The organism is Streptomyces adelaidensis (assembly GCF_016598475.1).
GTDB lineage: Bacteria > Actinomycetota > Actinomycetes > Streptomycetales > Streptomycetaceae > Streptomyces > Streptomyces adelaidensis.
The window spans coordinates 1-54174 of record NZ_JAEMUX010000027.1; the positions used below are offsets into that span (position 1 = coordinate 1).

General features: G+C 71.5%; 59 protein-coding genes and 1 pseudogene. 27 read left to right on the top strand and 33 right to left on the bottom strand.

Going from position 1 to position 54174, the window contains the following annotated elements:
* Positions 1–131: 131 nt before the first annotated feature.
* Together I8N67_RS17715 and I8N67_RS17720 are read left to right on the top strand one after the other, a co-directional pair.
* Positions 132–1319 carry a PLP-dependent cysteine synthase family protein gene (locus I8N67_RS17715; protein ID WP_200304088.1) on the top strand — a complete coding sequence of 396 codons (1188 nt, stop codon included), beginning with the start codon at positions 132–134 and terminating at the stop codon, positions 1317–1319.
* Positions 1316–2632 carry an MFS transporter gene (locus I8N67_RS17720; RefSeq protein ID WP_200304089.1) on the top strand — a complete coding sequence of 439 codons (1317 nt, stop codon included), beginning with the start codon at positions 1316–1318 and terminating at the stop codon, positions 2630–2632. The genes I8N67_RS17715 and I8N67_RS17720 overlap by 4 nt, the downstream gene beginning before the upstream one ends.
* Positions 2633–2697: 65 nt before the next feature.
* Here I8N67_RS17720 and I8N67_RS17725 read toward each other — a convergent pair whose 3' ends face one another.
* The gene (locus tag I8N67_RS17725) at positions 2698–3993 is read right to left on the bottom strand and encodes a streptophobe family protein (protein WP_200304090.1); all 1296 of its coding nucleotides are present in this window, start codon (positions 3991–3993) and stop codon (positions 2698–2700) included.
* Positions 3994–4183: 190 nt separating this feature from the next.
* On the opposite strand from I8N67_RS17725, the gene I8N67_RS17730 reads away from it, so the two are divergent.
* A complete protein-coding gene (locus tag I8N67_RS17730) occupies positions 4184–5548 on the top strand; it encodes a DUF6777 domain-containing protein (RefSeq protein WP_307835265.1) in 1365 nt (454 codons plus the stop codon).
* 21 nt (positions 5549–5569) lie between these two features.
* Here I8N67_RS17730 and I8N67_RS17735 read toward each other — a convergent pair whose 3' ends face one another.
* The gene (locus tag I8N67_RS17735) at positions 5570–7039 is read right to left on the bottom strand and encodes an FG-GAP-like repeat-containing protein (protein ID WP_200304092.1); all 1470 of its coding nucleotides are present in this window, start codon (positions 7037–7039) and stop codon (positions 5570–5572) included.
* A gap of 334 nt (positions 7040–7373) precedes the next feature.
* Between I8N67_RS17735 and I8N67_RS17740 the strand changes: the two genes are divergently transcribed.
* A complete protein-coding gene (locus tag I8N67_RS17740) occupies positions 7374–8579 on the top strand; it encodes a hypothetical protein (protein WP_200304093.1) in 1206 nt (401 codons plus the stop codon).
* A gap of 85 nt (positions 8580–8664) precedes the next feature.
* The gene (locus I8N67_RS17745; RefSeq protein ID WP_307835266.1) at positions 8665–9582 is read left to right on the top strand and encodes an aminoglycoside phosphotransferase family protein; all 918 of its coding nucleotides are present in this window, start codon (positions 8665–8667) and stop codon (positions 9580–9582) included.
* 441 nt (positions 9583–10023) lie between these two features.
* On the opposite strand, the gene I8N67_RS17750 is transcribed toward I8N67_RS17745, so the two are convergent.
* Positions 10024–10206 (bottom strand): hypothetical protein, encoded by a 183-nt coding sequence (locus I8N67_RS17750; protein WP_200304094.1) that lies wholly within the window; start codon positions 10204–10206, stop codon positions 10024–10026.
* Between the two features lie 35 nt (positions 10207–10241).
* Here I8N67_RS17750 and I8N67_RS17755 point away from each other — a divergent pair, with 35 nt between their 5' ends.
* On the top strand, positions 10242–10850 hold the full coding sequence (locus tag I8N67_RS17755; protein ID WP_200304168.1) for a DinB family protein: 609 nt from the start codon (positions 10242–10244) through the stop codon (positions 10848–10850).
* 58 nt (positions 10851–10908) lie between these two features.
* Here I8N67_RS17755 and I8N67_RS17760 read toward each other — a convergent pair whose 3' ends face one another.
* Positions 10909–11691: a class I SAM-dependent methyltransferase gene (locus I8N67_RS17760; protein WP_200304095.1), complete on the bottom strand. Its 783-nt coding sequence runs from the start codon at positions 11689–11691 to the stop codon at positions 10909–10911.
* An 87-nt stretch (positions 11692–11778) separates the two neighbouring features.
* Between I8N67_RS17760 and I8N67_RS17765 the strand changes: the two genes are divergently transcribed.
* Positions 11779–12189, top strand: a complete 411-nt coding sequence (locus tag I8N67_RS17765; protein ID WP_200304096.1) for a helix-turn-helix domain-containing protein — start codon at positions 11779–11781, stop codon at positions 12187–12189.
* Positions 12190–12204: 15 nt separating this feature from the next.
* Here I8N67_RS17765 and I8N67_RS17770 read toward each other — a convergent pair whose 3' ends face one another.
* Both I8N67_RS17770 and I8N67_RS17775 read right to left on the bottom strand, forming a co-directional pair.
* Positions 12205–12807, bottom strand: coding sequence for a ClpP family protease (locus tag I8N67_RS17770; protein WP_200304097.1), 603 nt, complete (start codon positions 12805–12807; stop codon positions 12205–12207).
* Positions 12807–13463: an ATP-dependent Clp protease proteolytic subunit gene (locus I8N67_RS17775; RefSeq protein ID WP_200304098.1), complete on the bottom strand. Its 657-nt coding sequence runs from the start codon at positions 13461–13463 to the stop codon at positions 12807–12809. The genes I8N67_RS17770 and I8N67_RS17775 overlap by 1 nt, the downstream gene beginning before the upstream one ends.
* A gap of 233 nt (positions 13464–13696) precedes the next feature.
* On the opposite strand from I8N67_RS17775, the gene I8N67_RS17780 reads away from it, so the two are divergent.
* Together I8N67_RS17780 and I8N67_RS17785 are read left to right on the top strand one after the other, a co-directional pair.
* Positions 13697–14179 (top strand): VOC family protein, encoded by a 483-nt coding sequence (locus I8N67_RS17780; protein WP_200304099.1) that lies wholly within the window; start codon positions 13697–13699, stop codon positions 14177–14179.
* A gap of 142 nt (positions 14180–14321) precedes the next feature.
* On the top strand, positions 14322–15356 hold the full coding sequence (locus I8N67_RS17785) for a TerC family protein (RefSeq protein WP_200304100.1): 1035 nt from the start codon (positions 14322–14324) through the stop codon (positions 15354–15356).
* Here the strand turns inward: I8N67_RS17785 and I8N67_RS17790 are convergent.
* From I8N67_RS17790 to I8N67_RS17805, 4 genes are all read right to left on the bottom strand, one after another.
* On the bottom strand, positions 15353–15712 hold the full coding sequence (locus I8N67_RS17790) for a DUF6193 family natural product biosynthesis protein (RefSeq protein WP_200304101.1): 360 nt from the start codon (positions 15710–15712) through the stop codon (positions 15353–15355). The genes I8N67_RS17785 and I8N67_RS17790 overlap by 4 nt on opposite strands.
* A gap of 78 nt (positions 15713–15790) precedes the next feature.
* Positions 15791–16717, bottom strand: coding sequence for an SGNH/GDSL hydrolase family protein (locus tag I8N67_RS17795; RefSeq protein WP_200304102.1), 927 nt, complete (start codon positions 16715–16717; stop codon positions 15791–15793).
* Between the two features lie 120 nt (positions 16718–16837).
* Positions 16838–17515 (bottom strand): thioredoxin-like domain-containing protein, encoded by a 678-nt coding sequence (locus I8N67_RS17800; RefSeq protein ID WP_200304103.1) that lies wholly within the window; start codon positions 17513–17515, stop codon positions 16838–16840.
* An 88-nt stretch (positions 17516–17603) separates the two neighbouring features.
* Entirely contained in the window at positions 17604–18026 is a 423-nt protein-coding gene (locus I8N67_RS17805; protein ID WP_200304104.1) for a DUF6153 family protein, read from the bottom strand.
* 260 nt (positions 18027–18286) lie between these two features.
* On the opposite strand from I8N67_RS17805, the gene I8N67_RS17810 reads away from it, so the two are divergent.
* Positions 18287–19093 (top strand): VOC family protein, encoded by an 807-nt coding sequence (locus tag I8N67_RS17810; RefSeq protein WP_200304105.1) that lies wholly within the window; start codon positions 18287–18289, stop codon positions 19091–19093.
* Positions 19094–19160: 67 nt separating this feature from the next.
* Positions 19161–19904 (top strand): ribonuclease H family protein, encoded by a 744-nt coding sequence (locus I8N67_RS17815; RefSeq protein ID WP_200304106.1) that lies wholly within the window; start codon positions 19161–19163, stop codon positions 19902–19904.
* Between the two features lie 76 nt (positions 19905–19980).
* Here I8N67_RS17815 and I8N67_RS17820 read toward each other — a convergent pair.
* A pseudogene (locus I8N67_RS17820) lies at positions 19981–20121 on the bottom strand (tyrosinase family protein); the annotation flags it as partial.
* Between the two features lie 162 nt (positions 20122–20283).
* Between I8N67_RS17820 and I8N67_RS17825 the strand changes: the two are divergent.
* Positions 20284–21495, top strand: a complete 1212-nt coding sequence (locus I8N67_RS17825) for an FAD-dependent monooxygenase (protein ID WP_200304107.1) — start codon at positions 20284–20286, stop codon at positions 21493–21495.
* A gap of 27 nt (positions 21496–21522) precedes the next feature.
* Here the strand turns inward: I8N67_RS17825 and I8N67_RS17830 are convergent, their stop codons facing one another.
* Together I8N67_RS17830 and I8N67_RS17835 are read right to left on the bottom strand one after the other, a co-directional pair.
* Positions 21523–22149, bottom strand: coding sequence for an alpha-ketoglutarate-dependent dioxygenase AlkB (locus I8N67_RS17830; RefSeq protein ID WP_200304108.1), 627 nt, complete (start codon positions 22147–22149; stop codon positions 21523–21525).
* Positions 22150–22205: 56 nt separating this feature from the next.
* Complete coding sequence (locus I8N67_RS17835; RefSeq protein WP_200304109.1) at positions 22206–22883, bottom strand: AIM24 family protein; 678 nt, start codon at positions 22881–22883, stop codon at positions 22206–22208.
* A 100-nt stretch (positions 22884–22983) separates the two neighbouring features.
* Between I8N67_RS17835 and I8N67_RS17840 the strand changes: the two genes are divergently transcribed.
* A complete protein-coding gene (locus I8N67_RS17840; protein ID WP_200304110.1) occupies positions 22984–23655 on the top strand; it encodes an NUDIX domain-containing protein in 672 nt (223 codons plus the stop codon).
* Positions 23656–23675: 20 nt separating this feature from the next.
* Here I8N67_RS17840 and I8N67_RS17845 read toward each other — a convergent pair whose 3' ends face one another.
* Entirely contained in the window at positions 23676–24659 is a 984-nt protein-coding gene (locus I8N67_RS17845; protein WP_200304111.1) for a LysR family transcriptional regulator ArgP, read from the bottom strand.
* Positions 24660–24719: 60 nt separating this feature from the next.
* Here I8N67_RS17845 and I8N67_RS17850 point away from each other — a divergent pair, with 60 nt between their 5' ends.
* The 3 genes from I8N67_RS17850 (at position 24720) to I8N67_RS17860 (ending at position 27851) form a co-directional block, all read left to right on the top strand.
* Positions 24720–25343: a LysE/ArgO family amino acid transporter gene (locus I8N67_RS17850; RefSeq protein ID WP_234045861.1), complete on the top strand. Its 624-nt coding sequence runs from the start codon at positions 24720–24722 to the stop codon at positions 25341–25343.
* Positions 25344–25485: 142 nt separating this feature from the next.
* Entirely contained in the window at positions 25486–26793 is a 1308-nt protein-coding gene (locus tag I8N67_RS17855; protein WP_200304113.1) for an MFS transporter, read from the top strand.
* Positions 26794–26882: 89 nt separating this feature from the next.
* Positions 26883–27851: an aldo/keto reductase gene (locus tag I8N67_RS17860; RefSeq protein ID WP_200304114.1), complete on the top strand. Its 969-nt coding sequence runs from the start codon at positions 26883–26885 to the stop codon at positions 27849–27851.
* 70 nt (positions 27852–27921) lie between these two features.
* On the opposite strand, the gene I8N67_RS17865 is transcribed toward I8N67_RS17860, so the two are convergent.
* Both I8N67_RS17865 and I8N67_RS42670 read right to left on the bottom strand, forming a co-directional pair.
* Positions 27922–28422: a hypothetical protein gene (locus I8N67_RS17865; RefSeq protein WP_200304115.1), complete on the bottom strand. Its 501-nt coding sequence runs from the start codon at positions 28420–28422 to the stop codon at positions 27922–27924.
* Between the two features lie 106 nt (positions 28423–28528).
* The gene (locus I8N67_RS42670; RefSeq protein WP_307835267.1) at positions 28529–29002 is read right to left on the bottom strand and encodes a hypothetical protein; all 474 of its coding nucleotides are present in this window, start codon (positions 29000–29002) and stop codon (positions 28529–28531) included.
* 337 nt (positions 29003–29339) lie between these two features.
* Here I8N67_RS42670 and mraY point away from each other — a divergent pair, with 337 nt between their 5' ends.
* Together mraY and I8N67_RS17880 are read left to right on the top strand one after the other, a co-directional pair.
* Positions 29340–30407 (top strand): phospho-N-acetylmuramoyl-pentapeptide-transferase, encoded by a 1068-nt coding sequence (mraY, locus tag I8N67_RS17875; protein ID WP_200304116.1) that lies wholly within the window; start codon positions 29340–29342, stop codon positions 30405–30407.
* A 182-nt stretch (positions 30408–30589) separates the two neighbouring features.
* Complete coding sequence (locus I8N67_RS17880; RefSeq protein WP_200304117.1) at positions 30590–31012, top strand: hypothetical protein; 423 nt, start codon at positions 30590–30592, stop codon at positions 31010–31012.
* A gap of 41 nt (positions 31013–31053) precedes the next feature.
* Here the strand turns inward: I8N67_RS17880 and I8N67_RS17885 are convergent, their stop codons facing one another.
* From I8N67_RS17885 to I8N67_RS42675, 3 genes are all read right to left on the bottom strand, one after another.
* Positions 31054–31590 carry a GNAT family N-acetyltransferase gene (locus I8N67_RS17885; RefSeq protein ID WP_200304118.1) on the bottom strand — a complete coding sequence of 179 codons (537 nt, stop codon included), beginning with the start codon at positions 31588–31590 and terminating at the stop codon, positions 31054–31056.
* A gap of 62 nt (positions 31591–31652) precedes the next feature.
* Positions 31653–32192, bottom strand: a complete 540-nt coding sequence (locus tag I8N67_RS17890) for a DUF6624 domain-containing protein (protein ID WP_200304119.1) — start codon at positions 32190–32192, stop codon at positions 31653–31655.
* 14 nt (positions 32193–32206) lie between these two features.
* Positions 32207–32626: an ATP-binding protein gene (locus tag I8N67_RS42675; RefSeq protein ID WP_234045862.1), complete on the bottom strand. Its 420-nt coding sequence runs from the start codon at positions 32624–32626 to the stop codon at positions 32207–32209.
* 283 nt (positions 32627–32909) lie between these two features.
* Here I8N67_RS42675 and I8N67_RS17900 point away from each other — a divergent pair, with 283 nt between their 5' ends.
* Positions 32910–33887 carry an SDR family NAD(P)-dependent oxidoreductase gene (locus I8N67_RS17900; RefSeq protein ID WP_234045863.1) on the top strand — a complete coding sequence of 326 codons (978 nt, stop codon included), beginning with the start codon at positions 32910–32912 and terminating at the stop codon, positions 33885–33887.
* Between the two features lie 39 nt (positions 33888–33926).
* Here the strand turns inward: I8N67_RS17900 and I8N67_RS17905 are convergent, their stop codons facing one another.
* Positions 33927–35339: an NsdA family TPR-like regulatory protein gene (locus tag I8N67_RS17905; protein WP_200304121.1), complete on the bottom strand. Its 1413-nt coding sequence runs from the start codon at positions 35337–35339 to the stop codon at positions 33927–33929.
* Positions 35340–35589: 250 nt separating this feature from the next.
* Here I8N67_RS17905 and I8N67_RS17910 point away from each other — a divergent pair, with 250 nt between their 5' ends.
* The 4 genes from I8N67_RS17910 to I8N67_RS17925 all read left to right on the top strand — a co-directional run bounded on the left by I8N67_RS17910 (position 35590) and on the right by I8N67_RS17925 (position 38455).
* Complete coding sequence (locus tag I8N67_RS17910) at positions 35590–36465, top strand: Sco1979 family transcriptional regulator (RefSeq protein WP_504740366.1); 876 nt, start codon at positions 35590–35592, stop codon at positions 36463–36465.
* 3 nt (positions 36466–36468) lie between these two features.
* Positions 36469–36720 carry a DUF397 domain-containing protein gene (locus I8N67_RS17915; RefSeq protein ID WP_200304122.1) on the top strand — a complete coding sequence of 84 codons (252 nt, stop codon included), beginning with the start codon at positions 36469–36471 and terminating at the stop codon, positions 36718–36720.
* A 333-nt stretch (positions 36721–37053) separates the two neighbouring features.
* Positions 37054–37611, top strand: coding sequence for a hypothetical protein (locus I8N67_RS17920; RefSeq protein WP_200304123.1), 558 nt, complete (start codon positions 37054–37056; stop codon positions 37609–37611).
* A 34-nt stretch (positions 37612–37645) separates the two neighbouring features.
* Positions 37646–38455, top strand: a complete 810-nt coding sequence (locus I8N67_RS17925) for an SAM-dependent methyltransferase (RefSeq protein ID WP_200304124.1) — start codon at positions 37646–37648, stop codon at positions 38453–38455.
* A 66-nt stretch (positions 38456–38521) separates the two neighbouring features.
* Here I8N67_RS17925 and I8N67_RS17930 read toward each other — a convergent pair whose 3' ends face one another.
* The 7 genes from I8N67_RS17930 to I8N67_RS17960 form a co-directional block, all read right to left on the bottom strand.
* Positions 38522–40249, bottom strand: coding sequence for a PP2C family protein-serine/threonine phosphatase (locus I8N67_RS17930; RefSeq protein WP_200304125.1), 1728 nt, complete (start codon positions 40247–40249; stop codon positions 38522–38524).
* Positions 40246–41316, bottom strand: a complete 1071-nt coding sequence (locus I8N67_RS17935) for an ATP-binding SpoIIE family protein phosphatase (protein ID WP_200304126.1) — start codon at positions 41314–41316, stop codon at positions 40246–40248. The genes I8N67_RS17930 and I8N67_RS17935 overlap by 4 nt, the downstream gene beginning before the upstream one ends.
* On the bottom strand, positions 41316–41759 hold the full coding sequence (locus tag I8N67_RS17940; protein WP_200304127.1) for an anti-sigma regulatory factor: 444 nt from the start codon (positions 41757–41759) through the stop codon (positions 41316–41318). Before I8N67_RS17940 ends, I8N67_RS17935 begins: the two co-directional genes overlap by 1 nt.
* Positions 41756–42196, bottom strand: coding sequence for an STAS domain-containing protein (locus I8N67_RS17945; RefSeq protein ID WP_200304128.1), 441 nt, complete (start codon positions 42194–42196; stop codon positions 41756–41758). Before I8N67_RS17945 ends, I8N67_RS17940 begins: the two co-directional genes overlap by 4 nt.
* Positions 42193–43092 (bottom strand): STAS domain-containing protein, encoded by a 900-nt coding sequence (locus tag I8N67_RS17950; protein WP_200304129.1) that lies wholly within the window; start codon positions 43090–43092, stop codon positions 42193–42195. The genes I8N67_RS17945 and I8N67_RS17950 overlap by 4 nt, the downstream gene beginning before the upstream one ends.
* Before the next feature lie 338 nt (positions 43093–43430).
* Positions 43431–43835 (bottom strand): STAS domain-containing protein, encoded by a 405-nt coding sequence (locus I8N67_RS17955; protein WP_200304130.1) that lies wholly within the window; start codon positions 43833–43835, stop codon positions 43431–43433.
* 120 nt (positions 43836–43955) lie between these two features.
* Positions 43956–44831: an RNA polymerase sigma factor SigF gene (locus tag I8N67_RS17960; RefSeq protein ID WP_234045864.1), complete on the bottom strand. Its 876-nt coding sequence runs from the start codon at positions 44829–44831 to the stop codon at positions 43956–43958.
* Positions 44832–45177: 346 nt separating this feature from the next.
* On the opposite strand from I8N67_RS17960, the gene I8N67_RS17965 reads away from it, so the two are divergent.
* Genes I8N67_RS17965 through I8N67_RS17975 form a run of 3 tightly spaced genes read left to right on the top strand, consistent with a single transcriptional unit; the run spans position 45178 to position 46922 of the window.
* Positions 45178–46053 (top strand): SigB/SigF/SigG family RNA polymerase sigma factor, encoded by an 876-nt coding sequence (locus tag I8N67_RS17965; protein ID WP_200304131.1) that lies wholly within the window; start codon positions 45178–45180, stop codon positions 46051–46053.
* A gap of 59 nt (positions 46054–46112) precedes the next feature.
* Positions 46113–46415 carry a DUF5133 domain-containing protein gene (locus I8N67_RS17970; protein WP_200304132.1) on the top strand — a complete coding sequence of 101 codons (303 nt, stop codon included), beginning with the start codon at positions 46113–46115 and terminating at the stop codon, positions 46413–46415.
* A 39-nt stretch (positions 46416–46454) separates the two neighbouring features.
* Complete coding sequence (locus I8N67_RS17975; protein WP_200304133.1) at positions 46455–46922, top strand: ATP-binding protein; 468 nt, start codon at positions 46455–46457, stop codon at positions 46920–46922.
* 54 nt (positions 46923–46976) lie between these two features.
* Here the strand turns inward: I8N67_RS17975 and I8N67_RS17980 are convergent, their stop codons facing one another.
* From I8N67_RS17980 to I8N67_RS17990, 3 genes are all read right to left on the bottom strand, one after another.
* Entirely contained in the window at positions 46977–47417 is a 441-nt protein-coding gene (locus tag I8N67_RS17980) for an ATP-binding protein (protein WP_200304134.1), read from the bottom strand.
* Positions 47418–47614: 197 nt separating this feature from the next.
* A complete protein-coding gene (locus I8N67_RS17985) occupies positions 47615–49369 on the bottom strand; it encodes a SpoIIE family protein phosphatase (RefSeq protein ID WP_200304135.1) in 1755 nt (584 codons plus the stop codon).
* 219 nt (positions 49370–49588) lie between these two features.
* Positions 49589–50677, bottom strand: a complete 1089-nt coding sequence (locus I8N67_RS17990) for a glutamate--cysteine ligase 2 (protein WP_200304136.1) — start codon at positions 50675–50677, stop codon at positions 49589–49591.
* Between the two features lie 159 nt (positions 50678–50836).
* Here I8N67_RS17990 and I8N67_RS17995 point away from each other — a divergent pair, with 159 nt between their 5' ends.
* Positions 50837–51070, top strand: a complete 234-nt coding sequence (locus I8N67_RS17995) for a hypothetical protein (protein ID WP_200304137.1) — start codon at positions 50837–50839, stop codon at positions 51068–51070.
* Positions 51071–51506: 436 nt separating this feature from the next.
* Here the strand turns inward: I8N67_RS17995 and I8N67_RS18000 are convergent, their stop codons facing one another.
* From I8N67_RS18000 to I8N67_RS18010, 3 genes are all read right to left on the bottom strand, one after another.
* A complete protein-coding gene (locus I8N67_RS18000; RefSeq protein WP_200304138.1) occupies positions 51507–52028 on the bottom strand; it encodes an HAD domain-containing protein in 522 nt (173 codons plus the stop codon).
* 456 nt (positions 52029–52484) lie between these two features.
* Positions 52485–53393: a squalene/phytoene synthase family protein gene (locus I8N67_RS18005; protein WP_200304139.1), complete on the bottom strand. Its 909-nt coding sequence runs from the start codon at positions 53391–53393 to the stop codon at positions 52485–52487.
* An 85-nt stretch (positions 53394–53478) separates the two neighbouring features.
* Positions 53479–54129 (bottom strand): hypothetical protein, encoded by a 651-nt coding sequence (locus I8N67_RS18010; protein ID WP_200304140.1) that lies wholly within the window; start codon positions 54127–54129, stop codon positions 53479–53481.
* Positions 54130–54174 lie beyond the last annotated feature (45 nt).

Consider the following 54174-nt stretch of genomic DNA (forward strand, 5'->3'; position numbering starts at 1 on the left):
CTCTCGCCCGCGGCCGGCCTCGTACCGGCCGCCGCGCCCGCGGCTCACGACCGGCGGACCGACCGTCCGCCCCGTCGCCGCGCCGCGGGATGAGCACGCACCCGCGTCACTGTCCAGCGAGAGCGAAAGACATGCAGTCGATCACCGACACCACCCCCCACGCGTCCGACACCACCCCCCACGCGTCCGACACCACCCCCCACGCGTCCGACACCACCCCCGTCCCTGTCAACCCGGCTGCCACCCCCGGCCCTTCGGCCCTCCCGGCACTCGTCGGCAACACGCCGCTCCTGCGGGTGTCCCAGCCGCTGACCCCGGCCGGTCACGGTTTCTGGGCGAAGCTGGAGGGCTTCAACCCCGGCGGCATCAAGGACCGGCCCGGCCTGTACATGGTCGAACGGGCCCGCGCACGCGGCGCGTTGCGGCCCGGCGGCCGGATCATCGAGTCCACCAGCGGCACCCTCGGCCTCGGCCTCGCGCTGGCCGGAATGGTGCACGGCCACCTCGTCACCCTGGTCACCGACCCCGGTCTCGAACCGTCCATGACCCGACTGCTCGGCGTCTACGGCGCGGACGTCGACATCGTCACCGAACCGCACCCGACCGGCGGCTGGCAGCAGGCCAGGCGCGACCGGGTCACCGAACTCCTCGACCGGCACCCCGGCTCCTGGTGCCCGGACCAGTACAGCAACCCGGACAACACGGCCGCGTACACCCCGCTCGCCCTCGAACTCGCCTCCGCGCTGGGCCACATCGACGTCCTCGTGTGCAGCGTCGGCACCGGCGGGCACTCCGCGGGCGTGGGCCGGGTCCTGCGGCAGCTCTACCCGGAGATCCGGATCGTCGGCGTCGACACCATCGGCTCGACCATCTTCGGCCAGCCCGCCCGCACCCGGCTGATGCGCGGCCTCGGCTCCAGCATCTACCCGCGCAACGTCGCCTACGACACCTTCGACGAGGTCCACTGGGTCGCCCCGCACGAAGCCGTGTGGACCTGCCGCCGCCTCGCCGCCTCCCACTACGCCACCGGCGGCTGGAGCGTCGGCGCGGTGGCCCTCGTCGCGAGCTGGCTGGCCCGCACGGAGGCCGCCGACACCCGTATCGCGGCCGTTTTCCCCGACGGACCCCAGCGCTACCTCGACACCGTGTACGACGACGAGTACTGCGCCCGGCACGGAGTCCTCGACGGACCACCGGCCCCGGAACCCGACGTGATCGGCCGCCCGGACGAGAAGGAGGTCGCCCGCTGGACCCGCTGCACCGACGTCGTCGACCCCCTCACCCCGCGCTCCACGGCCCGCGAGGAGGCCGGCGAGTGAAAGGGACCCTCGCACAGGCGCGGTCCTACGACCGTGCCGTCCAGCTGTTGATGGTCAACCAGTTCACCATCAACCTCGGCTTCTACATGCTGATGCCCTACCTGGCCGCGCACCTCTCCGGCACGCTCGGCCTCGCCGGCTGGATCGTCGGACTCGTGCTGGGTGTACGGAACTTCAGCCAGCAGGGCATGTTCGTGGTCGGCGGCACCCTCGCCGACCGGTTCGGCTACAAGCCGCTGATCGTCGCCGGCTGCGTCCTGCGCACCGCCGGCTTCGCGGCTCTCGGATTCGTCGACTCCCTGCCCGCACTGCTGGCGGCGTCGGCGGCCACCGGCCTCGCGGGCGCCCTGTTCAACCCGGCCGTACGGGCCTATCTGGCCGCGGAGGCAGGGGAGCGCAGGGTCGAGGCGTTCGCCCTGTTCAACGTCTTCTACCAGGCCGGAATACTGCTGGGCCCGCTGGTCGGCATGGTCCTCACGGGCGTCGACTTCCGCGTCACCTGCCTGACGGCGGCCGGCATCTTCGCCGTACTGTCGATCGTGCAGATCCGCGCGCTGCCCGCCCGGGGCCGGGCGGACGGCGAGGGACAGCGGGACGAAGGCCGGCAGAGCGTCCTCACCCAGTGGCGCGGCATCCTCGCCAACCGGCCCTTCCTGCTCTTCTCCGCCGCCATGACCGGCTCCTACGTCCTCACCTTCCAGGTCTATCTGGCCCTGCCCCTGGAGGTACGACGCCTCGGCGGGGAAGGGGAGTTCGGCACGGCCGCGGTGGCGGTGCTCTTCGCGGTCTCCGGGCTGAGCACGATCCTCGGCCAGACCAGGGTGACCGCGTGGTGCAAGGCGCGCTACGAGCCCGGCCAGGCGCTGATCCGGGGGCTGGTCGTCATGGGCGCCGCGTTCGTCCCCCTGCTGGTCGCCGCGACGCTGCCGGTGCCCGAAGCCGGAGTGGCCCGGTGGCTATTGGCCGCCGTCCCGCCGACGCTGGCCGCACTGCTGCTGGCCATCGGCACGATGATCGCGTACCCCTTCGAGATGGACACCATCGTCCGCCTCTCCGGGGACCGCCTCGTGGCCACGCACTACGGCCTGCACAACACCGTCTGCGGCATCGGCATAACGGTCGGCAACCTGCTCACCGGCGCCGCACTGGACGCCGCCCGCGAGGCCGGCCTGCCCGCGCTCCCGTGGATCTCCCTGTCCGCGCTCGGCCTCGGCTGCGCCGCATCGGTGTACGGCCTCCACCGCACAGGCCGCCTGGCCGCACCAGCACCCGCACCTGGACCCGGACCCGGACCCAGGCCGGTCGCGGTCTGACCGGCCCGGTCATCGACTGAGCCACTGAGCCAGGAGGGGCGGGCGCCCCACAGCGCCCGCCCCTCCTAACCGCGATCGGGTCTGCTCTCCGCCTGCGCGCCGACCGCACCCCGGCGCCGCACGCCCTTCGCCAGAACCCCGCCCAGGAAGCCGGTCACCAGCCCCCACAGCAGGGCGAGGCCGAGCGCGGACCACAGTTGCGGCCGCAGGAACACCTCGCCGCCCAGGTCGCCGCCGAGGTCGCCGATGCCGAGTACCGACAGCCCGTAGTGGGCGGAGATCCGGGCGACGAGACAGACCGTCAGGACGGTGAGGGCGAGGGCGGCCGCCATGTGGACGGCGTGCTGCCACAGCCGTACCCCGGCCGGGGAGCGGGCCGCCATCACGAACGCGGCGAAGAGCAGCAGCACGGCGTTCACGGCCACCAGCCACCACACGCGGCCGTCGTACTCGGCGAGGGAGCCCAGGTTCAGGGTCGAGATGTCGGGCCCACGCACCACCTCGTCCAGAACCTTCGGCATCGGCAGCCCGAAGGGCCCCTCCACCTGGCCGTCCCAGGTGGCGCCCAGGCCGATCGTGAAGGCCAGCCACACGAGGTTCGGCAGGCCCAGCAGGATCACCGCGGCCGTCTCGGCGGCCTGCCCCCGGGTCAGCGCCACCACCAGCCCGATGACCAGCCCGAGGCCGACGTATGCCAGCAGCAGCCCGACCATCGCGTACGCCGCCGGGCGCACCGACTCCTGGAACCGCAGCAGCCGCGCGGGCAGCGGAGCGCCGCGCGACACCAGCAGGGCCAGTACGAGGACCCCGGCCAGCCACAGCAGACCGAAGAAGACGGTCGGCATCACGGCCGCCTCGAACCCCACATCGGCGGTGGTGCCGAAGAAGTCGCCCACGTCGCCGAGCGGGATCGCGAAGGTCTGGCGCGCCGCGAGCGCCAGCCCGATGAGTGCCGCCAGCCACAGGGCGGCGATCCGGGCGGCCCAGCCCGCGAGTTCGGGCGCCCCCGCGACCGCCCGGTGCCGCAGGGGCCGCAGGAACCCGGCGGCGATCACCAGCGCGCCGACGAGAGTCACCGACAGCGGGACCACGGTCAGGCCCGCCTGGGTCTCGGCGATCCCCCCGGCACCGCCGGAGAGTTCGATCGTGCCGCCGACCGCCGTCACGACGGTGGCCGCGACGACCCGTGGGAACGCGTTGTCCGGGAGGTCCCCCGCACCCGCCGCCCACAGCCCGAGCGCGGCCACCACGATCATCGAGATCACTCCGGCCAGCACCGTCGCGAGGGCCTGGGGCCAGCCGTGGCGGGCGACCGCCCGCTCAGGGGCCGTCTGCCGGGGACGCAGGGTCTGGGGATTCACTCTTGCCACGCTAAGCACGGCCCGGGCACTCCGCGCGCCGGGAGACCCGAACCCCTCCGCTTGCGAGCGGCACGGGACCGGAGCACACAATGGGCCTGTTGTGGAATAAAGCGGCTGTAAATTCGCGAATCTGTCAGGAATCGCCTGAATGTGTGCGTCGCCGCAGAATCCCTACGGCGGGAGAAGACCCGTGAGCGTCGAACAACCGTCCTCCGGCCGCCCGACCGGACCGCCCTCCGGCCCCCTCTCCGGGCCGTCGCAGCCCCACCCCACCCCGCCCAGCCCGACCCGGCCGAGCGGCCAGGTACCGCCGGAGCCGCCGAGCGACGCCCCGGGCCCGGGCGGACCCGGCGGCCCGGGAGGCGGTTCCGGGGGTGGCGGTGGGGGCGGCGGCTCCGGGCAAGGGCCCGGCAGCCCCGGTCATCCCTGGTGGCGATCGGCTCCCCGCATTATCCTCATGGTCACCGCGGCCGTCGTCGCCGTGGCCCTGATCGTCGTCTTCACCCGCTCCGACGACTCGGGCGGCTCCGCCGGCGGCGAGGTGTTCCTCCAGGCCGCCGGCAAGTCCGGCCCCGACCCGTTCACCGAGTCGACGGCGAACGACAGCTCCACCACGCCCGAGACACCCACGGCGACACCGAGCAAGTCGGAACCCGCCAACGTGACGCGGGCCGTGGACGGTTCGGCCCCCGGCCTCTACGGCGGCACCCGCAACGTCGCCAGCTGCGACGTGGAGAAGCAGATCAAGGTGCTCGGGGCGAACCCGGCCAAGAACAACGCGTTCGCCTCCGTCCTCGGCATCAAGTCCTCCGAGGTCCCCGCCCACCTCCGCTCGCTCACCCCGGTGCAGCTGCGCATGGACACCCGGGTCACCAACCACGGCTACCGCGACGGCGCCGCCACCAGCTACCAGGCCGTCCTCCAGGCCGGCACCGCCGTCCTCGTCGACGACCGGGGAGAGCCCCGGGTGCGCTGTGCCTGCGGCAACCCGCTGAAGCCGCCGGTCGCGCTGAAGACCACGCCCGAGCCGAAGGGCGACTCCTGGCCGTCGTACCGGCCGCAGAACGTCGTGGTCGTGGAGCGCTCGACAGTGATCGTCAACGTGTTCGTCCTCTTCGACCACGAGCACGACGACTGGTTCAGCCGCCCCCACGGCGACACGGGCGAGAAGGACAAGAAGACCACCCCGCCCGTCAACCAGCCCTCCCCGTCGGCGTCGACGTCGTTCTCCGAGGAACCGCCCTCCGAGTCGCCCGAGCCGTGCCCCTCGTCGCCCGGCGGCGCGCCGCCGAACCGTGACGCCGACGAGGACGAGGCGAGCCCGTGCCCCTCGTCGTCCTCGGTGACACCGTCACCGTCCTCCTCCACCCCGTCGGAGCCGGAGACGCGGACCTCCGACCCCACGTCGGAGCCGGAGACGCGGACTTCCGACCCCACGTCGGAGCCGGAGAGCCCCGAGACGGACGACTCGTCGCCGGAGAACCTCACCACGACGACCGAGTCGGCGTCCCGCAGCAGCGTCCCGGAGTCGACCACGACCTCCCCGGAGTCCTGAGGAGGCGCGGGCTCCGGGGACTCACTCGTCGATCGCCGACCCGAACGACGTGTCCACGTAAGGCGCTCCGAGCGACGCGGCGTTGTACGTCCACGAACCCGAGGCCGTGATGCCGCCCGCGCCCGCCGAGAGCACCCAGACATGACCGTCGCCGGTGTTCTCGCCCGGCGCGGCGGCCAGCAGCCCGAAGCGGCCGGCGCGGTTCGGGTCGGTCAGCCGGACCTGGGCGCCCCACTTGTCGCCCTTCTCGGCGGCGCCCGGCACATCGGCCGAGTTCTGGTCCCAGGACCTGGCGCCGGACGAGGTCAGCCCGGCGGCCGAGCCGCGCAGCACCCATACGGCGCCCGCGTCCTCGACGGTGCCGATGTCCTCGCCCGCCGCCCCGATCGCCACGTCCGCGTACCCGTCCCCGTCGGTGTCCGCGACCGACAGGTCCGAGCCCCAGCCGTCACCGGCCTCGGCGACCCCGGGCACACCGGGGGAGTCCTGCACCCACCAGTCGGGCTCGGCCGCCGGACCGTCCGGACCGCCGAGGCGCACCCCGACCAGGCCGCCGGTCATGGTCTCGCCGGGGTTGTCGTCGGGGGAGTTCGGCTCGCCGGTCACCAGATCGTCGTAACCGTCGTCGTTGATGTCCCCGGACGCCGCGACCGGACCGCCGCGCAGATCACGCTCGTACGTCAGCCCGTCCGCCTGCCCGGACAGATAGGTGGACCAGCCGTGACCGGGCTCGTCACCGACGCTCACCCCCGACACGATCAGGTCGGCGAAGCCGTTCTTGTCGTAGTCGCCGGTGGTGAGGGACTTGGGCAGGATGTCGCGCGGCTCCGCCTCAGCGCCGAACTCCTGTGTGGACTGGCGGCGCAGCGAGCTCGGCGCCGAGTCGTCGTACCCGAACAGCTCCAGGTCGTCCCCGTCGAGGACGGCGAGGATGTCCCCGTCGGTCTCGGCGGTGAAACGGGCCGCGGCCAGGCCGACGCCGAACCGCTCACCGGCGGTGGGCTCCTCGGTCTCCAGCCAGTCGCTCTCGGCGCCCTTGAGCCCCGCCTTCGAGCCCCACAGGATCGCCACCCCGCCCGCGTCCTTGACGGTGCCGAGGTCCTCGCCGGGAATGCCGACCACCGCGTCGTCGAAGCCGTCGCCGTCGAGGTCACCGGTGGCCACCGCCCGGCCGAACCCGTCGCCGATCTCGGCCGCGCCGGCGATCCCCGAGGTCGACTGGCTGAACCGGGCCACATCGCTCGTGCCGATGCCTCTGGCCGAGCCGTACTGCACGGTCACCAGACCCGCGCCGCTCTTGCCGCTGACGGTGGCACCGGGCGCGCCGACGAGCACGTCCTCGTACCCGTCACCGTTGAAGTCGGTGTTGCGGTCACTGGCCCGAGTACTGCCGGGCACCCCGGCGTACGCGGAAGGGGCGGTGGCGATCGCCGCCCCGGAGACGAGAAGAAAGGTGGCCGCCGCGAGGGCTGCCGAACGGTTCTTGCGCATGTGCGGCTCCAGACAGTAAGAACGGCCGGGCTGCGCGGGGGTGTCCGGAAAGGGCCCGTTCCTTGTCCAGCGCCCTGTTTGACACCGCATGGGGTGCGAGGGTTGTACGGGAGTTCACGGGAACTACGGCCGGTGTCCAGCGGCACGGTGGGCCCGGTGTTCGTTCTATCCTCGGCTGATCTGCCGGCGTGGACCACGAAGTGCCTGGCCGGCCCGGCAGCCATGGACCAGTGGCATGGCCGAGGGGTGACGGACCAATGACGATCAGGGCGAAGGTTCCGAGAGCAGGCTGTGCGGGCGCGGACCAGGGCCTCGCGCGCACGAGGTGGGGAACATGAACGGGACCACACGCATGGTCAAGGTCAATGTGGCGCTGGCAGCGTTATTGCTCCTGTTCGTCTCCGTATTGGCCCTACGCGCCCAGACCGGCCCTGATCCGGGCCGCAAGCCCGATATGACCTGGGAGTACGACAAGGTCGTCCAGGGCGAGGGCGAGGGCGATACAGAGTTGTCCGGCGTGATGGCGGTCGCCGTCGACGACGTCTGGGTGGTGGGTCAGTCCACTCCCAACGTCGGGAACGCCGGGGACGAGTCGGCCGGCGACGGCTTCCTTCTGCACTACGACGGCACCGGTTGGCAGCGCCGTCCCATGCCGGAGTCGTTCGGCAAGAGCGTCTACAACGCGCGCTTCGACGCTGTGGACTCCGGCGGATTCCTGCTGACAGCGAGCCTGGACCTGAACTCGCTGCGGATGGCCAACTGGGACGGCACACGCTGGACCGCGCTGCCCAAGCTCCCCGGAGACCCCCGGGCCGACGACGTAAGGGCCTTTGCCGCAGACGACATCTGGGTCGTCGACGGTCAGACCCGGACGTACCACTGGGACGGCACCCGCTGGACCGCCATGGACCTGCCCGTCACCGTCACCGCACTCGATGGCGTCGCACCCGACGACCTGTGGGCGGTCGGCCACCACGAACCGTATGACGACGACGATCCGGCCCTGCCCTTCACGCAGCCCGCCGCCATGCACTGGGACGGCGGCGGCTGGAAGCCCGTATCGATGCCGGAGTACCGCTTCGAAGTCTGGCCCACCGAGCCCCACGCCGGCGTCAACGCGATCGCCGTGACGGCACAGGACGACGTACGGGCCTACGGCTATCTCGCCTCCTACAACGAGGACGACGATCCCGACCCGCCCGACGAGGACATCCGGCTGCACTGGAACGGCACCCGCTGGACCAAGCTGCCGAACGCGAGGGGAGCATGTGCCGACCGCGGCCACGCGGTCCGCGACGGTGAGCGCGGGGCGGTCCTCGGTGCAGGCCGGTACCTCACAGCGGACGGCGACTGCGAAAAGATCGCGCACTCGAAGCTGCCGAGCACCGACGGCATCAAGGCCGGCGCAAAGCAGTCACTCCAGCTGAACGCCATCACCGCGGTCCCGGGCACCGACAAAGTCATCGGCGTCGGCTCCGTCGGAGTCTCCCAGGGCCGCGATTCGACGTACAGAGCGGTGATCGCCGGCCTGCGGCGCTGAAGGCCGGAAAGTGACCTGCGGAAGGCAGGCCGGCGCGACCGAAAACGGGTTGCGGTCGAAGATCGTGACGCGGCAGGCTCCCCCCGTGAAGATGCATGCCAACCAGCTGACGGTGTCACTCGAGACGGTGCGTACGTTGGTGGATCAGCAGTTTCCCGAGTGGCGGAGCCTGCCCGTCAGGAGCATCGCCGGCCAGGGTACGGTCAATGCCATCTTCCGCATCGGCGATCAGTTCACAGCGCGGTTCCCTCTGCGGTCCGCAGACGTCGAGCCGACGCGGGGCTGGCTGGAGTCCGAAGCGGAAGCGGCCCGTGAGCTGGTGGGTGGCACGCGGTTTCCGACGCCCGAGCCGGTCGTGCTGGGTGAACCCGGGGCAGGCTACCCGCTTCCGTGGTCGGTGCAGACGTGGCTGCCTGGCGTCGTGGCTGCCGACGAGGATCCAGGTGAATCGGTGGCGTTCGCCCATGACTTGGCCGATTTCATCGGCGAGCTACGGGCAATCGACACGCGGGGCCGCACGTTCGCCGGCACCGGCCGGGGAGGCGAGCTGCAATCCCACGACGCGTGGATGGAGACCTGTTTCGAGCACAGCGAGCAACTCCTGGACGTTCGCCGGCTTCGCCGAACCTGGACAACGATGCGTGATCTGCCACGCGGCGCAGCCGAGGACGTGATGACCCATGCTGATCTGATTCCCGGCAACGTGCTCGTGTCCGCCGGCCGGCTGGCGGGGGTTCTTGACGTGGGCGGCTTCGGGCCGGCCGACCCTGCTCTGGATCTCGTGAGTGCGTGGCATCTGCTCGAGACGGGGCCGCGGCAGATACTCCGCGAACACCTCGGCTGCGACGACCTCGAATGGGAGCGAGGCAAGGCATGGGCCTTCGAGCAGGCGATGGGTCTTGTCTGGTACTACGTCGAAACCAACCCGGCCATGAGCCGGTTGGGCCGGCGCACCTTGGAACGCATCCTCGCGGACACGTCGCTCGCCCGAACTCCCTCCTGAGACACTGAGCGCGTGCGCGCCGCCCGCCGGGGCGTCGTTGCACTGCGCGTGACGACCTGCTCGGGGTGTTCCGCGATCCGTGCCGCCCGGCAAGCGGTTGTTGGACGATGTACGGCAGGCCGGACTTCCGCCTCGCCAGGCCGGAGACCTGGCCCGGCCCGGACGCGGACCTGGTACGGGTTGCCGGCCCGTGACGGCACCGCGAAGTCAGGATGTGGAGGCCGCGGCGATTGTTTGCCCGGCCCGGCCGCTAGCGTCAGCGGATCGAACGCGAACACGCCCAACCACGTGGTGTCCCTCGACCGCCGGTCCCGCTTCGTCGGCGCCACCGGGTTCCCGCTCGCCGACCATCTGCTCGCGCTCCGCCAGGGCGACGCCGTGGCGATCTTCCAGCCGGGACGCGCCCCGCACGAGCGTTCGGCGACCGCGTCGACGCCGTCCTCACCGCACCGCGCCCCCCGCCGGCATCACCTCGGAGGCGCTCACCGGCTCGTCGAGGCCGGACGTGCCGCCCCTCTCCCTGACGACCCTGGACGAGACCCGGGCCGTGAACACCGCCCACCAACTGACCGTGCCGCGCGAACAGTTGCTGCCCACCAGCAACAACCGGAAGAACTGAGGCATGGAAAAGCGGTGGCGGACCGGTGCGGCGACCACCGATGCTCCTCCGCATGAGCATGAGCGACAGCCTCGGGGCGCGGCCCCACGAAGAGCCCCTGCCGGAGCGACGGATCGGATGGGGTGACCGGTTCGTCGGCCCCGAAGGGGACCCGCGCGGCGAGGGAGGGTACGAGGGGGAGCGGGCCACCCTGGTCGGGTATCTGCGCGACCAGCGGCTCACCCTGGAGCTGAAGTGCTCGGGGCTCGACGCCGAGGCCCTGGCCCGCCGCTCGGTCCCGCCCTCCGACATGTCGCTGCTGGGCCTCGTCCGCCACCTGGCCGGCGTGGAACAGTACTGGTTCCGCGAGGCCCTGGCCGGCCGGTCGGCGCCGCGCCACTACCGCGCCGGCGACGACCCCGACGGGGACTTCCACGGCGCCGCCGCCGACCCCGAGGCCGTCGCCGACGCCTGGCGGACCTGGCGCTCGGAGGTCGACTTCGCCGAGCGGTTCGTGGCCGCGGCCCCCGGCCTCGGCATCACCGGCCGTCACGACGACCAGCCCATCGCCCTCCGCGAGGTCCTGGTCCACATGATCGAGGAGTACGCCCGCCACAACGGCCACGCGGACTTCCTCCGCGAACGCATCGACGGCCGCATCGGTCAGTGATCCGTACGAGGCCACGCCGCATCGGTCAGTGATCCGTACGAGGCCACGGCCGCATCGGTCAGTGACCCGTACGCCTCTCCGGCCGCCTCGCCGTGATCAGCTCATGCAGATAGCACTTGGCGATCCGGCCGCCGTGACGCGTGTCGATCAGCTCGCGGATGTCGCCCAACAGGCCTTCGCGGGACGGCGCGTCGAGCGCGCGGTGGCCGGAGTAGGTCAGCAGCACATCGATGTACTCCTGCGCCGTGTACGTGATCTCCCGCGTGCACCGGTACGAGCGGAGGTCGTCCCAACCGGCCAGCTCACTCGTGTCCGTGACGATCTCGGACTCGTCCTGGAGGCGCAGACCGGGCGGCGTGGCCGGGTCCCAGCGCTCGTAGCACTCCTGGACACGGGCGAAGAAGTCGAGGGTGCCGCCCTTGACGTGTTCCGTCGTGACGAGCGCGAACGTGCCGCCGGGACGCAACGCCCGCCCCACCTTGGGAATCCGGACCGCCGGATCGAGCCAGTGGAACGCCGTCGCGATCATCACCACGTCGAACGGTTCGGCGGGCGGCGGCCACTTCTCGAAGTCGGCCACCTCCACATGCGCCCGCGGAAAGGGCCGCAGATTGCGCCGGGCCACTTCCGCCATGGCCGGACCGAGCTCGACGGCCGTGACCTGCCCGCCGAACTCGGCGACAGGGACGGTGAGTTGACCGGTGCCGGGGGCGATCTCCAGGACGCGGGTGCCGGGCCCCAGGTCCGTCCGCGCGGCCAGCTCCGCCACCAGGGACCTGGGATAGCGGGGCCGGGCGCGGTCGTACAGCTCCGCCGCCTCGTCGAAGATGCCGCGCAACATCGCCGTGCCTTTCCGCCGGACCGGGATTTCCCTGAGGGCTGAACGTGGGTCCCTGTACCCGCGGCCCCGGGCTCATAGTCTGAAGGGGTGACGAATCCCGCGCCGAACGAAGCCCGCGTCATCCCCCTGCGCCGGGCGGCCCCCGTGCACGCCCCCGAGGCCCCGCCCGCCAAGGAACCCCTCTGGCGCGACCTCGTCGGCGATGTGCTCCGGCGCGAGCGGCTCGCCCAGGAACGCACCCTGAAGGACGTGGCCGACGCGGCGCGGATCTCGATGCCGTACCTCTCCGAGGTGGAGCGAGGCCGCAAGGAAGCCTCCTCCGAGGTCCTCGCGGCCGCCGCCCAGGCACTCGGCCTGCGCCTGGGCGACCTGCTGTCGCTCGCCCAGGACGAACTGACGACCCGCCGGGCCGCTCACGCCCTCACCCGTTCGCGGACGGCCACGACACGCCGTACGACCACCACGGCGCCGTACGACGGGCTGTGCCTCGTCGCCTGACCGGCGGCGCGGGCGTCAGACCCCGACGAGCCGACGGCTCACCACCTCGTCGGCGAGGCCGTACGCGACGGCCTCCTCGGCGGTGAACACCTTGTCCCGGTCCATGTCGGCGCGCAGATCCGCCACATCACGGTGGGTGTGGCGGGCCAGGACCTCCTCCACCTGGGCGCGGATGCGGATCATCTCCTTGGCGTGCAGGGCGAGGTCGGAGACCGTGCCCCGGCTGCCGCCGCTGGCCGGCTGCCCGAGCAGCACCCGCGCGTGCTCCAGCGCGAACCGCCGCCCCGGATCCCCGCCCGCGAGCAGCACCGCCGCCGTGGAGGCCGCCTGCCCCACGCAGAACGTCGAGATCGGCGCCTGCACGTACGTCATCGTGTCGTAGATCGCCATGAGCGAAGTGAACGATCCACCGGGGGAGTTGATGTAGATAGCGATCTCGCTCTCCGGGGACGACGACTCCAGATGCAGGAGCTGCGCGATGACGACGTTCGCCACCCCGTCGTCGATCTCCGTGCCCAGGAAGATGATCCGCTCGGACAGCAGCCGGCTGAACACGTCGTACGACCGCTCGCCCTGCGGGGTCCGCTCGACCACGTTCGGAATCGTGTACGTCCCCATCACTGCAGCCCCATCCGTCGGCGTGACGCGGCCGGCCGCACATCGTCGAGCGCCTCGACGACCCGGTCGACCATCCCGTACTCCTTGGCCTGCTCGGCCGTGAACCAGCGGTCGCGGTCGCCATCGCGGGAGATGGTCTCCTCGCTCTGGCCGGTGTGCTCCGCGGTGATCCGCTCGATGGCCTTCTTGGTGAACTCCAGGTTCTCCGCCTGGATCTCGATGTCCGCGGTGGTACCGCCGATGCCCGCCGACGGCTGGTGCATCATGATCCGCGCGTTGGGCAGCGCGTACCGCTTGCCGTGCGTGCCCACGCTCAGCAGGAACTGGCCCATGCTCGCCGCGAAGCCCATGGCCAGCGTCGACACGTCGTTCGGGATGAGCCGCATGGTGTCGTAGATGGCGAGGCCGGCGGTCACCGAACCGCCCGGACTGTTGATGTAGAGGCTGATGTCGGTGCGCGGGTCCTCCGCCGACAGCAGCAGCAACTGGGCGCAGACCCGGTTCGCCGAGACCTCGTCGACCTGGGTGCCGAGGAAGACGATCCGCTGCGCGAGCAGCTGCGCGGCGAGATGGTCGTCGTAGCGTGACGGCGGGGTGTCACCCTCCTCGGCGCGCGGGGCGAGCGGCGGGGCCCAGCCGGTGATCGGTGGAGTCATACGGTCCTCCCTGCGGGTGCGGCGGCCGCGGTGGCCGCTGCCTCCACTCTCCCCACCGAACGCCTCTCACCTGGCCTTTCTCTGCCCGCAGCAGATTCGCCGACAGCAGAGCGGCGCCAGCCGTACGCCGCCCGTGGCACCGCCCGCCGCATCCCGTGCCCGCGCCACCGATGAGTTTCCGGAACAGGATCGGTCGATACGGATGACGACACACCACGCCTGAGGAGGCACACATGACCAGCGACGGATTCACCACCTGCCTGTGGTTCGACGGCCAGGCCGAGGAGGCTGCCGCCCACTACGTCTCGGTCTTCAAGAACTCCCGGCTCGGAAGGATCACCCACTACGGCGAAGGCGCGCCCCAGCCGGCCGGCTCCGTGCTCACCGTGGACTTCGTGGCCAACGGCCAGAACTTCGTCGCCCTCAACGGCGGCCCGGAGTTCAAGTTCACCGAGGCCATCTCCTTCCAGATCCTCTGTGACGACCAGGACGAGATCGACCACTACTGGAACAGCCTCACCGAGGGCGGCGGCGAGGGCGGCCCCTGCGGCTGGCTCAAGGACCGGTTCGGGGTGTCCTGGCAGGTCGTGCCCAAGGAGCTCATCGAGATGATCAGCGACCCCGACCCCCGGAAGGCGGCCCGCGCCACCGCGGCGATGATGGCGATGGGCAAGCTCGACCTCGCCGAACTGCGGAAGGCGTACGCGGGCGAGTAGGCGGGCGACCGACGGGCCCCCTGGCGCACCACGGTCCCACCACCCTGGTGGGCGGTTCCCACGACGGGGCCTCCCACCAGGGGACATGCCGGGATTTCGGACGTTCTTTACCTGCGCCGGGTAGCGGTGGCGCAGCGGGTCGGTGAGTCTTTCCTGTGCACCGCCTGTACCCGGAGGAACAGGGAACGTCTCCCTCACCGCCTGGCTGCTCACGATCGTGGCCCTGTGCGTGCTGGTCGCCATCGACTTCTTCATCGGCCGCAAACCCCACGACGTGTCGATCAAGGAGGCCGGCATCTGGTCGGCCGTCTGGATCACCCTGGCCATCGCGTTCGGGCTGGGGGTGCTGGCCGTCGGCGGGGGCAAACCCGGCGGAGAGTTCTTCGCGGGCTTCATCACCGAGAAGTCCCTGAGCGTCGACAACCTCTTCGTCTTCGTCCTGATCATGGCGAAGTTCGCGGTGCCCTCGCAGTACCAGCAGCGCGTCCTGATGGTCGGCGTCCTCGTGGCGCTGGTGCTCCGCGCGGTCTTCATCGCGGCCGGCGCGGCGATCATCTCCAGCTTCTCGTGGGTCTTCTACCTCTTCGGCGCGTTCCTGATCTACACCGCCTGGAAGCTGGTGGAGGACGCCCGCAAGGGGAGCCACGAGGAGGAGTACGAGGAGAACAAGCTGCTCAAGGCAGTGGAGAAACGATTCGGTGTGGCTGACCGGTACCACGGCACCAAGCTGTGGATCGAGGAGAACGGCAAGCGCGTCATGACGCCGATGCTCGTCGTGATGCTCGCGATCGGCTCCACCGACGTCCTCTTCGCCCTCGACTCCATCCCCGCGATCTACGGCCTCACCCAGGACCCGTACATCGTCTTCACCGCCAACGCCTTCGCCCTGATGGGCCTGCGCCAGCTCTACTTCCTCATCGGTGGCCTGCTGAAGAAGCTCGTCCACCTCTCCTACGGCCTCTCGATCATTCTCGGCTTCATCGGCGTCAAACTCGTCCTCCACGCCCTGCACGAGTCCGGCGTCCACGTCCCCGAGATCTCCATCCCCTTCTCGCTCGGCTTCATCGTCCTCGTCCTCGCGGTGACGACGGTGACGAGCCTGTGGGCTTCCAAGAAGCAGGCGGAGCGGGAAGCGGTGCCCGGCGCCGAGGACGAGCGCACGCCGGAGGAGGTCTAGGCGTCCCGCTGCACGGTTGCGTCCGCGGGCAGGTGGCTCACCACCAGAGCGGCGGCCTCCGCGGGCGTCGCGACCTCACCGAGCAGTTCGGCGTAGCCGGCCGAGTAGACCTCGTACGGCGGCCCGCCGTACAGGATGAACGGCAGCCCTCGGCCCGGTCCGGGCCAAGGCGGCGGGGCACAGCGGAGGAAGGCCAGCGTCCCGTGGGTCGGGAAGGGATAGAGGGCGCGCAGGCGCGGCTCGGCGTGTGCGGCCTCGACGACGGCGGGGAGCCCGTCGTGCGTGGCGCCCCGCGTGCCCGACTTCCGTGCCCGAAGCCAGAGCCAGGCGGTCGCGATATCAGGAGCTCGGGACATGGGCGCCATCCTCCAGGTTCCCGAGGTCCGGCCACAAGTGATCTCCCAGGGGCCGCCCGTGAGTGACTCGGCGGTGTCTCAGGCGCTCGCGTCCGTGATCGCCCGGGTGATCTCGCGGGCGATCCGGGTGATGCCGGGGGAGGGCACCGGACACGGCTTCGGCTTCGATGTCGTTGGGGCCAGGCAGAAGTGCAGGTAGTCCTTGTCGTGGTGGAGGGCCGTGCGGTCCTGGCCCGGCTCGGTGCAGTAGCCGTCGTGCTCGCGTTCGTACGCGGTGCAGGGCAGGTACTGGGTCCAGGCGTAGCGGTCGGCGGCCGGGCTCACGGTTCGGCCGGCGTCGGCGACGAGGTCGCCGGAGGCCTTGGCCTGCTTCTCGTACAGGGCGTTGACGCGGCGCACCCGGTCCGGGGTGATCGGGTCCGGGCCCTGCAGCACCCACACGATCTTCGGGCGGTGCGTGCCGCCCGCGTCGGCGATCTGCTCGGTGAGCTGTTCGGCGGCGGCCGCGTACCGCTGGAAGTACCGCGTGCGGGCCTTGTCGTAGGTGATGCCGTCCATACAGGGCGTGTAGTCCCACGCGTTGCCCCAGAACTGCAGGACCACGTAGTCCGGGCTCAGCCGCCGCACCAGCGCGGCCGCCTTGTCCCCGTTCGGGACGAGCGAGCGGTCGGCGGTGCCCTCCAGGTAGTCGCAGAGGGTGGTGCCGGAGTACGGGGCGCTGGTGTAGCGGGCGTCGAGGCCGTCCTTGAGGAACCTGCCGAGAACCTTCTGGTTCTCCATGGCGAGCGAGTCCCCGAGATAGAGCACCTCGGGAGCGGGACGCGCCGACGCCTCCGGGCGGGCGTCGGGGGAGGCGGCGGCCCGCTGCCGGGTGGTCGGCGAGGCGTCCGGCGCCGAGGCCGACGGCGGTGCCCCGTCGGGCGCGGACTCCGGGTCCCCGCACGCACCGAGCAGCAGCGCGGCGAGCACCGCACCCGCCACTCCCACGATCCACGGCTTGCGCATACGGCGACTCCAGCCCCGGCCGACGAAACGGTTCCCCAGGCAAGCACAGCCGACAGCAGGGGGGAAGACCCCTGTCGGCCACGGGGGCGCCCGGTCCGGCCGGACGCCCCCGCGCTCACGTCACGGGGTCATACCGCCCGAGCAGGCGGCACCAGGCTCCGGCGTCTGTTCACCCTGCACGTACTTGTCGAGGAACTTCTGGACCCGCGGGTCGGACGCCTTGTCCACCTTCAGCTGGTGCTCCCAGGCGTTCAGCACGATCGGCGAGGACTGGTCCTCGTACGGGCTCATGAAGGTGTACGTCGTGTTGGTCACCAGCTCGGTCAGGGACTCGACGTCCGCCTTGGCGGCCTTGTCGTTGTACGTGATCCAGACGGCGCCGTGCTCCAGCCCGTGCACGGCGTTCTCGTTCGGCACGGCCTTGGTGTACACCTGCTTGTCGCAGTTGACCCACGCCTGGTTGTGGTCGCCGCCGACCGGCGGGCTCATCTTGTAGTCGACGGTCTCCGAGACATGGTTCTGGGAGAGCTTCGACCAGCTCTTCACGCCGCTGATCGGCGCCGCCTTCGCCTCGTCCTTCTCCTGGGCGGAGTCGATCAGGAACCAGCCGCCGCCGACGAGCCCGGCGAGGATCACGGTGGTCGCGCCGAGGGTGATCAGCCGCATGCGCCGCTCACGGGCCTGCTCGGCCTTGCGTATCTCCTCGACGCGGGCACGCCGCGCCGCTTCCCTGGCCTTCGGGCTGTTGTTCTTGCCCTTGGGGCCGCCGTTGTTGGCCTTCGCCTTGGATGAAGCCATGAGGATGTCCTTCTCCCCGCCGCGCCCCGCACGGGCATGGCGGTCCTGCGAGTCGTCTGGGATCTGTCACATGGGGCCGACGGCCGGTCTAGACGCGCAGCAACTGCAGTTCGTGGAGATCGGGAGGGCGGGCCCGCCCCGGCTCCCCGGACCTCGCCGGCGCCACGAGCGCCGGCGCCGTCACCGGCTGCCAGGGCGCGGTCGTGTGATCCGCTCCGGGCAGCGGCACATGGCCGAGGACCGCCCGCGGATCGTGGGAGTGGCAGCCGTGCTCACCGGGACGGTGCTCGCAGGGGTCGCGCTCCGCGAGGCCCGCCTTCGTGACGACCGGCCGCCCGTCCACCGGCGCCGCGGCCACCTGATGCGGACGCCGCACCGGAGCCTCTCCGGGAGGCGACCCCGCACAGAACAACAGGAACGTCGTCAGGGCCAGCGAGACCACGAGCACCAGCCGCGCCGCCCGGGCCCGGGCGTACGGCATCGCCGTACGTCGGAACGGTTGGCCGGACATGGAGGCACCTGACGAGTCGAGGCGAACGGGAGTGCGAGTGTCGCTGAAATTATCAGACGACGCACAGCCGTGGTCCCGTCCCACGGAACTCGGGCCCGTCCCGTCGTCTCCCTCGTCCCCCTGCCTCCGTGACGGGACGACCACGAAGGCCCGCACGCACCGCTTTCACGCGGTCTGTCCCGTTCGGCGCGCGTCCGGGCCCGCTCCTGGCTAGCGTGAGAGCCGGGGAAATGACCCGTCGAACCAGGAGAGTGGCAGTCATGGCCGCACACCCCGAGGGAACGCCCTGTTGGGCCGACGCGATGTTCAGCGACGTCGAGGGGGCGAAGAGTTTCTACGGCGACGTACTGGGCTGGACGTTCGGCGAGGCGTCCTCCGAGTACGGCAACTACACACAGGCGTACGCCGACGGCAAGGCGGTGGCCGCCGTCGTCCCGCCGATGCCCGGGCAGGAGGGGCAGTCCGCCTGGTGCCTGTACTTCGCCTCGCCCGATGTGAACGCCACCGCTGCCAAGATCCGTGACAACGGCGGTGAGGTGCTGATGGAACCGATGCAGGTCGGCGACTTCGGCTCCATGCTGCTGGGCCGTTCCCCGGACGGTGTCGTCTTCGGCGTCTGGCAGGCCGGTGTCCACGAGGGATTCGAGGTCATGGGTGCGCCCGGTGCGTACGTCTGGGCCGAGATCTTCACCCGCGAGCCCGAGAAGTCCGACACGTTCTTCCCGGCCGTCTTTGCGTACCGGGCCAAGCAGATGGACGACCCCGAGAACCCCGGGATGGACTTCCGGGTCTTCGACCTCGGGGAGAACCCGCTCCTCGGCCGGATGAAGATGACCGAGGAGTTCCCGCCCGAGGTGCCGTCGTACATCAACGTCTACTTCACCGTCACCGACTGCGACGACGCGGTCGCCAAGGCCACCAAGCTGGGTGGCACTCTGCGCTTCGGCCCGATGGACACCCCCTTCGGCCGCTTCGCGGCGCTCAGCGATCCGCAGGGCGCGTCGTTCTCCGTCATCGACGTCGCCCACACACAGGGCGAGATGCCCACGCTGAAGGACGTCGGCTGAACGGACGACGCGGCGGTGTGCGCCGGGGCGTGGGACCCGTGGACGGTCCCACGCCCCCGCGCATGGCATGATCGAGGCCATGCCGGAACGTGTTGTGGCCGCCTGTGACGGAGCCTCCAAGGGAAACCCCGGACCAGCGGGCTGGGCCTGGGTGGTTGCCGAGGACGACGAGATCCCTTCGCGTTGGGAGGCCGGCCCGCTGGGCAGGGCCACCAACAACATCGCCGAACTCACCGCGCTGGAGCGGCTGTTGGCCGCCACCGATCCGGCCGTCCCGATCGAGATCCGGATGGACTCCCAGTACGCGATGAAGGCGGTCACCACCTGGCTGCCCGGCTGGAAGCGCAACGGCTGGCGTACGGCCGCCGGCAAGCCGGTCGCCAACCAGGAACTCGTCGTCCGTATCGACGAGTTGCTCGCCGACCGCGCCGTGGAGTTCCGCTACGTCCCCGCCCACCAGGTCGACGGCGACCGCCTCAACGACTTCGCCGACCGCGCGGCGAGCCAGGCGGCCATCGTCCAGGAATCCGCCGGCACCGAACTGGGCTCCCCGGAACCCCCGGCGGCGCCCGACGCGGTCCCCGCCCGCCGAAGCCCGGCGAAGCAGCCCGGTAAGTCCGGCGGCAGGCCCGGCACCCGCACCGGCTCGTCCGCGACGTCGACCGCGTCCTCGTCCCGCACCATCAAGGCCAAGTTCCCCGGCCGCTGCCTGTGCGGCCGCCCGTACGCCGCAGGGGAACCCATCGCCAAGAACGACCAGGGCTGGGGCCACCCGGAGTGCCGTACGGCGGAGAAGACCGGAGCCCAGTAGCGCCGTGTCTCGTTCGCGTCCGATCACCTCGGCCGCGTCCGACGCGGGTACCCAGGCCCGGCGCGGGCCAACGTGGTCAGGCCACGTCGAACGTGTAGTGCGCGGTGTGGTCGAGCAGCGCCGCCGGGGTCGTGTCGTGCCACTGCCTCATGGTCTCGTCGAGATCGACCACGTTCGACGTCCCGGCGGCCGGCAGGTAGGCGGAGCCCGGGTGGCGGCTTCCACCCGGTGGCGGGGGTGTTGCCGATGATCTTGCGGCGCCGGGATGAGATGAGTGGCCGGGGTCACGCGACCAAAGTGACGCGAACCCCTATCATTCTCCCGCGCTGCTACTCTTCGTGATCAATTGATCACTTTGCGCAGCGAAATGGGAGTGTGCGTGAAGATCGCATGCGTCGGCGGCGGACCCGCGAGCCTTTACTTCTCGATCCTGATGAAGAGGCAGGACCCGTCCCACGACATCACCGTCCACGAACGGAACCCGGCCGGATCGACATACGGCTGGGGCGTGACCTACTGGTCCGAACTACTGGACAAGCTCCGCGAGAACGACCCCGAGACCGCCCTCGCCATCAGCGAGAACTCCGTCAACTGGAACAGCGGCGTGGCCCACGTCCGTGACCGCTCGACCGTCCAGCCCGGTGACGAGGGCTTCGGCATCGGCCGGCGCCGCCTGCTCGAACTGCTCGCCGGGCGGGCCCGTTCCCTCGGCGTCCGCGTCGAGTACGAGCACGAGATCACGGCCGACGACCTGCCGGCCGCCGACCTCGTCGTCGCGGGCGACGGAGTCAACAGCGCGCTCCGCGAGCGGCACGCCGGCCAATTCGGCAGCGAGGTCGCGCTCGGCCGCAACGCCTACCTCTGGCTCGGCACCACCAAGGTCTTCGACGCGTTCACCTTCTCCTTCCAGGAGACCGGCCACGGCTGGATCTGGGCCTATGCCTACGCGTTCAGCGACGAGCAGAGCACCTGCGTGATCGAGTGCGCCCCTCAGACGCTGAGCGGCCTCGGCCTGGACCGCCTGGGCGAGGCGGACGGACTGGCCCTGCTGGAGAAGCTCTTCGCCGGCATCCTGGACGGTCACCCGCTCATCGGCCGGGCCGAGGAAGACGGCACCACCCAGTGGCTGCACTTCCGCACCCTCACCAACCGCGCCTGGCACCACGGCAATGTCGTCCTGCTCGGCGACGCCGCCCACACCACCCACTACTCCATCGGCGCCGGCACCACCCTCGCCCTGGAGGACGCCATCTGCCTCGCCGACGCCCTCGGCGCGCACCCGCAGACGGAGGCCGCGCTCGCCGTGTACGAACGGCGCCGGAAGTCCGACCTGCTCCGGCTGCAGAGCGCGGCCCGTCACAGTGCCCAGTGGTACGAGAACATCCAGCGCTACATCGACCTGCCCCCGGAGCAGATGTTCGCCCTCCTCGGCCAACGGCACTCCCCGCTGCTGCCGTACGTGCCGCCGCAGCTCTACTACCGGCTCGACCGCGCCGCCGGCCGGCTGGAGGCCCTGCGCCGCCTCAAGCGCTGGCTGGGCCCGAAGCTGGCCCGGACATCGCAGTCCCGGACACTGGCGGCCCGGAAGTAGCCGGCCACCGTCCCGTTCCCGCTGCCGCTACCGCACGCCGTGAGGGCGGAACTGGACGCTGATGCGCGGCCCCACCGCCCGCGTCGACTTGGGTATCGCGTGGTCCCAGGTGCGCTGGCAGGAGCCGCCCATCACGATCAGGTCGCCGTGGCCGAGCGGGAACCGGAGCGTCTCCCCGCCGCGGTGCGGCCGCAGAGCGAGATCGCGGGGGTCGCCCACGGAGAGGATGGCCACCAGCGTGTCCTCCCTGGCGCCCCGCCCGATCCGGTCGCCGTGCCAGGCCACGCTGTCCCGGCCGTCGCGGTAATAGCACAGGCCCGCCGTGGCGAACGGCTCACCCGACTCGTCGGCGTAGTGCGCGGAGAGCGCGGTGCGGGCCTCCTCCAGCACCGGGTGCGGAAGGGCGTCCTCGGCACCGTAGAAGGCCAGCAGCCGGGGTACGTCCACGACCTGCTCGTACATCTGCCGCCGTTCCGCCTTCCAGGGCACCTCCTCGGCGAGCCGCGTGAACAGCGCGTCGGCACCGGCGAGCCAGCCCGGCAGCAGATCGACCCAGGCCCCGGCGCCCAGCTCACACCGGCGCAGTCCGTCCAAGGGGCCGAGGCGCAGGTCGTCGGACTGGTCGAAGAGGGAGCCCTGGAGGTGCATGGCCATACTTGCAGCGTACCCCTGGAATCGAAAACCTGTTCGCCCCCTCGTCGCCCGTCACCTCAGTGCTGCTGAGCCTTCTGCGGAGTCAGCTCGCTCGGCCGTACGACCACGAACCCCTCGCCCTCCAGCTTCAGCTGCACGGCCTCCCCGGACCCGCCGCGGATCATGGAACCGAAGGACTGCGACCGGTGCAGCGAGGTGTGGAGGTTGGCGGTCCAGCCCACGACCGCGTCCGTGTCGACGAACACGGGCAGCTGTGGCGAGACAGGGATGACCAGCGGGTTTCCGTCGCACACGAGACCGAGCCTGCCCTGCCCGGTGAAGACGCTGTTGAACAGGCCGCCGCCGCTCATGCCGGCGCCCTTCACGGTCTTGATCTCGTAGGCCAGCGAGGCGTCGAAACAGAGCACGTTGCGCCCGTTGACGGTGAAGGTGTCGCCCGGCTCGATGTCGACGACGAAGCAGTTCTGCGCCTCGTGCGCGAACCAGGCCTCACCCTGTCCGCGGACCGCCATCAGCGGCAGCCCCTCGCCGGTGACCGCGCGCTTGAGCATGCCGCCCACGCCCTGGCCCTTGCGTTCGAACTGCAGGTTCCCGCGAAAGGCGATCATCGCGCCCTGTCGCGCGAGCATCTCGCCGTTGACGGCGTACTTGATGGACTTGGCGTTCTGCACGCTCATTCCCGGCGCGTACGCCGGTTGGACCATGTTCTCATTGGAGAAAAGATCGCTCTTCATATGGGCATGCTGTCCCGGAGTGCCCGATTCCGCCAAGCGACGCGCGCGGCACATGAATTGAGCGACGGACACCGTCCTGATCGGAATGGTAAAAGCGGACATGACCAACAAGACCGTCGGCGTCGACATCCCGGACAGCCGGGGCCGTACCGGGCTCGACCGCACGGGCCGTGACCTCACCGGCAACCCGCGCGTCAAGGTGCGGGACGTGCGACTGCTCTCCAGCCACTGGTACGTGGAGCGCACCACGACCTTCGACTTCCAGCTCGCCGACGGCACCTGGAGCACCCAGGAGCGCGAGACCCACGACCGGGGCAACGGCGCCACCGTCCTCCTCTACGACACCGAACGCGAAACCGTGCTGCTCACCCGGCAGTTCCGCTACCCGGTGTATGTCAACGGCCACCCCGACGGCATGCTCATCGAGACTCCGGGCGGCCTGCTCGACGAGGAGGACGAGCACCCCGAGGTCGCCGTGCGGCGCGAGGTCGTCGAGGAGACCGGACACACCATCGGTGAGATCCAGCACGTCTTCGACATCTACATGAGCCCCGGCTCCGTCACCGAACGGGTGAGCTTCTTCGCCGCCCCGTACGGCCCGTCGACCCGCACCCACGAGGGCGGCGGCCTCGATGAGGAGGGCGAGGACATCGAGCTCGTCGAACTGCCCTTCCGGCGGGCCCTGGAGATGATCCGCGCCGGGGAGATCGCCGACGCCAAGACCATCATGCTGCTGCAATGGGCGGCGCTGGAGGGGCCGTTCAGGACCTGACCGCCACCGCCACCCGGTCGTCAGACGGCCTCCAGCGTCTCGGCCGCCTCGGCGGCGACCGCCTCCGCCACGGCCGTCAGCGCGGGGGAGTCCAGCTTCCACTGCTGCCAGAACAGCGGGGCGTCCGCGGTCCCTTCCGGCGCCAGGTTGACGAGTCGTCCGGTGTGCAGCAGCCGCTCGGCCTGCACGGCGGGCACCATGCCCCAGCCCATCCCGGCGACCACCGCGTCGACGAAGCCCTCCGACGTCGGCACGTAGTGCCGTCGCGCACCGGCCGGGCGCCCTCCCGCCAGCCCCCGGACGAAGGCGTCCTGGAACTCGTCCCGCCGGTCGAAGAACACGACCGGCGCGTCGACGATCAGGTCATTCAGCGGCACCCTGGACCCGACCTTCGTCGGGCCTCCGGCCCCGGCCTTCGTCGGTACACCGGCCCCGGCCTTCGGCGGCACCCCCGCCCCGAAGCCGAGCCACCGCTCCGCGAAGGCGGGCGCGGCGACGGGCAGGTACCGCATCCGGCCGAGCGGCCGGACCGAGCAGCCCGCCACGGCGTCCGGCGCGGAGGTGACCGCCGCCATCACCAGCCCCTCGCGCAGCAGCCTGGCGGTGTGCTGCTCGTCCTCGCGGAGCAGCTCGTAACAGGGACGTACGTCCTCCGGCACCCGGGTCAGGGCAGGCAGGAACCAGGTGGCCAGCGAGTCGGCGTTCACCGCGATCGACACGCGTGTGGCCTCCCCGGGGCCCGTCATGCCGAGCGCGGCGTGCGCGTCGTGTTCGAGCCGGGCCAGCTGGCGGGCGAACCGGACGATCACCTCGCCGGACTCGGTCGGCCGCACCGGCTTCTCACGGATCAGCAGTACCCGGCCGACCCGCTGCTCCAGCGCCTTGACCCGCTGACTGACCGCCGACGGCGTCACATGCAGAGCCTGGGCCGCGGCGTCGAACGTGCCCTCGTCCACCACGGCGAGCAGGGTGCGCACGAGATCGAGCGGAAGCTGTGACATCACGGTCGCTAATGATACGTAAGAATCTTTAGCTGTACGCATGGCGGCGGATTTCCTAGCGTCATGCGGGTGATCAGCGAAGTGACCGCCCTCGCCGCCGGATTCGGCACCGGCCTCTCCCTCATCGTCGCCATCGGCGCCCAGAACGCCTTCGTCCTGCGCCAGGGACTGCACCGGGACGCCGTGCTCCCGGTCGTGGCCATCTGCGCCCTCTCCGACGCCGTCCTGATCGCCCTCGGCATCGGCGGGGTCGGCGCCGTGGTCGTCGCCTGGCCTGCCGCGCTGACCGCGGTCGCCCTGGTCGGCGGCGCCTTCCTCGTGGTCTACGGCGCCCTCGCCGCCCGACGCGTACTGCGCCCCGGCGGCGACGCGCTGCGGACCGGGAACGGGGCGGCCGGTTCCCGGCGACGGGCCGTCCTCACCTGTCTGGCGCTGACCTGGCTCAACCCGCACGTCTACCTCGACACCGTGTTCCTGCTCGGCTCCATCGCCGCCGACCGAGGACCCCTGCGCTGGACCTTCGGCCTCGGCGCCGTACTCGCCAGCCTGTGCTGGTTCGCCGCCCTCGGCTTCGGCGCCCGGCTGCTCAGCCGCTTCCTGGCCCGCCCGGCGGCCTGGCGCGTCCTCGACGGACTGGTCGCGGTGACCATGCTCGCGCTCGGGGGCGCGCTGATCGCCGGAGCGTGAGCCGATGGGATGCGCGGGTGCGTGTATCGGCGGTGCGCGGGTGCACGGACAGCATGTGAGACGGCTGCGAAATCGCCTGCCCGGCGGCGTCGGCCTCCGCGATAGTGATGTCCGTACCTCGAAAGATGTATCGAGCATCAGGATGCCCGTGGACACCACCCAGAGCAGCGCCGGCGACGACACCGCCCCGGAGGACGACACACCGACCGCACCCCGCCCGGGCTGGCGCCGCTGGGCGATGGACATCCGCCCCCTGCGCCGCCCCGCCTACCGGCGCCTGTGGTCCTCGACCATCGTCACGGCGGTCGGCAGCCAACTGACCGCCGTCGCCGTGCCCAAGCAGATCTACGACATCACCGGCTCCTCCGCCTGGGTCGGCTACGCGAGCCTCGCCGGACTGCTGCCCCTGGTGGTCTTCGCGCTGTGGGGCGGCGCGGTCGCCGACAGCGTGGACCGCCGGACCCTGCTCCTCGTCACCAACACCGGCATCGCCGTCACCTCGGTGCTCTTCTGGGTCCAGGCCGTCACCGGCCTCGAATCCGTGTGGGCGCTGATGGCCCTGCTCGCCCTCCAACAGGCGTTCTTCGGCCTCAACTCGCCCGCCCGCAACGCCTCCGTCGCCCGTCTGGTCCCCGCCGGCGAACTGGCCGCTGCCGCCGCCCTCGGCTCGACCGTGATGCAACTCGGCCTGGTGGCGGGACCGTTGCTCGCCGGCGCCCTCATCCCGGTCATCGGCCTGGCCGAGCTGTACCTGATCGACGCGGTGGCCCTCTGCGTCACCCTCTGGGCGGTCTACAGACTGCCCGCCCTGCCGCCCCTGGACACCTCGAAGTCCCGGCGCGCCGGCTGGCGGGAGGTCGTCGCCGGCTTCCGCTACATCGCCCTGCACAAGGTGCTTCTGCTGTCCTTCCTCGCCGACATCATCGCCATGGTCCTGGGCATGCCCCGGGCCCTCTTCCCGCAACTGGCCGACACCACGTACGCGCCCTACGGCGAAGGCTTCGCCCTCGGCCTGCTGTTCGCGGCGATCCCCATCGGCGCCGTCGTCGGCGGTCTGATGTCGGGCACCTTCTCGCGCTCCGGCCGGCACGGCCTCATGGTCATCGCCGCCGTCATGGCCTGGGGCGCGGCCATCACCGGTTTCGGACTCAGCACCAGCCTGTGGCTCGCCGTGGTGTTCCTCGCCGCCGCCGGCGTCGCCGACATGGTCTCCATGATCTTCCGGGGCGCCATCCTGCTCTCCGCCGCCACCGACGAGATGCGCGGCCGTATGCAGGGCGTCTTCACCGTGGTCGTGGCCGGCGGCCCGCGCCTCGCCGACGTGCTCCACGGCACCGCCGGTTCGGCCTTCGGCACCCGTACGGCCGTCGCCGGCGGCGGCCTGCTGGTCATGGCCGCCATGCTGCTCCTGGCGACGGTGACACCGGCGCTGCGGCGCTACCGGATCTGACCGGGCGCTACCGGATCCGGCCGGAGGGGCGGGCCGGCCTCTCGTACGCTCGTGTTGAGGTGTACACCCCACAGGCAGGAGTGGTGAGCATGCAGTACGTGAAGCTCGGCTCGACGGGTCTGGACGTGTCCCGGATCTGTGTGGGATGCATGAGTTTCGGCCTCCCCGACCGAGGCACGCACGAGTGGACCCTGGACGAGGAGGCGTCGCGCCCGTTGATCCGGCAGGCGCTGGACGCCGGGATCAACTTCTTCGACACGGCGAACGTCTACTCCGACGGCACCAGCGAGGAGATCGTGGGCCGCGCGCTCGCCGAGTTCGCGCGCCGCGAGGAGGTCGTCGTCGCGACCAAGGTGAACGGCGCCATGCACCAGGGCCCCAACGCCTGGGGCCTGTCCCGCAAGGCGATCATGACGGAGATCGACAGCAGTCTGCGGCGCCTCGGCACCGACTACGTGGACCTCTACCAGATCCACCGCTTCGACCCGAACACCCCGGTCGAGGAGACGATGGAGGCCCTGCACGACGTGGTCAAGGCGGGCAAGGCCCGCTACCTCGGGGCGAGTTCGATGTACGCCTGGCAGTTCGCCAAGATGCAGCACACGGCCCGCCTCAACGGCTGGACGCGGTTCGTGTCCATGCAGAACCACTACAACCTCCTCTACCGCGAGGAGGAGCGCGAGATGCTCCCGCTGTGCGAGGACCAGAACGTCGCGACCCTGCCCTGGAGCCCGCTCGCCCGCGGACGGCTCACCCGTGACTGGGGCACCGTCACCGGACGCACCGAGACCGACAACTTCGGCAAGACCCTCTACCAGGAGGGCGACCGCGAGATCGTCGACGCCGTCACCCGTATCGCCGACGAGCGCGGGGTGCCCCGGGCCCGGGTCGCCCTCGCCTGGCTGCTGAGCCGGCCCACCGTGTCGGCCCCCATCGTCGGCGCCACCAAGCCGCACCACCTGGCCGACGCCGTGGCCTCCCTGGACCTCACCCTCACGGAGAAGGAGACCGAAGAGCTGGAGCGGCCCTACACGCCCCGGGCGATCAGCGGGCACTGAGGCAGCCTCTTTCGACAGCGCCGCTTCCGGGCGGTGAGGGCCGCGTACGGGAAGGCGGCGGCCCCGGGCGTCACGGCCGCGCGTATTCCAGGCGCACCGTGGTGGCGAGGCGGGCGAGGGCCTCCTCGGCGCCCTCCCGGTCGGTCTTGTCGAGGCGGGCGAGGGCGTCCGCGGCGGCCAGGCGTACGCGCTGCGGCACCTCGTCGAGGGCGGCCATGCGGTAGGCGACGGCGCGGCGGGCGGCGCGCTCCTCGGGGCTGACGCCGTTCGGCCCGGTGCGGGGGAAGACGGCGGCCTCGTAGGCGGTCACATGGATGAGTACGCCGTGGGCGATCCCCTCGGCGTACCCCCGCTGCCCGGCCTGCCGCTGGGCGGTGGCGAAGTGCGCCATCGCCCGCCGCCGCACGATGAGCGAGCCCACCGTGCCGACGAGTCCCGCGCAGACGGCCGCGCCCAGGGCGATCAGGCCACCGCCGAGCAGCGCGCCGATGAGGGCACCGCCTGCCATCAGCAGACAAGTCAGCCCGGTGGTGAGCATCAGCAGGGCGCGCGCGGGAGTGAAGGAGGCCATGACGTGCAGTCTCTCAGCCCGGGCCGTGGGTGTGAGCGGAGGGCCGGTACCGGGGGCCAGGATGAGGCGGCCGCGGCGCTCCCCCGGGCGGCGCCCGGGGGAGCGGTCATCCGTCGCCGGAGGGGCCCGGACGTTCCATGCGGGAGAGCCATGTCGTGAGCACCGTTTCGAGTGACTCGGCCTCGGCCGGTGTCAGCAGATCCAGCAGCCGGCGCTCATTGCGCATGTGGTCGGTGAACGCCTCGTCGATCAGCACGGCATAGGCGTCCTGGGGCCACTCCACCCCGCTCGCCTCGATGCGCAGATGCTGCCACTCGGATTCCGCCAGGCGTCCGGGATCGTTGTCGGGCACCTCGAAGCGGCCGGTCAGGCTCACGAACGGCGCGACCCGTTGGATGTCGCTCAACTCCGCCCCGTCGTGCCAGGCCTGCGCCGCCCGGGCGATCTGCGCCAGATCCTCGGTGCGGCCCTCGACGAGTGCCATGCCCTGGAACGATTCCTCACCGCGGATCGACCACCTCCGCTCATGCGCCCATGCGTTGACGAGCAGAGGGTTGCGGTCGGGCAGCGTGTTCTCCACAAAGGCACGTCAATGAGACAGAGGCCACGGCCTCGACAGGTGCGGAGAAGTCGTCCTCTCCCGCCGCCGCTCGCATCGCCGCGGCGAGGCTGCCCAGCGCCGCGACGTCGGGATACAGAACGCTGGGATCGGGGCGGGAGGCCATGACCGGCAATTGTGCCGTAGCCACCGCTTGGCGGTGCACGCACAAGGACGGCACCTCCTCCCCACTCCTACCGTCAACTACCCACCGCCGTATGAAGATCAGATGAGTGCATAGGGTGGGGCCCGTGAGAACCAGCGACACCGGTGAGGCAGTCGCGTATCCGAACGCGACCGAGGGGGAGACCGCCGTCCGATGAACCAGATCCTGTATGCCGGGGCCATCGGCCTGCTCCTGACGCTGATCGGCACACCACTGCTGATCAAGCTGCTGGCCCGCAAGGGCTATGGACAGTTCATCCGGGACGACGGCCCGCGCGGCCACCACGGCAAGCGCGGCACCCCCACGATGGGTGGCATCGCCTTCATCCTGGCCACGCTCGTCGCGTACGCCCTGACCAAGATCATCACTGGTGAAAGCCCGACCTACCCAGGTTTCCTGGTGCTGTTCCTGATGGCGGGCATGGGGGTCGTCGGGTTCCTCGACGACTACATCAAGATCGTGAAGCGGCGTTCGCTGGGGCTGCGGGCCGGGGCGAAGATGGCCGGCCAGCTGATCGTCGGCATCGTGTTCGCCCTGCTCGCCATCCGCTTCGCGGACGACCGGGGGCAGACGCCGGCCTCCCTGAAGCTGTCGTTCGTCACCGACTTCGGCTGGACCATCGGGCCGGTGCTGTTCGTCGTATGGGCGCTGTTCATGATCCTCGCCATGTCGAACGGCGTGAACCTGACGGACGGTCTGGACGGGCTCGCCACGGGCGCGTCGGTCATGGTCTTCGGCGGGTACACCTTCATCGGCCTGTGGCAGTTCCAGAACTCCTGCGTCAACGCCATGGAACTCGCCGACCCCGCCTCCTGCATAGAGGTACGCGATCCGCTCGACCTCGCGGTCGTCGCGGCCGCGCTGATGGGTGCCTGCTTCGGGTTCCTCTGGTGGAACACCTCACCCGCCAAGATCTTCATGGGCGACACCGGCTCCCTCGCCCTCGGCGGAGCGCTCGCCGGCCTCGCCATCTGCTCCCGCACCGAACTGCTCATCGCCGTCCTCGGCGGGCTCTTCGTCCTGATCACCCTGTCCGTGGTCATCCAGGTCGGCTCGTTCAAGATGACCGGCAAGCGGGTCTTCCGCATGGCCCCGCTCCAGCACCACTTCGAACTCAAGGGCTGGTCCGAGGTCCTCGTCGTGGTCCGCTTCTGGACCATCCAGGGGATCTGCGTGATCGTCGGCCTCGGTCTGTTCTACGCGGGGTGGGCGGCGGGCTGAGACACCGGCCCCGGCGGCGGAGCGCGCGCCACAGCTCCGCCCGCACTCCCAAGTGACGTGCGCAACCTGAAGAGTTACAGGGACCGCTCGAACAGCACGCCCAGTAGCTTGGCCACGGCCGCAGGGCCGAGCACATCCATGCCAGGGGAAGCCCCCGGCATCGAGCTTTGGGAGAGTGGGACATGAGGACGAGGGTGAAGCGGTTGACGGCCGTCGCGGGCGGGCTGGTCCTGACGGCCGGGGCGCTCACGGTCGGTACCGCGACGACGGCGTCGGCCGCGACCTGTAAGGGGGGCGCGGTCGCCAAGACGTTCAACATGGGGCAGGACGAGGCCGAGCACCGCTTCGGGCCGTACACGACCACGTCACGGTGCAACGACATCAACCTGAGGATCACCACCTGGGGCAACGCCAATCCGTTGATGGTGCGGGTGTGTTTCCACCCGTCCTCCGGCGGGACGTCGTGCAACTCCTGGAAGGAGTTCACCAGGGCGAACGCTCTGAACGAGTGGCGCGTGATCGCCACCGACGTCCGGGACGGCACCAGCTACAGCGTCTCCATGGACTACGCCAGCAACACGTTCAAGGGGGACCTCGCACACTGACCACGGCCGGGCCCGCGGTGTCGCGCGTTACGGATCGCGGATCACGAGGCGCGCGCCGGCAGCCGGAAGAGCACGTTCCGTCGGAGGGGTCCCTCCGGCACGCTCGGGTCGTCGAAGTCGTCGGCCGGGTCGTGGGTCATGCCGAGGCGCCGCATCACCGCCTGGGAGCGGAGGTTGGTGGCGGTGGTCACCGCGAGGATCTCCGTGAGGCCGAGGCTCTCGAAGCCGAAGGCCACGACGGTCCGCGCGGCCTCGGTGGCGTAACCGTGACCCCACGCCGTACGCGCCGGCCGCCAGCCCGCCTCGATCCCGGAGAACGGCATGTCCTCCTCCACCGGATCCAGCCCGGCGAACCCGACGAACTCGCCCGTGGCCCGCACCTCCACCGCCCACCAGCCCCAGCCCCGCTGATCGAGGTCGGCCTGGAAGTGAGCGGCGGACGCCTCGCTCTGTTCCCTCGTGAGGACACCCGGGAAGTACTCCCGCACTTCCGGGTCGGCGTTCATGGCGGCCCACGGGGCGAGGTCGGAATCCCGCCAGGCGCGTAGGAGAAGGCGCTCGGTTCGCAGTTCGGACATCGGGCGAACCTGACGCGATCATGGGATGGGGGCGACCGAATATCCCGAGTGGTCGCAGGGCCCTAGAGTCCCCCGCCGGCCCCCAACCCGCACCGCACCGTCCGCAGATGTTCGGCGAGGGGGCCGAGGCCCACGTCGTGGCGGCGTTCGTCCACGGATTCGGGGTGGCGAATGGGGTACGGGCAGAGGGTGGAGGGGCTGATGCGGGTGCCGTAGAACTGGGGTTGGCCCAGTTCCACGGCGCAGTGGTCGGCGATGTAGGCGTGGTGCACGGCGGGGGAGCGGCCGTCGGCCACGGCCTCGGCGATCAGGTCGCGGCAGGTGAGGCGGAAGCCGAGGTCGGGGGAGTGCAGGAGGATCATGAGGGCCGCCGTGGAGGCGGGCTCGCCGACGAGTTCGGCGGTGGGCCAGCCGTGGCGGGCGACGATCGCGCGGAGGGCGTCCGCGTTGCCGGCGTGGCACTCGGCGATGCGCTCGCGGGCCTGAACGGTGGGCGCCGAGCGGGCCTCCCGGGCCAGCCGTCGCTCGTCCTCCGCTCTGCGGATCAGCTCGGCGGCGAGGACCTGCCGGCGCCGAGGCGCGGTGTCAGACGGGGGTTCCATGGCCGGGGCACCCTTCATCCCGGCTCCCGGACGGCGAGCGAGAACCACACTCTCTTGCCCACGCCCCCCGGTTCCGGTGGGTCCGTGCCCCAGTCGTCGGCCAGCGCGGCGATGATGGACAGCCCGCGTCCCGACTCGGACTCCGAGCCCACGACCCGTGGCAGGGGCAGCACGGGCGAGGGGTCGGCGAGCGTGACGCGCAGTTCCTGTCCGGAGCATTCGAGGACGACGCCGATGGTGTCGGCGGGATCGGTGCTCGCGTGCCGGACCGCGTTGGCGAAGAGTTCGTCGGTGGCGAGGACGACGTCGTCGAGGACCGCGGAGAGTTCCCAGCGGGCGAGGTGCGCCGCCACCGTACGCCGCAGCCTCGCGGCGCACGAGGGGTGCGCGGGCACCGCCAGTTGGAAGAGGCGCGATCTCCTGAGCGAGATCAAGGCAGCCTCACCGCGTCCCGGAATCGGTCCATTGCGCAGGGTGGGCCGTCGTGGACGCTCCACCCGGGGTCGTGTGCCGCGGCAGGGGTCCGTCGGCGGGGCGTGCCGACACTGACTGCCGTCATCGAGTTCCTCCTCGTCCTTCGGGGCGGTCGGGGCGGACCGGGGCGGGCCGCCGGTGCTGTTGTCGAAGACAACAGCACCGGCCACACGAAACACCAGGTGGTGGAGGGGTTGTGCAGTTGCGGGCCGGTAGTGGCGCGAGCTGTATATGTTCCCCACCATGGTGAACGTCGACGAGAGCCCGCACCTTCGGGCGCGGTACGTCCCCGCCGGGTGGCCCGGCATGCGGGGCAAGAGGGTGGTGGTCACCGGCGGCAGCCGGGGGCTGGGCGAGGGCATCGTGCGGCTCCTGCTCGCCGAGGGCGCCCGGGTGGCGACCTGTGCGCGGGACGGGGCGGGCCTGGCGGCGCTGGGTTCCTCCCTCACGGGGGAGGAACGGGCCCGGCTGTTCACCGACGAACTCGACGTCACGGAGCCCGGACGGCTGGAGGACTTCGTCACGGCTTCGGCGAAACGTTTCGGCGACGTCCGGGACGTACGGGAGCCGGGTGTCACCGGGATCGCGGAAGCGGAAGCGGCAGCAGAAGCGTTACGGGAACCGGACGGCGTCGACGGGCCCGACGGCATCGACGCGCTCGGCGGCATCCACGGCATCCACGGCATCCCCGGCCTCGACGGGGTCGTCGCCTGTGTCGGTGGCTCGCGCGGCGGCCCCTTCGAACAGGCGGACAGCGCCGACTGGTCGGCGACCTGGGAGCTGAACGTCGGCCACACGGCCCGTCTCGTCCGCGCCGCCCTGCCGCATCTGCGCGCGGCCGGCGGCGGCTCCATCGTGCTGATCAGCTCGATCTCCGGCTGGAAGCCGGGACCGCCGGCCCAGTACGGGGCGGCGAAGAGCGCCCTGATCCACCTGGCCGCCTCTCTGGCCCGCGAGTTCGGCCCCGATCACATCCGCGTCAACGCGGTGTCGCCGGGCTCGATGCTCATCCCCGGCCGCCGCTGGGACCGTATGCGCGATGAGGACCCGCGGGCGTACGACGCCTTCGTCGGGGCGGAGCTGCCGACCGGCGCGCCCGTCACCCCGCACGAGGTGGCGCGAACCGTGGTGTTCCTGCTGTCCGACTGGGCCACCGGCGTCTCCGGCGCCCACCTGCCCGTGGACCGGGCCCAGAACGCGCCCTCCCCCGACGGCTACTGAAGTCCGCCGACCCGTCACGCGAACAGGGGCGGGCCACCGTCAGGCGGCCGCCCCCAGCACCACCCGCGACCGGCGTTCGAAGTCCTGTACGAGGGGCTCGTGGCGGCGGGGCGCCAGGCGTAGCCGGAAGTCGCGGAGGGCCTGGATCGACCGTTCGCTGTGCACGCCGCTGAGGGCCTCCAGCGCGTCGCCGGCCGTGGCGATGGCCTCGTCGAGGCGGTTCTGCTGGAGGTGGGCCGTGGCCAGCACGGACCGGCTGATGGCCTGGCGCCGTCGGCGGTTCGCGTGGGCGCGCACGGACTCGCCCGCCGTGTGCTCGGCCTGGGCGGCGAGGCCCAGGTCGCGGAAGCAGACGGCGGACTCGGCCTGGAGGTAGTGGTGGTCGAGGTACCGCACCCAGGGCGACTCCTGGGCGGCGCCCCGACTGGCGTCGAGCTGTTTCTCGGCGGCGCGCAGGGCATCGGCGGTCTCGCGGGGCCGGCCCAGTGCCGCGTGTCCGCGTGCGGACATGGCGTGCAGCCGCATCAGACCGAGCGGGCTGCCCGCGTCCTTGGCGGTGGCCACGCCGGCGCGGGCCAGGGCCACGCCCTCGTCGGGGCGGCCGAGGCTGGTCGCCAGATGGGAGAGCCCGGCCAGGATCTGCCCGCCCAGCACATGGTCGCGGCCCTCCGCGCAGAGCCTGAGCGCCTGCGTCATGTACCGCTGGGCCAGGCCGTACTCCCCGGCGTCGTACGAGCTCCAGCCCGCCATGGCGCCGAGCCGGCCCGCGGCGGCGAACAGCTCGCGCCGGTGGTGCGGCGGTGTGCCGCGCTGCTGGAGGAGGGGGATGACCTCGGTGGTGAGGTACTGGACGATGCTGGTGCGGACCCCGCCGCCGCCGTAGTGGTTGTCCATCTCGTCGAACATGCGGATCATCGCGTGGACCTGCTCCACCGGCCCGCCGCCCGGCACCGGTGCGAGCCGGGGGGCGTCACGGCTCTCCACCAGCCAGAGCAGCCAGGCCCGCTGAGGGTTCGTCAGCGCGCCCGGCACGAACGGCACCGAACCGAGCAGGCTCCGCCGCGCGATGTCCGTGGACCCCAGCTCGGCCAGGGTGTGCAGGGTCTCCGCGACGTTCTCGCCGTACATCAACGCCCTTGCCGTGACCGGTCGGCCGCGGTCGAGCGGGAAACCGAGGTCCGCCGGGGTGAGCGCGCGGCCCACCCGTTCGCCGAGGACGGCGGCGATCAACTCCGGGGTACTTCCCCGTGGTTGCTGGCCCTGGAGCCAGCGGGTGACGGAGGCCTTGTCGTAGTTGGTGTCCGTGCCCTGGCAGCGGCCCAGTTCATTGACGCGCAGGGCGAGGGAGGCGTACGAGCAGCCCGCCTCCTTCAGGGCGGCCGCCAGCGGCTTGTTGGGCCCGCCGGCCCCCTTGGCCGGGTTCCTCGGTGATCCGTTCGTCACGGCGGCCATCCAGGTTTCGCATCATGTCGGCGCGCGGCTTGACCCCTACCCGTCCGTGGCGCCAACTCCTGGGCGGGCCGGAGGAGTTCGAGGGACGCTGCCCGCGATGTGCGGCAGGTCACTCGGTCACTATGGTGGCCGAACAACTCAGCCCGCAACCAGCGTTCTGATAATTTCAAAATGAACTGCGAGGACCTGTCCGTGTCAATGGATCGCGTGGCACACTGCACGCTGTGAATCCCGTCCCGGGAGGTTGCACGTGAGTGAGACTCGCGTCGGAGGGAGCGCCCCGGCTGCGCCCACGGTCCTGCGCATGGTCCTCGGCAAGCGGCTCCGCCAGCTGCGGGAGCAGGCCGGAGTCTCCTTCGACGAAGCCGCCCGCGCCATCGAGGTGACCGCCCTGACGGTCCGCCGCATGGAGAAGGCCGAGGTCGGTCTCCGCATCCCCTACGTGAAGGAGCTGCTGCGCACCTACGGAGTCTCCGGCGCCGAGATCGAGGACTTCCTCTCCCTGGCCCGCGAGGCCAACCAGCCCGGCTGGTGGCACAAGTTCCGTGACGTGCTGCCCGAGTGGTTCAGCGCGTACGTGAGCCTGGAGAGCGAAGCCGCCGTCATCCGCCTCTACGAACCCCAGTACGTACCCGGCCTGTTGCAGACCCACGACTACGCCGCCGCACTCATGCGCGTCGGCTTCCCGAACGCGAGCCCCGAGGACGTCGACCGCCGGGTCGCGCTGCGCCTCAGGCGTCAGGACCTGCTGGTCAAACCCGAGGCACCGGCCGTCTGGGCCATCCTCGACGAGACCGTGCTGCGCCGGCCCGTGGGCGGCCCCGCGGTCATGCGGGCCCAGCTCGACCGGCTCGCCGAGGCGACGGAACGGCCCAAGGTCAGGATCCAGATCATGCGGTTCGCGGCCGGACCGCACCCTGGCGCGTTCGGTCCCTTCCACTACTTCCGCTTCGGCTTCTCCGAACTCCCCGACATCGTCTACACCGAGGGCCTCGCGGGCGCCCAGTACGTCGATCAGCCCGCGGACGTCGTGACCTACCTGGAGGTACTGGACCGGATGTCCGTGCAGGCGGAACCGGTCGCTCGTACCAGGGACATCCTGGCGGCACTACGCAAGGAGTTGTGACACATGGCAAGGACACCCAGCGGCCCCGTCCACAGCGGCATGCCTGCTCCCGAACTAGGCGCCGAGGGCTGGCGCAAGCCCTGGAGCGGCACCAACGGCGGTTCCTGCGTCGAGGCCAAGCGCCTGCCCGACGGCAGCGTCGCCTTGCGCCAGTCCACCGACCCGGACGGCCCCGCCCTCGTCTACTCGCGGGAGGAGATGGTCGCCTTCCTGGAGGGCGCCAAGGCCGGCGCGGCCGACTTCCTCATCGCCTGAGAGCACTCCGGCGGCCCCCCGTCACCCGACGGCGGGCCCGGACGCGCCGCATCGCCTGTCGGCGTGGAGAGGGGCGGCATCGCCCGTCGGCGTCGAGACTGGGCCGTATCGACCGACGCCCGTTCGGCCACTTCGCGGATCACTACGCCCGCACAACCGGACAACCCACGCGCGGACTCCCGTCGTCTCCCGGGCGCGCACAGACTGGGAAGCCGACACCGCCGCACCACCCGAAGGGAGCGGCATGCGTACGCCGCCTCGTGTCCCGGGTCGAGCCATGCCGCCCGCCGGACACGCCGGCCGCCCCGGCCGGGCCGCTTGTGAGGGGCGGGGATGACCCTGCCGCCCCCACTCGCCCAGTACCGGACCCTGATCGTCGAGGGGCACGAAGGACCCGGCAGGGGCCGCCTGATCGCCGACTTGGCCCAACTCGGCTTCCAGGTCCGGCGCATGCCGCCCTTCCTCCACCACCTCGACCCCAACCTGCCCTACCGCGAACTCCTCGCCGGGCCGGACCGGCTGGCCGTCGACGGGGGCCTCGTCGCGGAACTCGTCCACGGGCCGCTGCGCCGGGGCCGCTCCCGGGTGACCTGGATCCAGGCCCTGGACTTCGCCGAGGCCGTGGCCGAACGCGACGGAGCGATGCTCCACCTGACGGCGACGGGCCGCGCCGCCGGCCGGCCGGGCCACGAACCGGCACACGAGCAGGGCTGTTCGCAGGCCACGGAGGCCGCTGAGGCCGCCCTCGCGTACGCTCGCGCGTTCCGCACCCTCGCCCAGCACGTTCCGGTGGTGACCGTCGACCTCGGCGAGACGGGCCGTCCCATCCGTGCCCCCGCTTCTCGTCCGTCCCAAGTCTGGCGAAACGCAAGGCAGTTGACGATAGGTTAGCGACGACCACGCGATGTGAGGCAGGAGAGTTCCCATGGCAGACGGCCACCCCACTCCCGACCAGGAAGCCCTGTCGAAGATCGACACCACGGTGCCGCACTCGGCCCGCATCTGGAACTACTGGATGGGCGGCAAGGACAACTACGAGGTCGACCGCGTCGCGGGAGACGCCTACCGCGAGATCGCCCCCACCATCGAGACGATGGCCCGCGCCTCCCGCGTCTACCTCATCCGCACGGTCACCTTCGTGGCCCGCGAACTCGGCATCCGCCAGTTCCTCGACATCGGCACCGGCCTTCCGACGTACGACAACACCCACCAGGTCGCCCAGAAGGCCGCCCCCGAGTCGCGCATCGTCTACGTCGACAACGACCCCCTCGTCCTGCGCCACGCGCAGGCGCTCCTCACCAGCACCCCCGAGGGCGTCACCGACTACATCGACGCGGACCTGCACGACCCCGACACCATCCTCGAAGCGGCCGGCAAGATCCTCGACTTCGACAAGCCGGTGGCCCTCATGCTCATGGGTATCCTCGGCCACATCCAGGACTACGAGGAGGCCAAGGACATCGTCCGCCGCCTCCAGGCCGCACTGCCGCCGGGCAGCTACTTCGTCCACTACGACAGCACGGACACCGACGCCGAACTCAAGCGCGCCCAGGAGGGCTACGACGACACCGGCGCCGTCCCGTACGTCCTGCGCAGCCCCCGGCAGGTGGCCGCGTACTACGAGGGCCTGGAACTGCTGGAACCCGGCATCGTGTCGTGCCCGCTGTGGCGGCCGGAGCCCGGGACGAACCCGGTACCGACGGACGTGTACGGCGGCGTGGCGTACAAGGCGTAGCGACACCCGCCCGCCACGACGGGCGGCTCGGGCTCGGGCGGCGTGTGTGAGCCCGCGGTGGCGACCTCACGGGAGCCGTGCGTCACCGCGCACATGGCACAGCAGCAGGCACACGTCGTCCTCGTGTTCGTCGTCCAGCAGCGGGTGGAGGAGCCGGTCGGCGGAGCCTTCGAGGTCTCCGTCGAGGCCGGTGGGCGGGAGCGCCCCGAGGGCTGTCGCCAGGCGGTCGATGCCCGGGTCGATGCCCTGGGCGCGGCGCTCCACCAGGCCGTCCGTGTAGAGCGCCAGGGTCGACCCGGGCGGCAGCGGGACGGTGTGGTCGCCGATCTCCTGGTGGAGCGGGATGCCGAGCATCGCACCGGGCCTGGCGTCCAGGATCCGTACCTGCCCGTCGGGCGAGCGCAGCACCGGCGGCGGATGTCCCGCGGCGGCCCAGGTGAGGGTGGGTTCGTGCGGATGGAACCGGGCGATGACGGCGGTGGCGTACAGGTCGGGCTGGAGCCGGTGCAGGAACAGGTGCAAGCGGGTGAGGAGTCGGCCGGGACTCTCGCCGTCGACCGCGTAGGCGCGCAGCGCGGTCCGCAGCTGGCTCATCATCACCGCGGCGTGCAGACCGTGCCCGGTGACGTCGCCGATGACGGTGATCAGGCTGCCGTCGGGCTGGCGGAAGGCGTCGTACCAGTCGCCGCCGATGTTCAGGCCCCGGGTGGCGGGGAGATAGCGCGCGGCGAGCCGCAGCCCCGGCGTGGTGGGCAGGTCGGTGAGCAGGGCGCGTTGCAGGGTCTCGGCGATGTCCCGGTTGTGCTCGAAGCGTCTGGCGTTCTCCAGGGCGACACCGGCCCGCCGGGCCAGCTCGATCAGCATGAAGGCGTCGTCGGCGTCCCAGCGTTCGTCGGGCGGTGACAGCGTCAGCACACCCAGGGGGGCGCGCCGGGTCATCAGAGGCACGCACAGCAGGGGCCGGGTGGGATCGAGCGCCGAGGGCGGCTGGTCGTCGACGCCGGGCAGACCGCCCGGGTGGTCGGCGGCGTACTGCGGGCGGCCACTGCGGGCCGCACGGACGGCGGCGGCCGGGCGCGGGCCGCCACGCTCCACATCGCCCTCCCCGTCGAACAGCCATACGTCGGCGGTGCGGGCGTACCGGGGCACCAGGAGCGTGGGCAGCAGCCGCACGACGGCGTCGGGGTTGAGGGACGCCGTCAGCGCGGCGCTGGCGTCGGCGAGGAAGGTGAGTCTGCCGCGGGCGTTCTCCGCCTCCCTGCGGGCCTGCTGCTCGGCGGCGAACAGGTCGCGCTGCGCACGCCCGGCCGCGTCCAGCTCGGCGTGCAGCGCCAGGACGCCCTGGTTGGTCTGGTGGAGTTCCTCGCGGTGGAACGCGACCAGCGCCTCCTGCTCGTCGAGCTTCTCCAGCAGCAGCGCGGCGTCCTCGTCGGCCCCGAACAGGGCCTCCGCGAGTGTCACCGGATCGCCGGACACCTGCTCGGTGTCCGGCAGCGGCGCGTCCCCGGCGCAGGCGACCGTCAGCCGCCAGGGCTGGCGGAACTCGCCCGGCCGCCGGTTCGCCGACGTCACCTCCACGAGGAACCGGCTGCCACCGGGCCGCGCCGTGGCGGCCCGCCCGCTCAGCAGCCACACCCCTCCCTTCGTGAGGCACTGCCGCAGCTGCGCGGTGAGCGCGGTCACCAGCCGGGCCCGGTCGGTCGGGGACACCCCGTGCGCGGCGGCCAGCCGGGCCGTGGCGATCCGCGCCCGGGCCGCGTCGGTGACGGAACTGATGTGCCAGGTACGGGTCATGGGATGCGGTCCGGCGGGGAGGGGCTCAGCACCGCGACGGTGGTGTCGTCGCGGACCGGCCGGGCGGGGCTGCTCGCGTCGCGCACGATGGCGGCGGCGATCACAGCGGGGTCGAGTGAAGGGCTGTGGGCGGCTGGGCCCGGGCTCCAGCGGCTCGGCAGGCCGTCGCTGTGCAGCACGAGAAGACAGTCGTCCGCCCAGGCCACCTCGTGCTGCGGCAGACGCGCGGCCCGGTGGGCGCCGACTATGCCGGGCCGCGACAGCAGCGCCCGCCAGCCCGTGCCATCGCGCAGCCGGGCGCCGATGTTGCCGACGCCGGCGAACAGCAACCGCCCTGCGGTGACGTCCAGTCGGGCCACGGCGATGGCCGCCCCCCGGGTGTCCCGCAGCGCGTCTTCCAGCCGCCGCAGCAGCTGCGCGGGCGGCAGCTCGGGCGTCCGGCACAGCTGCTCCACGGCCGCCGAGGAGGCCCGGGCCGCCGCCGGGCCGTGGCCCAGCCCGTCCGCCAGCATCAGCGTGGTGAGGTCGCCCGCCCGGACCCACGCCCAGGCGTCGCCGGAGAACTCGGCGCCGGCGAACGGGATGTTGACGCCCCCGGCCCGTACGGCGCGGGCGGGGGAGCGGACCGGTGCGCTGCCGCGTTCCGGGCGGGCGCCGATCCGGGCCAGGGCGACGGTGCCCCGGCCGACCGTGCTGTGCAGGTCGAAGTCGTCGGCGACACGACGGCACGTGCCGAGCCCCGCGCCCAGCGAGGACGTGGTCGAGAAACCGTCCCGCAGCGCGCCCGCGACATCGCGCATCCCCGGCCCGTGATCGATCGCCACGATCTGCACGGCGGAGACCGCGCCGTCCGCCCGGCCCTGCGCGGGCCGGGCCACGACGTCCACCAGGAGCAGCCCGCCGCCGGCGTGCTTGAGCAGATTGGTGGCCAGCTCGGTGGCCACCAGCGCGGCCCCCGCGGCACGTTCCTCGTCGAGCCCCGCCCGGGCGGCCGCGGCCTGGGCGGCCACCCGGGCATCGCGCACCCGGGTCGAGTCGTGCACCGGAACCTCCCAGACGCGCGGCATCACCGCTCCTCGCGCGGGCGCGGCGCACCCGGCATCCAGGAGGTCACCGTCACCGTCGTGCCCGTACCGGGGCGGCTGTCGATGGCGAACTCGTGCACCAGCCGCCGGGCGCCGCCCAGCCCCATCCCCAGACCCTCGCCGGAGGTGTAGCCGTCGCGGAGGGCCTGGTCGAGATCCGTGATGCCCGGCCCCTCGTCACCGAACGTCAGCCGCAGACCCCGCGCGCCGCCCCTGCTCACCGGTGCGCACTCCAGCAGGCCCCCACCGCCGTGCACGAGCGTGTTGCGGGCCAACTCGCTGGCCGCGGTGACCAGTTTGGTCTGCTCGACCAGACCGAAGCCGAGCTGGGCGGCGGCCTGCCGCACATGCTGCCGTACCCACACCAGATCGAGGTCCGAGTGGATCGGCAGGCTGGCGGAGATGCCGTCGGCGGTCCGCTTCACGGACCCTCCCGTCGGGCGGGCCCCCGGCGAGGGAGGGACGGGGCCGAGCCGTCGAGGAGGCGCAGCGCGTCCTCGGTGCTGAGCGCGGTACGCAGTCCCGGAAGGGTCAGACCCAGCTCCACCAGCGTGATCGCCACGGCCGGCCGCATGCCGGCCACCACCGTCCCGGCCGCGAGCAGACTCGTCTGCGCGGCGATGTCGCCGAGCACCCGGCCCAGGAACGAGTCGACGATCTCCACTCCGGAGAGGTCGATGATCACACCCGTCGCCCCGCTGTGCGCGACCGTGGCACTGATGTCCTGCTGGAGCCGCTCCGCCGTGCCGTCGTGCAGATCGCCCTGGAGCGAGACCAGCAGGACATCGCCGAGTCTGAGGACGGGCACATCTCCCGCGTACGGGGGCGGCCCGCCGTACGGGGCGGGGAACGCGCCGCTCACCTGACCTCCGAACCGGCGGGCTCGCGGGACACGATGTCCGTGCCCTGCTCGCGCAGCGCGTAGGCCAGGGCGTCCGCGAGGCTCGCCCGGGTGAGCACCGAACTCAGGTCGATGCCCAGATGGACGATGGTCTGCGCGATGGCCGGCCGGATACCGGAGACGATGCACTCGGCGCCCATCAGCCGCGCCGCCGCCACGGTCTTCATGAGGTGCTGGGCCACCAGGGAGTCGACGGTCGGGACCCCGGTGATGTCCAGGATGGCGAACCTGGCGTGCTGCTCGACGATGGAATCGAGCAGGGTCTCCATCACCACCTGGCTGCGCGCGCTGTCCAGCGTGCCGATCAGGGGGACGGCGACTATGCCCTCCCACAGCTTGATCACCGGCGTGGCGACCTCCAGGAGTTGCAGGCGCTGCCGGTTGATCAGTTCCTCGCCCTCGCTGAGCGCGGTCTCCAGCACGACCAGCCGCAGGGTGCCCATCAGGACCGTCAGGGTCGTGGTGCAATCGCGGAGGTGTTCGGCGGGCGCGGCGGGGAACTCGGCGAGGAGGAGTTCGGTGACGGGTGGCCGCAGCGCGTCCACCTCGGCGGAGATCTGCGTGACGGTGGAACCGGCCCTGGCCCGGGAGGCGGCCGTCCGCGCGAGCTGCTCGCGGACGACGTCGAAGCCGCCGGCCTCGGCGTCCTCGACGCGGTCCGCGGCGGCCACGGCGGCGAGCGCGTCCAGGACGGCCCGGCCCGCCTCCACCGCCTCGTCCCGGGAGTGGGTGAAGACGGTGCGGAACAGCGCCGCGTCGGCCCAGCGTTGCGCGATCTGTTCCTGGCGGCCGCGCAGGAAGTCCGCCACTTCCTGCGCGGGTGTCGACGGCCGGCCTGCCGTGTCCTGCTCCGGCACGGGTCTCTCCTCACATACGGTCACGCCTCCCCGCTTCGGGAGACGACTGACGGGTGAACTCATCGGTGGGGCGGGGGAATTGATGGGCCGACGGGCTTTGAGGGGGCCCGGGGCCTTCCTGGGACGTGGGGCCTGGGGACTGGAACCTGGGGCCGAACCGGTCGCGGGACGGGCCATGGACGCGTCATCGACCGCCACGGTCCGCCGCGGCGAGCGGACCGCTCTCGCCGAGCGTCGCCGGGGACATCGGTCGCGGGTGAACGGACTCGGTGCCGGTGGACGGGCGCGGGCAAAGTGGCGCCGCCCATCGGTGTGTCGGGCCGGCGTGCCGGGAGCGGCTAGCTCTCCGACGGAGGATCGTCCGGCTGCCGGGCGACCTGTCCGCAGTCCACGGCCGCCAGCGCCTCGTCGACGCCGCCCACCGTCGCCACGGTGAGGCTGACGCCGGTGAGGTCGAGTATCCGCCGTACGGCCGGTGTCGGAGCGATGACGTAGACGCCGCCCGGGATCCGCCGTACCTCCTGGTAGATCCGCAGGATGATGTTCATGCCGGACGAGTCCATGAAGGGGACGGCGGAGACGTCGAGCAGGAAATGACGGCGGCCGTGGCGGAGTTGGTTCGCCAGATGGTGTTGCAGCTCGGTCGCCGTGTCGATGTCCAGTTCCCCCTCGATCGTGAGCAGCACGGCGTCGTCCCGAGGCAGATCGACCTTGATCGACAGGGGATTCTGGGCAACGGACACAAGGGCCTCCCACAGGCACTACGGGTCGGGCACGAGTGCCCCGACACACGGATTCGACGCATCGCCCGGCGATGCGCCCGTGCGTGTACCCATGAATCGTCCGGGTACACGGAAGCCCGCTCAGGCGACTCCCGGCTCCAGAAGCCCCGCGCGCAGCCGCTTGATGATGCGGCTGATCAGCCGCGACACATGCATCTGGGACACCCCGAGCCGCTCGGCTATCTGCGACTGGGTGAGTTCCTCGACGAACCGCAGATGCAGGATCCGGCGCTCACGCTCGCAGAGTTCGGCGATCAGCGGCGCCAACGACTGGAAGTTCTCGACGAGTTCCAGCGCCGGGTCCTCCTCGCCGATGAGGTCGCCCAGCACGGCGTCGCCGTCCTCGCCGCCGTCGGAGGTGAGCGCCGCGTCGAGCGAGGAGGTGTTGTAGCCGTTGGACGCCTTGCGCGCCTCGACGACCTCCTCCTCGGACAGGGACATCAGCTCGGACAGCTCACGCGTCGTCGGCATCCGGCCGAGCCGGGACTGCAACTCGTCCGTGGCACGGGCCAGTTCCACCCGGGCCTCCTGCAACCGCCGCGGCACATGCACCGCCCAGCTCGTGTCGCGGAAGAACCGCTTGATCTCACCGACGATGTAGGGCACGGCGAACGTGGTGAACTCCACCTCACGGGACAGCTCGAACCGGTCGATGGCCTTGATCAGCCCGATGGTCCCGACCTGGACGATGTCCTCCGAAGAGTCCTCGCGGCCACGGAAGCGCGAGGCCGCGTACCGCACGAGCGACAGGTTCATCTCGATGAGCGTGTTGCGCACGTACTGGTAGGTGCGCGTGCCCTCGTCCAGCATGGCCAGCCGGTCGAAGAACTGCCGCGACATCTCGCGCGCGTCCCTCGGCCTGACCTGCGACGGATCGTCGATACGAGGCAGTCCCGCCCCCTCCGCCAGAACCGTCCCCCGTGCCGCGGCCGTTGTCCGTGCCGTCACGGCTGCCATGCCGTCCACCCCTTTCGCCCGAAGCCTTGCTGCCACCCCACGCTTGCCCCGGTACCCGAGACTCAGTCCGAACCGGCCTCGAAAGGGACCGTGTTGCTCCGCACTCTGGCCTGAAGTCGCCGCCTGACGACCGGCGGCACCCCTTGCCTCCGCCCCGGGGCCCGCCGGCGCGGCACCACGAATGAGCGCGGCGCTGTTTGCCCACGGACTCGCGGGGCAAGCGGAGTTCCACGCCTCCGGACGGGAGGCGCGCCGGCGGCAGCGGTGTTCTGCGTACGGGCCTTGAGCGCCCGCCCACCGTTTTCCGCCGCGAGTCCCTGAAAGCGTCGTTCAGGAGCGATTCCTCATGCTGGTCAATGTGTCCGCAAACGGCTCCGGCACATCCACTCGTCTCGGTACTCCGGGCGATCCCCGTACGTCGGGCCGCCCCCGTACGCCGGGCGGCAGGGCGCACGACGACGCCCCCGACACCGCCACCGCCTTCGCCCGGCTGGCGGAGCTGGACGAAGGACCCGAGCGCGACACCGTACGGGACGAACTCGTCCGGGCCTGGCTGCCCATGGCGCACCGCATCGCCGGCCGCTTCCGCAACCGCGGCGAGTCGCTGGAGGACCTGCGCCAGGTCGCCGCGATGGGCCTGGTGAAGGCGGTGGACCGCTACGAGCCCGAACGGGGAGCCTTCGAGAGCTACGCCGTGCCCACCATCACCGGAGAGATCAAGCGGCACTTCCGCGACCGGATGTGGGCGCTCCGCGTCCCCCGGCGCGTCCAGGACCTCCGCAACAAGGTGCGCCTCGCCCGGCGCGAACTCGGCCAGACCTCCGGCGGCGCCGAGCCCTCGGTCGCCGCCGTCGCCACCCACGCGGGGCTCACGGAGGAGGAGGTCGAGGCGGGGCTGGAGGCGCTCGACAGTTTCAGCACCCTCTCGCTCGACGCCGAGACGTCCTCCGGGGACGACGGCTACAGCCTCGCCGACACCCTCGGCGCGAGCGACCCGGCGTACGACGTCGTGGTGGACCGGGAGGCTGCCAGGGAAGGGCTGCGCCGACTGCCCGAACGCGAGCGCACCATCCTCTACCTGCGCTTCTTCGAGGACATGACGCAGAACCGCATCGCCGACCGTCTCGGCCTCTCCCAGATGCACGTCTCCCGTCTCATCAGCCGCAGCTGCGCCCGCATCCGGAACGAGGCCCTCGGCCGGAACACCGACACCGCCGCCTGACCCCGCCGCCCGACCCCTTCGTCGACCCCGTCGTCCCGATCAACCAGGAGCGAAAAGAGATGCTGATGCCCCATCCCGCGACCCTGCGCGGGCTCGTCGAGGAGTACGAGTCACTCATGGCCCACGAGGGCGATCAGGGCGACCCCCGTACCGTTCGCCGCGCGCAGGACCTGGCGTACACGTTGTGCGTGTCCACGGGCACCTGTGACGTCCGCGAGGCTCTGGTGGCGGCACGCCGTCAGCTCGCCACCGCGCAGGCGGCGGTGACGGCCGAGCTGTGCGGGCACCGGGAGGGAACGGGCACGCGACTCGACAGCCATGGTCCGGGCGCGAACGGGTATGCGGCGCTTCATGAACAGTGAGGAACCGATCTGTCCCGCACCGCCGATCACACGCACGCCATGACACCGACGGAACGCCATCCGACCGGACACCACGGCACCGCTCCCGCGACAGGCCCGCCCGCCCGGGCGGCGCGGCCACCGGTCGCGATCACCAGCGCCGCGGCGGCCCGCCGCCATGTGCGGTCGTTCGTGGGGGAGCGGTGGCGTTCTCCGGCCGGGCCGCCGACCGAGGAGGCGATGATCGATCTCCTCCTCGTCGTCTCCGAACTGGTCACCAACGCGGTACGGCACGGCGGCGGCATCGCCGGCTTCGACGTCACCCTCACCCCCGAGGGCGCGCGACTGAGCGTGCGGGACTACAGCGCCGCCGTGCCCGTCGGCCTCCACGGGCCCGGAGCGCTGCCGCGCGTGCACGAGGGCAGCGGATACGGATGGCCGCTGATCAACCGGCTGTCCCGCGAGGTCGACGTCGAGCGCCGCACGGCCGGCGGCAAGACGATCAGCGTGCTGGTCCCCCTGGCCTGACGCCTTCCCGGGCCAGGCGGACGGCGGCTCGCCAGGGCGGCTCGCCAGGGCGTCTCACCAGGGCAGGAAGGCGTGGACGTCCTTGCCCCGGTCGTGCACCACCACGCCCACCTCGTCGCACAGCGTGTGGATCAGATACCAGCCGATACCGCCGCCCCCGCCCTTGCCGGGCTTGAAGGGGCGGGGCGCGGGCGTCGTGGTGCTGGTGTCCGCCAGCGTCACATGCACACCGTCGAGGGTGCGGCGCATGGTCAGCTCGAAGTGGCCCGGCGCGTACTGCACCGAGTTGGCGGCCAGCTCCGTGACCACCAGCAGGATGTCGTCCCAGTGCTCGGCGGCCGTCGGCGGGGAGGCGCGCGCGAGCGTGCTCAGGAACCCCTCCGCGACCGCGCGAGCACCCGTCACGTCGCCGAGTTCTCCGTCGAAGGCGGCGTGGTGGCTGTCGTGGATCTCCTCGGAAGGCAGTTTGTCGTCCCTACACGGCTCTGGCGCCATCTCGTCTGTCCCGGCTCGGCTCTCGGAGGCGGACACGATGTCGCATTCCCCTCCGACGCACGTGTTTCCCCCACGGCGGGTGCCTACGCGTTCGAAATCGTAGGGATGTGGAAGGCCTTCTGTGAGGCCTTGGGAGAGATGGTGTCCTTCCGGCGCCCGTCATCTGCGGGAGTACGTCCGTCACCGCCGGGAGCGCTCTACCGCTCACCCGGCGCGCCAGGCCCGCCCTCCTCGGACGCGCCGGACGCGGCCGGTGTCCGCAGGACCAGCAGTGCCACGTCGTCGTCGTTGTCGCCGGGACGCGCCCGCTCCAGGAGCAGGTCGCAGAACACGTGCAGGGGACGGTGGGCCAGCGCCGCCGCGTGCTGACGCAGCCGGGCCATACCCCGGTCGAGGGTGTGCGCCGGGGACTCGATCAGGCCGTCCGTGTACAGCACGAGGGTGGACAGCGGCGGGAGTGGGCTGAGCGTGTCGCCACGGGTCCGCGTCAGGCCCGTGCCCAGCAGGTGGTCGTGCTCCTCGTCCAGGAAACGGGACCGCCCGTCATGTGTGATCAGCAACGGTGGCGGATGCCCGGCGTTGGTCCACCGCAGCGCCCACCCGTCGTCGTCGCTCCGCTCCACCCGGCCGAAGATCACCGTCGCCATGGACGCCTCGGCCACATGCACCACGGCCTGGTCCAGCCGTTCCACCACGGCGCTCGGCGGTTCCTCCAGCGCCCAGGCGTACGCGCGGAGCATGTTGCGGACCTGCGCCATCCCGGCGGCCGCGTCGATGTTGTGCCCGACGACGTCGCCTACGGCCACAGCCGTGGACCCGTCGGCCAGTGCGAAGGCGTCGTACCAGTCGCCGCCGACCTGCGCGGACTCCGACGCGGCCGCGTAGCGCGCGGCCATCCGCAGCCCCGGCACCTCCGGCAGCTGGGGGAGCAGATGGCGCTGCATGGTCTCCGCGATGTGCCGCTGCCGTTGGTACAGCCGCGCGTTCTCCAGCGCCACCCCGGCCCGGCGGGCGATGTCCTCGAGCAGCGACAACTCGGCGCCGGTGAAGGCGCCCGGCCGGTCGCTGCGGCCCAGGGTGAGCGCGCCGAGCACCGCGCGCGGTCCACGGATCGGCGCGATCCCCGCGGAGTGCAGGCCCGTCACCCGGAACAGCTTCTGCTGGGCGACCGCTATCCCCGAGTCCGGTGGCCCCAGATAGGTCTCGGGGCCGGCCAGCGCCGACGCCGCCCCGCGCAGCGCCCGGGACAGCGGCATGGACGACTCCTCGTGCACCGGCGGCAGCGGGCCTTCCAACTCCTCGCACCGCACCACCACACCGTCGCGATGGGTCGCCACCGTGGTGCGCCAGAGATCGTCGCTCTCGGTGATCAGGTCCACGACCGCCCAGTCCGCCAGCCGCGGCACCACCAGCCGGACCAGACGCGCGATCGCCTCGTCGGAGTCCAGCGTGGAGGTCAACCGGGTCGTCGTCTCGGCGAGCAGCGCCAGCCGGTCCAGTTGCGACAGCGCCGGCGGTTCGACGGCCGTCGGCACACCGTCCTCCGGGACGGACTCGTAGAACAGGACCGCCGCGCCCGTCGCCACCCTGCCGAGCCGGCACGATGTGACCAGCCAGGTCACCGGCAGCAGCGTGGCGTCGCCGCGCCCGAACCACTCCCGGTCCCCGCCGCGCGTACGGCCGCTGAGGAAGGCGTGCATCATCGGGCACGCGGCGCGGGGCAGCGTCTGCCCGAGGCGGTCGCGGGGCAGGAGATCGTGGGCGTCCCGGCCCATGAGTTCGCCGGCCGGGCGGCCGAGCAGGACCTCGGCCCGGGCGTTCACCGCGACGATGGAGCCGTTGTCGTCCACCACGTACATGCCGGCGTGCGCGAGGTCGGGCAGCCCGTCCGGTGACCGTACAGCCAGGTGGTGCGGCGGTGAGTCGAGGTGGTCCGGACTCCACGCGCTCATGTTCGGGTTCCTCCGGCTCCGGCTGCGGACGGGTGTGTCGCACGCACCCGGTTCGGGTCCGTGCCACGCGTACGACGCACGTACGACGCGCGCGCTACGACGGGCCGTCCCGTCGCACGTCCTGCACGGATTACCCCGTCCCCGACGACCTACGCGCAACAGGCTGCCTACCTGGGCCGGTGCCGGTGCCGGTGCCCTACGGCCTCACGTCACGGCACGTCATGCCTGGGTGTGCCGTACGCAGGCGCAGACGACGTCGCGCAGGCTGCCCGTCCGCTCCAGCACCTCGCGCTGCACCCGGGCACCGTTGCCCCGCCCCATCAGCTCGGCGACGGCCTCCCGGGCCCGGTCGGCGTCACCGTTCTCGGAGAGGGCGTCACCGACGTGGTCGAGCAGCGCGCGGATCACCTCGACGGCGGGGCGTGGCCGCATCGTCGCGGGGTCCAGGAGGGTCTCCGAGAGGCCGGAGCGGGCGGCCCGCCAGGTCGCCAGCCGCAGCATCCCCGCACTGTGTCCGAGCGGCTCCCGGCCGGCCCGCCACTCGCGCGCCGCGGTGTCGACGAGCCCCCGGGCGAGGAGTGCGACGAGGACGGCGGTGTCGGGGTGCAGGCAGACGTCTGCGACGCGGATCTCGACGGTCGGATACCGCCGGGACAACCGTGCGCCGAAATAGATCATGCCCTCGTCGCGTACGACTCCCGTGGCGATCAGCTCCCCGACGTACCGGTGGTACTGCTCGGCCGAGCCGAAGATCTCCGCCGGCCCGGCCATCGGCCACCGGTCCCAGACCTGGCTGCGGTAGCTGGCGTAGAGGGTGTCCCGGCCCTGCCAGAAAGGGGAGTTGGCGCTCAGAGCCGTCAGGACGGACAGCCATGGCCGGATGCGGTCCAGGACGGCGACGCCCTCCTCGTCGGACTCCACGGACACGTGCACATGGCAACCGCAGACGAGCTGCACCTGGGTCGCCAGACCGAACTCCCGCGCCATCCACAGATAGCGGCCGTTCATGGTGATCGTCGGGCTCACGGGCAGCGGCGACGTCGCGAGCGCCACGACCGCGCCGCCGAGCCCCTCGGCATGGCGCGCCGCGTCCTTGCGGCAGCGGATGATCTCGGCTCCCAGTTCCGCCATCTGCCACTGCGGACGGGTGGCGAACTCGACCTGCTCGTCGTGGAGTTCCTTCTCGAAGACGTCCTGCCCCGCGCCCTCCTGCGCGGCCCGCGCGAGCACCGCCGCGGCCCGCGCCTGCGGCTGGCCGGTCTCTGGATCGACCAGGAGGAGTTCCTCTTCCACTCCGACGGTACGCACGTCATCCGGCCCTTCTGAGCTAGGTGGTGACAGCCGTGTGCCCTCGGACGACGCCGGGACACCTCACCGGGCGGCACGCGATGCGGCTCCGTGTACGCGGCGACGGCCCGGGTACCCGGGCAGCGCCCCACCCACGACACGGACACGGAGGAGGAGAACATGACCAGCAGCACGGAGACCGGCCACCTGACCGGCACCGCCGACAAGGACTACAACCTGATCTGGTACGTCGAGGCCTGCCTGGAGAACGCGCTGCGTCTGGAGACCTACATCCAGGACGCGGAGCGGGAGAAGGACACCGAGGTGGTGGAACTGTTCCGCAAGGCCCAGGCGGACAGCCGCAAGGGCGCGGACCTGGGCAAGCAACTTCTGCGCCGTCGCCTGGACAACTGACGAGGCTGACGCCGTCCCGCACCGGGACAGGGCGCGCGCGTCCGGGTGAGGCCGGTGGGGCGGGCTTCAGACCCGGCCCCTCTCCCGGGCCGCGCGCGAGACCCGTCCGGGCCCGGGAGACGGGCCCGGACGCGCACGTCGCTGCGGGGAGGCCACGCCCATGACCTACCGGACTGTCGGACATCGGATCACTCCCTTCGCCCGGGCCGGCAGGAGGAGGTCGGCCCTCCGCAACCAGCCGAAGCACGGCCGTGCCGCGCGCACCTGAGTCGTCACCCTGTGCTCTCGGGGTGACCAGGAGTGTTCGTTCCTCGACCTGCGGGGTGCGGGCCGCTCCGCCCACCCAGCGCCATTGTGGGCACGGCGGAGGCCGTCACGCGAGCCGACAGGAAGGACCGCTCCCTCGCGGCCGTCCCACACGTTCTCCGGCCGAGGATCAGACCAGCTGTCGCAACCACGAGTCGAGGGCTGTGAAGTCGCTGTCGGCCAGACCACGGCGGGGATCGACACGATGGAGCAGGGCTTGTCCCCGGTGGTGGGCAGCGACCCAGGCCCGATCGGTGCCGGTGACCTCGTCGTCGACCCAGGCGAACGGGCGCCCCGCAGCCCGGGCGACCAGTGCGCGGGTCTTCCAGTGCAGACCATTGCGCTCGTCCTGGTCGTCGAGGTCGGACGGCTCCGGCCAGATCACCACGGGCAGCTGCGGCAGACCGAGGAGGGGGGCGATGCACTCGTTCGCGTCAGCCATCCACGTCGTCGCCCAGACCACCTCGCACGGGAGCGCCGCCAGCCGGGGTCCGTGCTCGGGATTGATCCTGCTCAGGAGCGGATTGACGTGGGCGCCAAGCGGTTCGGGGCCCGTCGCCCAGGTCGGATACCGCTGGGACGCCGCGCCGAATGGGATGAGAGGTCCGTCGACATCGAGAAACAGCAACGGACGCTGTGCGGAGCCGGTCACGGGAGCACGATAGCGACAGACCCCGACGGGCATCGCCTCGACGGCCGAGGCCCCGCGACCGACCGCCGCGCAGGCTCTCCGAGCCGAGCGCGTCCGGCTGGGAATCGCCCGGGATGGGCTTCGGCCACGCAGAGCGTAGGAGAGAGTCAGCTTGTCGCCCGCCTCGGGCGAGAGATCGCGAGACCGTCGCCCTCGCCACGCACATCCCCGAGCAGCCGGTAGAGCTCGGCCGCACGCCGGAACAACTCCAGCTCCCGCTCCGGATCGGGATCCGGCGGTTCGTCGTTCGACGCCCCCGACGAGCGCGCCTCGAGGAACCGGGCGGGCAAGAGCCTGCCGCGCGTCAGGGCCGGTTCGCCTCGATCGCGTCCAAATCCCACCCGCCCCACCTGTCTCCTCAGCACCCTCAGCACCCTGCCCCTCTCCGCCTTCTCCGCACCCTCGCGGCAGGACGGCTCAGCGTTCCTTACGGGCTCTCCGCCGAGCGCCCAGCATCACTCGCAGCGAGCCCATCACCGGCGGTGACGCCGACCCGCGCAGCAACCGGGCGCCACGAGCGAGCGCCGCATCCGCGGTCAACAGCTCGATCTCGACGACCGCCTCCAACAACACCCCGTTGGGGTTGGCGGTGAGGGCGGGCAGCTTCCTGGCCGTCAGCAAGGAGGCGCGGGCCGCTTCGAGCTGGCACCCCACCAACTCCCGTACGCCCGACGAGTCGCGCCCCTCCGCGAGGTCGCCCTCCGTCACCGAGAAGCGTTCCAACGCGTCGGCCGGGAGGCCCAGGCGCCCTTCCGCCAGATCCTCGGCGAGGTCGTTGACGAAGTCCAGCCGCTGGCTGCCGTCGATGAACGTCCGGCATCCCGTCCGGAAGTCACCGCCGTCGTGCTCCGGGCCCAGCAGGGACGCGACCAGCATGAAGGCGGGCAGCGAGTAGGCGTCCACATAGGCCTGATAGTCGGCCTCGGTGGCGAAGCCGGCGAACTCCAACTCGGCGGTGGCGGTGGACAAGTACTCCTCCACCACCTGCCGGAGCCGCGGGTACGCCTCCGTGGTGTGCAGCAGCGTACGGATCAGCGGGTCGTCGCTCACCCCGGTGTCCAGCGCCTTGCGCACCCCCTGCTCCCATGACGCCCACGCGGAGACCCGCTGCGGCTTCGGGCCGGTGTCCAGGAGGTTGTCCCCGTGATGCATCACGGCCGTCGCCGCCACCACATGGGGCAGGACCGCCTGCGGCAACAACAGCCGGGCCGCGAGATACGAGGCACGCCGAAAACGCGCCACCGACTCCCGCTGGGCGCCGTAGTCCCGCCGCAGCTCCGGCTCCCGGATCCCCGCAGCGTCCAAACTCTGATTCCACGCGCTCATGCGCTGATCGTAGGCGGGACGATCGCACGAGCCGCACACGTACGGTTGGCCGGCCGCACATCGACGCGCCGGGTCGTCAGGCCGCTCAGGCGTTCTCGTCCTCGATGTCCTCGATGTCCTCGACGGCCAGGGCGGCCAACTGACGGGCCGTCTGCTGGATCTGCTCGTGCTGCTTGCTGTCGGTCTCCACCCGGTAGGCGCCCAACTCGATGCGGATGGAAACGTTCCCGCTGCGGACGAACATGCCGTGCGTGGATCCCGCCCATGTCTCCACTGCCTCGTCGCCGACACCGGACAGCTTCTCGACGTCTATGAAGGAGTTCTCGGCGTGGGCGGTCCAGTCGTCCTGCTCGGCTTCGGCGGCCGCCCGGCCCGAGGTGGTGGTCGTCGCCGTGTGCAGGAGGTACCTCACGTCCAGGTGGAGGTCGGCCATTTCGTTCGATGTCCACCTCGTCCAACTGCTGGCGGGATAGTTGTATCCCGTCTGCTTGGTGAGAGCATCGCCGAGCCCGCCCGCCTTCTGGTCCTTGTGGTCAAGGAGGGCGTCGCTGCGGGGCAGTTCGGTGTAGGGGTCGTCGCGGCCCTGGTAGATCGGCATGAGGGCGGACCAGCCGCCCCACCCCACGCCGGCCACGACGACCGGCGCGATGACGAGGAGAACGATTCTCCTGCCGCGTCGCTTCCGGCGTGGACCGGTTGCGGGCGCCGCTGCCGCCTTGTGGTCGTCAACAGACATGGCGTATCCCCCATTCGCGCACCGCGGGGCCGTCGTCCACGGCGG

Excerpts from the sequence above, each read along its gene's own strand:
- I8N67_RS17925 (WP_200304124.1), top strand. The coding sequence starts at position 37,646 with ATGGCAGACGGCCACCCCACTCCCGACCAGGAAGCCCTGTCGAAGATC.
- I8N67_RS17975 (WP_200304133.1), top strand. The coding sequence starts at position 46,455 with ATGACACCGACGGAACGCCATCCGACCGGACACCACGGCACCGCTCCC.
- I8N67_RS17830 (WP_200304108.1), bottom strand. The coding sequence starts at position 22,149 with ATGGCCATGCACCTCCAGGGCTCCCTCTTCGACCAGTCCGACGACCTG.
- I8N67_RS17740 (WP_200304093.1), top strand. The coding sequence starts at position 7,374 with ATGAACGGGACCACACGCATGGTCAAGGTCAATGTGGCGCTGGCAGCG.
- I8N67_RS17985 (WP_200304135.1), bottom strand. The coding sequence starts at position 49,369 with ATGAGCGCGTGGAGTCCGGACCACCTCGACTCACCGCCGCACCACCTG.
- I8N67_RS17960 (WP_234045864.1), bottom strand. The coding sequence starts at position 44,831 with ATGGCAGCCGTGACGGCACGGACAACGGCCGCGGCACGGGGGACGGTT.
- I8N67_RS18005 (WP_200304139.1), bottom strand. The coding sequence starts at position 53,393 with ATGAGCGCGTGGAATCAGAGTTTGGACGCTGCGGGGATCCGGGAGCCG.
- I8N67_RS17885 (WP_200304118.1), bottom strand. The coding sequence starts at position 31,590 with ATGTCCGAACTGCGAACCGAGCGCCTTCTCCTACGCGCCTGGCGGGAT.
- I8N67_RS17970 (WP_200304132.1), top strand. The coding sequence starts at position 46,113 with ATGCTGATGCCCCATCCCGCGACCCTGCGCGGGCTCGTCGAGGAGTAC.
- I8N67_RS17805 (WP_200304104.1), bottom strand. The coding sequence starts at position 18,026 with ATGTCCGGCCAACCGTTCCGACGTACGGCGATGCCGTACGCCCGGGCC.
- I8N67_RS17775 (WP_200304098.1), bottom strand. The coding sequence starts at position 13,463 with ATGACTCCACCGATCACCGGCTGGGCCCCGCCGCTCGCCCCGCGCGCC.
- I8N67_RS17795 (WP_200304102.1), bottom strand. The coding sequence starts at position 16,717 with ATGCGCAAGCCGTGGATCGTGGGAGTGGCGGGTGCGGTGCTCGCCGCG.
- I8N67_RS17900 (WP_234045863.1), top strand. The coding sequence starts at position 32,910 with ATGGTGAACGTCGACGAGAGCCCGCACCTTCGGGCGCGGTACGTCCCC.
- I8N67_RS17815 (WP_200304106.1), top strand. The coding sequence starts at position 19,161 with ATGATCGAGGCCATGCCGGAACGTGTTGTGGCCGCCTGTGACGGAGCC.
- I8N67_RS17935 (WP_200304126.1), bottom strand. The coding sequence starts at position 41,316 with ATGCCGCGCGTCTGGGAGGTTCCGGTGCACGACTCGACCCGGGTGCGC.
- I8N67_RS17715 (WP_200304088.1), top strand. The coding sequence starts at position 132 with ATGCAGTCGATCACCGACACCACCCCCCACGCGTCCGACACCACCCCC.
- I8N67_RS17810 (WP_200304105.1), top strand. The coding sequence starts at position 18,287 with ATGGCCGCACACCCCGAGGGAACGCCCTGTTGGGCCGACGCGATGTTC.
- I8N67_RS17780 (WP_200304099.1), top strand. The coding sequence starts at position 13,697 with ATGACCAGCGACGGATTCACCACCTGCCTGTGGTTCGACGGCCAGGCC.
- I8N67_RS17735 (WP_200304092.1), bottom strand. The coding sequence starts at position 7,039 with ATGCGCAAGAACCGTTCGGCAGCCCTCGCGGCGGCCACCTTTCTTCTC.
- I8N67_RS18010 (WP_200304140.1), bottom strand. The coding sequence starts at position 54,129 with ATGTCTGTTGACGACCACAAGGCGGCAGCGGCGCCCGCAACCGGTCCA.
- I8N67_RS17980 (WP_200304134.1), bottom strand. The coding sequence starts at position 47,417 with ATGGCGCCAGAGCCGTGTAGGGACGACAAACTGCCTTCCGAGGAGATC.
- I8N67_RS17995 (WP_200304137.1), top strand. The coding sequence starts at position 50,837 with ATGACCAGCAGCACGGAGACCGGCCACCTGACCGGCACCGCCGACAAG.
- I8N67_RS17880 (WP_200304117.1), top strand. The coding sequence starts at position 30,590 with ATGAGGACGAGGGTGAAGCGGTTGACGGCCGTCGCGGGCGGGCTGGTC.
- I8N67_RS17850 (WP_234045861.1), top strand. The coding sequence starts at position 24,720 with ATGCGGGTGATCAGCGAAGTGACCGCCCTCGCCGCCGGATTCGGCACC.
- I8N67_RS17800 (WP_200304103.1), bottom strand. The coding sequence starts at position 17,515 with ATGGCTTCATCCAAGGCGAAGGCCAACAACGGCGGCCCCAAGGGCAAG.
- I8N67_RS17930 (WP_200304125.1), bottom strand. The coding sequence starts at position 40,249 with ATGACCCGTACCTGGCACATCAGTTCCGTCACCGACGCGGCCCGGGCG.
- I8N67_RS17865 (WP_200304115.1), bottom strand. The coding sequence starts at position 28,422 with ATGGCCTCCTTCACTCCCGCGCGCGCCCTGCTGATGCTCACCACCGGG.
- I8N67_RS17755 (WP_200304168.1), top strand. The coding sequence starts at position 10,242 with ATGCTCCTCCGCATGAGCATGAGCGACAGCCTCGGGGCGCGGCCCCAC.
- I8N67_RS17920 (WP_200304123.1), top strand. The coding sequence starts at position 37,054 with ATGACCCTGCCGCCCCCACTCGCCCAGTACCGGACCCTGATCGTCGAG.
- I8N67_RS17890 (WP_200304119.1), bottom strand. The coding sequence starts at position 32,192 with ATGGAACCCCCGTCTGACACCGCGCCTCGGCGCCGGCAGGTCCTCGCC.
- I8N67_RS17835 (WP_200304109.1), bottom strand. The coding sequence starts at position 22,883 with ATGAAGAGCGATCTTTTCTCCAATGAGAACATGGTCCAACCGGCGTAC.
- I8N67_RS17770 (WP_200304097.1), bottom strand. The coding sequence starts at position 12,807 with ATGGGGACGTACACGATTCCGAACGTGGTCGAGCGGACCCCGCAGGGC.
- I8N67_RS17790 (WP_200304101.1), bottom strand. The coding sequence starts at position 15,712 with ATGTCCCGAGCTCCTGATATCGCGACCGCCTGGCTCTGGCTTCGGGCA.
- I8N67_RS17905 (WP_200304121.1), bottom strand. The coding sequence starts at position 35,339 with ATGGCCGCCGTGACGAACGGATCACCGAGGAACCCGGCCAAGGGGGCC.
- mraY (WP_200304116.1), top strand. The coding sequence starts at position 29,340 with ATGAACCAGATCCTGTATGCCGGGGCCATCGGCCTGCTCCTGACGCTG.
- I8N67_RS17855 (WP_200304113.1), top strand. The coding sequence starts at position 25,486 with ATGCCCGTGGACACCACCCAGAGCAGCGCCGGCGACGACACCGCCCCG.
- I8N67_RS17840 (WP_200304110.1), top strand. The coding sequence starts at position 22,984 with ATGACCAACAAGACCGTCGGCGTCGACATCCCGGACAGCCGGGGCCGT.
- I8N67_RS17760 (WP_200304095.1), bottom strand. The coding sequence starts at position 11,691 with ATGTTGCGCGGCATCTTCGACGAGGCGGCGGAGCTGTACGACCGCGCC.
- I8N67_RS17965 (WP_200304131.1), top strand. The coding sequence starts at position 45,178 with ATGCTGGTCAATGTGTCCGCAAACGGCTCCGGCACATCCACTCGTCTC.
- I8N67_RS17915 (WP_200304122.1), top strand. The coding sequence starts at position 36,469 with ATGGCAAGGACACCCAGCGGCCCCGTCCACAGCGGCATGCCTGCTCCC.
- I8N67_RS17860 (WP_200304114.1), top strand. The coding sequence starts at position 26,883 with ATGCAGTACGTGAAGCTCGGCTCGACGGGTCTGGACGTGTCCCGGATC.
- I8N67_RS17750 (WP_200304094.1), bottom strand. The coding sequence starts at position 10,206 with ATGCCTCAGTTCTTCCGGTTGTTGCTGGTGGGCAGCAACTGTTCGCGC.